This is a genomic window from Pseudarthrobacter sp. NamE2, assembly GCF_005796205.1.
Lineage (GTDB): Bacteria > Actinomycetota > Actinomycetes > Actinomycetales > Micrococcaceae > Arthrobacter.
In genome coordinates this window covers 511,814-568,679 of sequence record NZ_VAHN01000001.1, presented here as the reverse complement: position 1 = coordinate 568,679, position 56,866 = coordinate 511,814, and the positions used below count along the sequence as shown (strand labels likewise).

General features: G+C 67.2%; 51 protein-coding genes, 6 tRNA genes and 1 riboswitch (1 of these 58 only partly in view). Of the genes, 38 read left to right on the top strand and 19 right to left on the bottom strand.

Annotated features, from left to right (window positions below):
- The first annotated feature begins 47 nt into the window (after positions 1–47).
- The 11 genes from FDW83_RS02695 to FDW83_RS02645 all read left to right on the top strand — a co-directional run bounded on the left by FDW83_RS02695 (position 48) and on the right by FDW83_RS02645 (position 15,037).
- On the top strand, positions 48–2,024 hold the full coding sequence (locus FDW83_RS02695) for an APC family permease (protein ID WP_240720812.1): 1,977 nt from the start codon (positions 48–50) through the stop codon (positions 2,022–2,024).
- The gene (locus tag FDW83_RS02690) at positions 2,021–3,412 is read left to right on the top strand and encodes a class I SAM-dependent RNA methyltransferase (RefSeq protein ID WP_138136037.1); all 1,392 of its coding nucleotides are present in this window, start codon (positions 2,021–2,023) and stop codon (positions 3,410–3,412) included. Before FDW83_RS02695 ends, FDW83_RS02690 begins: the two co-directional genes overlap by 4 nt.
- Positions 3,413–3,578: 166 nt before the next feature.
- Positions 3,579–6,404 (top strand): aconitate hydratase, encoded by a 2,826-nt coding sequence (locus FDW83_RS02685; RefSeq protein WP_138136036.1) that lies wholly within the window; start codon positions 3,579–3,581, stop codon positions 6,402–6,404.
- A gap of 129 nt (positions 6,405–6,533) precedes the next feature.
- A complete protein-coding gene (gene dxs, locus FDW83_RS02680) occupies positions 6,534–8,507 on the top strand; it encodes a 1-deoxy-D-xylulose-5-phosphate synthase (RefSeq protein WP_138136035.1) in 1,974 nt (657 codons plus the stop codon).
- A complete protein-coding gene (locus tag FDW83_RS02675; protein ID WP_138136034.1) occupies positions 8,504–9,118 on the top strand; it encodes a DUF402 domain-containing protein in 615 nt (204 codons plus the stop codon). Before dxs ends, FDW83_RS02675 begins: the two co-directional genes overlap by 4 nt.
- A complete protein-coding gene (locus FDW83_RS02670) occupies positions 9,115–9,675 on the top strand; it encodes a hypothetical protein (protein WP_138136033.1) in 561 nt (186 codons plus the stop codon). Before FDW83_RS02675 ends, FDW83_RS02670 begins: the two co-directional genes overlap by 4 nt.
- A 10-nt stretch (positions 9,676–9,685) precedes the next feature.
- Positions 9,686–10,663 carry an aldo/keto reductase gene (locus FDW83_RS02665; protein WP_138136032.1) on the top strand — a complete coding sequence of 326 codons (978 nt, stop codon included), beginning with the start codon at positions 9,686–9,688 and terminating at the stop codon, positions 10,661–10,663.
- 23 nt (positions 10,664–10,686) lie between these two features.
- Positions 10,687–11,712 (top strand): nucleoside hydrolase, encoded by a 1,026-nt coding sequence (locus tag FDW83_RS02660; protein ID WP_138136031.1) that lies wholly within the window; start codon positions 10,687–10,689, stop codon positions 11,710–11,712.
- Between the two features lie 160 nt (positions 11,713–11,872).
- Positions 11,873–12,733 carry an ECF transporter S component gene (locus FDW83_RS02655; protein WP_138136030.1) on the top strand — a complete coding sequence of 287 codons (861 nt, stop codon included), beginning with the start codon at positions 11,873–11,875 and terminating at the stop codon, positions 12,731–12,733.
- A 12-nt stretch (positions 12,734–12,745) separates the two neighbouring features.
- Positions 12,746–13,489 (top strand): energy-coupling factor transporter transmembrane component T, encoded by a 744-nt coding sequence (locus FDW83_RS02650; protein ID WP_138136029.1) that lies wholly within the window; start codon positions 12,746–12,748, stop codon positions 13,487–13,489.
- 3 nt (positions 13,490–13,492) lie between these two features.
- Positions 13,493–15,037, top strand: coding sequence for an ABC transporter ATP-binding protein (locus tag FDW83_RS02645; RefSeq protein WP_138136028.1), 1,545 nt, complete (start codon positions 13,493–13,495; stop codon positions 15,035–15,037).
- 3 nt (positions 15,038–15,040) lie between these two features.
- On the opposite strand, the gene FDW83_RS02640 is transcribed toward FDW83_RS02645, so the two are convergent.
- The 8 genes from FDW83_RS02640 to FDW83_RS02605 form a co-directional block, all read right to left on the bottom strand.
- Positions 15,041–17,200, bottom strand: coding sequence for a 3-hydroxyacyl-CoA dehydrogenase NAD-binding domain-containing protein (locus tag FDW83_RS02640; protein WP_138136027.1), 2,160 nt, complete (start codon positions 17,198–17,200; stop codon positions 15,041–15,043).
- Between the two features lie 117 nt (positions 17,201–17,317).
- Positions 17,318–18,655 carry an HRDC domain-containing protein gene (locus FDW83_RS02635; protein ID WP_138136026.1) on the bottom strand — a complete coding sequence of 446 codons (1,338 nt, stop codon included), beginning with the start codon at positions 18,653–18,655 and terminating at the stop codon, positions 17,318–17,320.
- Positions 18,656–18,724: 69 nt separating this feature from the next.
- Positions 18,725–19,375 carry a DUF3000 domain-containing protein gene (locus FDW83_RS02630; RefSeq protein ID WP_138136025.1) on the bottom strand — a complete coding sequence of 217 codons (651 nt, stop codon included), beginning with the start codon at positions 19,373–19,375 and terminating at the stop codon, positions 18,725–18,727.
- Positions 19,376–19,433: 58 nt separating this feature from the next.
- A complete protein-coding gene (locus FDW83_RS02625) occupies positions 19,434–20,531 on the bottom strand; it encodes a low specificity L-threonine aldolase (RefSeq protein ID WP_138136024.1) in 1,098 nt (365 codons plus the stop codon).
- 8 nt (positions 20,532–20,539) lie between these two features.
- The gene (locus tag FDW83_RS02620; protein ID WP_240720811.1) at positions 20,540–21,310 is read right to left on the bottom strand and encodes an SDR family oxidoreductase; all 771 of its coding nucleotides are present in this window, start codon (positions 21,308–21,310) and stop codon (positions 20,540–20,542) included.
- Positions 21,307–22,674 carry a DUF6421 family protein gene (locus FDW83_RS02615; RefSeq protein ID WP_138136023.1) on the bottom strand — a complete coding sequence of 456 codons (1,368 nt, stop codon included), beginning with the start codon at positions 22,672–22,674 and terminating at the stop codon, positions 21,307–21,309. The genes FDW83_RS02620 and FDW83_RS02615 overlap by 4 nt, the downstream gene beginning before the upstream one ends.
- A 143-nt stretch (positions 22,675–22,817) precedes the next feature.
- Positions 22,818–23,339, bottom strand: a complete 522-nt coding sequence (msrB, locus tag FDW83_RS02610; RefSeq protein ID WP_138136022.1) for a peptide-methionine (R)-S-oxide reductase MsrB — start codon at positions 23,337–23,339, stop codon at positions 22,818–22,820.
- Between the two features lie 14 nt (positions 23,340–23,353).
- Entirely contained in the window at positions 23,354–23,845 is a 492-nt protein-coding gene (locus tag FDW83_RS02605) for a hypothetical protein (protein ID WP_138136021.1), read from the bottom strand.
- A 113-nt stretch (positions 23,846–23,958) separates the two neighbouring features.
- On the opposite strand from FDW83_RS02605, the gene FDW83_RS02600 reads away from it, so the two are divergent.
- Positions 23,959–25,260, top strand: a complete 1,302-nt coding sequence (locus FDW83_RS02600; protein WP_138136020.1) for a S9 family peptidase — start codon at positions 23,959–23,961, stop codon at positions 25,258–25,260.
- Positions 25,261–25,266: 6 nt separating this feature from the next.
- Here the strand turns inward: FDW83_RS02600 and ybaK are convergent, their stop codons facing one another.
- Genes ybaK through FDW83_RS02585 form a run of 3 tightly spaced genes read right to left on the bottom strand, consistent with a single transcriptional unit; the run spans position 25,267 to position 27,191 of the window.
- A complete protein-coding gene (gene ybaK / locus FDW83_RS02595; RefSeq protein WP_138136019.1) occupies positions 25,267–25,761 on the bottom strand; it encodes a Cys-tRNA(Pro) deacylase in 495 nt (164 codons plus the stop codon).
- A 10-nt stretch (positions 25,762–25,771) separates the two neighbouring features.
- Positions 25,772–26,233 carry a SufE family protein gene (locus FDW83_RS02590; protein WP_138136018.1) on the bottom strand — a complete coding sequence of 154 codons (462 nt, stop codon included), beginning with the start codon at positions 26,231–26,233 and terminating at the stop codon, positions 25,772–25,774.
- A gap of 31 nt (positions 26,234–26,264) precedes the next feature.
- On the bottom strand, positions 26,265–27,191 hold the full coding sequence (locus tag FDW83_RS02585) for a sulfurtransferase (RefSeq protein WP_138136017.1): 927 nt from the start codon (positions 27,189–27,191) through the stop codon (positions 26,265–26,267).
- Between the two features lie 221 nt (positions 27,192–27,412).
- Between FDW83_RS02585 and zapE the strand changes: the two genes are divergently transcribed.
- Complete coding sequence (gene zapE, locus FDW83_RS02580; RefSeq protein WP_138136016.1) at positions 27,413–28,450, top strand: cell division protein ZapE; 1,038 nt, start codon at positions 27,413–27,415, stop codon at positions 28,448–28,450.
- A 14-nt stretch (positions 28,451–28,464) separates the two neighbouring features.
- Here zapE and FDW83_RS02575 read toward each other — a convergent pair whose 3' ends face one another.
- From FDW83_RS02575 to FDW83_RS02545, 7 genes are all read right to left on the bottom strand, one after another.
- Positions 28,465–29,691: a benzoate/H(+) symporter BenE family transporter gene (locus FDW83_RS02575; protein ID WP_138136015.1), complete on the bottom strand. Its 1,227-nt coding sequence runs from the start codon at positions 29,689–29,691 to the stop codon at positions 28,465–28,467.
- A 131-nt stretch (positions 29,692–29,822) separates the two neighbouring features.
- Positions 29,823–30,086: an antitoxin gene (locus FDW83_RS02570; protein ID WP_138136014.1), complete on the bottom strand. Its 264-nt coding sequence runs from the start codon at positions 30,084–30,086 to the stop codon at positions 29,823–29,825.
- A 183-nt stretch (positions 30,087–30,269) separates the two neighbouring features.
- Positions 30,270–30,341: transfer RNA gene (locus FDW83_RS02565), tRNA-Val, on the bottom strand.
- Between the two features lie 37 nt (positions 30,342–30,378).
- Positions 30,379–30,451: transfer RNA gene (locus tag FDW83_RS02560), tRNA-Gly, on the bottom strand.
- 52 nt (positions 30,452–30,503) lie between these two features.
- Positions 30,504–30,575, bottom strand: a tRNA-Val gene (locus FDW83_RS02555).
- 39 nt (positions 30,576–30,614) lie between these two features.
- Positions 30,615–30,685, bottom strand: a tRNA-Cys gene (locus tag FDW83_RS02550).
- A 47-nt stretch (positions 30,686–30,732) separates the two neighbouring features.
- A tRNA-Gly gene (locus tag FDW83_RS02545) sits at positions 30,733–30,805 on the bottom strand.
- Between the two features lie 304 nt (positions 30,806–31,109).
- Between FDW83_RS02545 and FDW83_RS02540 the strand changes: the two genes are divergently transcribed.
- The 14 genes from FDW83_RS02540 (at position 31,110) to hisF (ending at position 42,242) form a co-directional block, all read left to right on the top strand.
- Positions 31,110–31,184 (top strand) — tRNA-Val (locus FDW83_RS02540).
- A gap of 103 nt (positions 31,185–31,287) precedes the next feature.
- Positions 31,288–32,148, top strand: a complete 861-nt coding sequence (locus FDW83_RS02535) for a cytochrome (protein WP_138136013.1) — start codon at positions 31,288–31,290, stop codon at positions 32,146–32,148.
- A gap of 61 nt (positions 32,149–32,209) precedes the next feature.
- Positions 32,210–32,797, top strand: coding sequence for a peptide deformylase (gene def / locus FDW83_RS02530; RefSeq protein WP_138136012.1), 588 nt, complete (start codon positions 32,210–32,212; stop codon positions 32,795–32,797).
- Positions 32,794–33,714, top strand: coding sequence for a methionyl-tRNA formyltransferase (fmt, locus tag FDW83_RS02525; protein WP_138136011.1), 921 nt, complete (start codon positions 32,794–32,796; stop codon positions 33,712–33,714). Before def ends, fmt begins: the two co-directional genes overlap by 4 nt.
- The gene (locus FDW83_RS02520; RefSeq protein ID WP_138136010.1) at positions 33,711–35,261 is read left to right on the top strand and encodes an RsmB/NOP family class I SAM-dependent RNA methyltransferase; all 1,551 of its coding nucleotides are present in this window, start codon (positions 33,711–33,713) and stop codon (positions 35,259–35,261) included. Before fmt ends, FDW83_RS02520 begins: the two co-directional genes overlap by 4 nt.
- Before the next feature lie 54 nt (positions 35,262–35,315).
- The gene (gene rpe, locus FDW83_RS02515; protein WP_138136009.1) at positions 35,316–35,993 is read left to right on the top strand and encodes a ribulose-phosphate 3-epimerase; all 678 of its coding nucleotides are present in this window, start codon (positions 35,316–35,318) and stop codon (positions 35,991–35,993) included.
- Between the two features lie 39 nt (positions 35,994–36,032).
- A riboswitch (FMN riboswitch) is annotated at positions 36,033–36,180 on the top strand.
- 176 nt (positions 36,181–36,356) lie between these two features.
- Complete coding sequence (ribD, locus tag FDW83_RS02510) at positions 36,357–37,538, top strand: bifunctional diaminohydroxyphosphoribosylaminopyrimidine deaminase/5-amino-6-(5-phosphoribosylamino)uracil reductase RibD (RefSeq protein ID WP_138136008.1); 1,182 nt, start codon at positions 36,357–36,359, stop codon at positions 37,536–37,538.
- Positions 37,538–38,176 carry a riboflavin synthase gene (locus FDW83_RS02505; protein ID WP_138136007.1) on the top strand — a complete coding sequence of 213 codons (639 nt, stop codon included), beginning with the start codon at positions 37,538–37,540 and terminating at the stop codon, positions 38,174–38,176. Before ribD ends, FDW83_RS02505 begins: the two co-directional genes overlap by 1 nt.
- Positions 38,173–38,862 carry a 3,4-dihydroxy-2-butanone-4-phosphate synthase gene (gene ribB, locus FDW83_RS02500; RefSeq protein ID WP_138136006.1) on the top strand — a complete coding sequence of 230 codons (690 nt, stop codon included), beginning with the start codon at positions 38,173–38,175 and terminating at the stop codon, positions 38,860–38,862. Before FDW83_RS02505 ends, ribB begins: the two co-directional genes overlap by 4 nt.
- Entirely contained in the window at positions 38,859–39,590 is a 732-nt protein-coding gene (gene ribA / locus FDW83_RS02495) for a GTP cyclohydrolase II (RefSeq protein WP_138136005.1), read from the top strand. Before ribB ends, ribA begins: the two co-directional genes overlap by 4 nt.
- 17 nt (positions 39,591–39,607) lie before the next feature.
- Positions 39,608–40,096 carry a 6,7-dimethyl-8-ribityllumazine synthase gene (gene ribH, locus FDW83_RS02490; protein WP_138136004.1) on the top strand — a complete coding sequence of 163 codons (489 nt, stop codon included), beginning with the start codon at positions 39,608–39,610 and terminating at the stop codon, positions 40,094–40,096.
- Positions 40,097–40,194: 98 nt separating this feature from the next.
- Positions 40,195–40,458 (top strand): phosphoribosyl-ATP diphosphatase, encoded by a 264-nt coding sequence (locus FDW83_RS02485; RefSeq protein WP_009358176.1) that lies wholly within the window; start codon positions 40,195–40,197, stop codon positions 40,456–40,458.
- A gap of 90 nt (positions 40,459–40,548) precedes the next feature.
- Positions 40,549–41,409, top strand: a complete 861-nt coding sequence (hisG, locus tag FDW83_RS02480; RefSeq protein ID WP_138136003.1) for an ATP phosphoribosyltransferase — start codon at positions 40,549–40,551, stop codon at positions 41,407–41,409.
- 56 nt (positions 41,410–41,465) lie between these two features.
- Complete coding sequence (hisF, locus tag FDW83_RS02475; RefSeq protein WP_138136002.1) at positions 41,466–42,242, top strand: imidazole glycerol phosphate synthase subunit HisF; 777 nt, start codon at positions 41,466–41,468, stop codon at positions 42,240–42,242.
- Positions 42,243–42,271: 29 nt separating this feature from the next.
- On the opposite strand, the gene FDW83_RS02470 is transcribed toward hisF, so the two are convergent.
- Positions 42,272–42,916 carry a TIGR03085 family metal-binding protein gene (locus tag FDW83_RS02470; protein WP_138136001.1) on the bottom strand — a complete coding sequence of 215 codons (645 nt, stop codon included), beginning with the start codon at positions 42,914–42,916 and terminating at the stop codon, positions 42,272–42,274.
- 111 nt (positions 42,917–43,027) lie between these two features.
- Here FDW83_RS02470 and hisI point away from each other — a divergent pair, with 111 nt between their 5' ends.
- From hisI to pyk, 11 genes are all read left to right on the top strand, one after another.
- Positions 43,028–43,480 carry a phosphoribosyl-AMP cyclohydrolase gene (hisI, locus tag FDW83_RS02465; RefSeq protein WP_171027417.1) on the top strand — a complete coding sequence of 151 codons (453 nt, stop codon included), beginning with the start codon at positions 43,028–43,030 and terminating at the stop codon, positions 43,478–43,480.
- 116 nt (positions 43,481–43,596) lie between these two features.
- Positions 43,597–45,159 carry an anthranilate synthase component I gene (locus FDW83_RS02460; protein ID WP_138136000.1) on the top strand — a complete coding sequence of 521 codons (1,563 nt, stop codon included), beginning with the start codon at positions 43,597–43,599 and terminating at the stop codon, positions 45,157–45,159.
- Positions 45,159–45,797: a Trp biosynthesis-associated membrane protein gene (locus tag FDW83_RS02455; RefSeq protein WP_138135999.1), complete on the top strand. Its 639-nt coding sequence runs from the start codon at positions 45,159–45,161 to the stop codon at positions 45,795–45,797. The genes FDW83_RS02460 and FDW83_RS02455 overlap by 1 nt, the downstream gene beginning before the upstream one ends.
- Positions 45,798–45,901: 104 nt before the next feature.
- Positions 45,902–46,192, top strand: a complete 291-nt coding sequence (locus FDW83_RS02450) for an HGxxPAAW family protein (protein ID WP_138135998.1) — start codon at positions 45,902–45,904, stop codon at positions 46,190–46,192.
- Positions 46,192–47,013, top strand: coding sequence for an indole-3-glycerol phosphate synthase TrpC (trpC, locus tag FDW83_RS02445; protein WP_138135997.1), 822 nt, complete (start codon positions 46,192–46,194; stop codon positions 47,011–47,013). The genes FDW83_RS02450 and trpC overlap by 1 nt, the downstream gene beginning before the upstream one ends.
- Positions 47,014–47,110: 97 nt before the next feature.
- Positions 47,111–48,424: a tryptophan synthase subunit beta gene (gene trpB, locus FDW83_RS02440; RefSeq protein WP_138135996.1), complete on the top strand. Its 1,314-nt coding sequence runs from the start codon at positions 47,111–47,113 to the stop codon at positions 48,422–48,424.
- Between the two features lie 11 nt (positions 48,425–48,435).
- On the top strand, positions 48,436–49,248 hold the full coding sequence (trpA, locus tag FDW83_RS02435) for a tryptophan synthase subunit alpha (RefSeq protein WP_138136116.1): 813 nt from the start codon (positions 48,436–48,438) through the stop codon (positions 49,246–49,248).
- A gap of 4 nt (positions 49,249–49,252) precedes the next feature.
- Positions 49,253–50,407, top strand: a complete 1,155-nt coding sequence (gene lgt, locus FDW83_RS02430) for a prolipoprotein diacylglyceryl transferase (protein WP_138135995.1) — start codon at positions 49,253–49,255, stop codon at positions 50,405–50,407.
- 264 nt (positions 50,408–50,671) lie between these two features.
- Entirely contained in the window at positions 50,672–55,285 is a 4,614-nt protein-coding gene (gltB, locus tag FDW83_RS02425) for a glutamate synthase large subunit (RefSeq protein WP_138135994.1), read from the top strand.
- Positions 55,278–56,735, top strand: a complete 1,458-nt coding sequence (locus FDW83_RS02420; RefSeq protein ID WP_138135993.1) for a glutamate synthase subunit beta — start codon at positions 55,278–55,280, stop codon at positions 56,733–56,735. The genes gltB and FDW83_RS02420 overlap by 8 nt, the downstream gene beginning before the upstream one ends.
- A 69-nt stretch (positions 56,736–56,804) precedes the next feature.
- On the top strand, positions 56,805–56,866 hold the 5' portion of the coding sequence (gene pyk, locus FDW83_RS02415) for a pyruvate kinase (protein ID WP_138135992.1). 1,438 nt of this gene lie beyond the right edge of the window; the window shows 62 of its 1,500 coding nt (coding positions 1–62); its start codon is at positions 56,805–56,807; the stop codon falls past the right edge of the window.

The window sequence follows — 56,866 nt, the reverse complement described above, 5'->3', positions numbered from 1 at the left end:
CAAGGGGCCGTCATGACATCACCAGGGAATCGGACTAGCTTTGTGTGGTGCTGACAATACTGAACGCCGTCAAACGCGTGCTGGTGGGCAGGCCGTTCCGGAACGACCGAATGTCCCACACCCTGCTACCCAAGAAGATCGCACTCCCGGTGTTCGCGTCCGACGCCCTCTCCTCCGTGGCCTACGCGCCGGACGAAATATTGCTGACCCTGGCGCTGGCCGGCGTCAGTGCGGTGGCGTTCTCCCCATGGGTGGGCCTTGCCGTGATGGTGGTCCTCCTGACCGTGGTGGCCTCCTACCGGCAGAACGTCCACGCCTACCCCTCCGGCGGCGGCGATTACGAGATCGCCGGCGACAACCTGGGCAAATATGCCGGGCTTACTGTGGCGTCCGCCCTGCTGGTGGACTACGTCCTGACGGTGGCCGTGTCCATGTCCTCAGCCGCCACATACCTCACCACAGCCGTCCCGGCACTCCACGGCCAGCAGGCCGCCATAGCCACTATCGGCGTCGTGATCCTTGCCCTGGTGAACCTTCGCGGCGTCAAGGAGGCCGGCAGCGTCTTCGCCATCCCCACCTACATCTTCATGGCGTCAATCCTGGGCATGACGGCGGTGGGCATCTTCCAGGCCGCCACCGGCCAGTTGGGAAAGGCGCCGTCCGCCGACTTCACCATCGTCCCCGCGCCGGGCTTCGATGAAGGACTCGTGGGGCTCGCCGGCGCATTCCTGCTGCTGCGCGCGTTTTCGTCAGGCGCCGCGGCGCTGACAGGCGTGGAAGCGATCAGCAACGGCGTGCCCAACTTCCGGCCGCCCAAGAGCAAGAACGCGGCCACCACCCTGCTGCTGCTTGGCGTCATCGGCGCTTCGATGCTTGCCGGCATCATGTTCCTGGCGCAGGCCACGAAGGTCCACATCGTCCTGGACCCGGCCACGGAGTTCCTGCTCAACGGCCAGCCCCTGCCGGCGGGATACATCCAGAACCCGGCCATCAGCCAGATCGCACAAACCATTTTCGGTCCGGGCTCCATCCCCTTCTATATCGTGGTGGCCGCCACGGGCGTCATCCTGGTGTTCGCAGCCAACACCGCGTTCAACGGCTTTCCGGTGTTGGGCTCCATCCTGGCCCAGGACGGCTACCTGCCGCGCCAGCTCAGGACCCGCGGCGACCGGCTGGCCTTCAGCAACGGCGTCCTGGCCCTCGCCGCCGGAGCCCTGGTGCTGGTCATTTCCTTCAACGCGGACGTGACGAAACTCATCCAGCTGTACATCGTGGGCGTCTTCATTTCCTTCACGGCAAGCCAGCTGGGGATGATCCGGCACTGGGGCCGGCAGCTCAAGCTGGCCAGGGAAAAGGCGGTGCGGCGGCGCATTCTCAAATCCCGCACCATCAACAGCATCGGCTTCGGCATGACGGCACTGGTGCTGGTCATCGTCCTGGTCACCAAGTTCGAGCAGGGCGCCTGGATTGCACTGCTGGCCATGTTCATCCTCTTCCTGATCATGTGGAGTATCAGGGCGCACTACGACAACGTGGCCAAGGAGCTGGCCGTGGACGAAGACGCGTCCCCGCGCGCCCTGCCCACCAGGGTGCACGCCGTGCTGCTGGTGTCCCATGTGCGCAAGCCGGTCCTGCGCGCGCTGGCATATGCACGCGCATCAAGGCCGTCCCGGCTGGACGCGGTCACGGTGGATATCGACCCGGAGGAAACAGCCCAGACGGTGGCGGATTGGGAAAAGCTCGAGATCCCCGTGCCGTTGACCGTCCTGGCCAGTCCCTACCGCGAGACTGTCAGCCCGATCATGGAGTACGTCAAGCAGATGCGGCGCGACTCCCCGCGCGACCTTATTGTGGTGTACATTCCCGAATACGTGGTGGGCAAGTGGTGGGAGCAGCTGGTGCACAACCAGACAGCGCTCCGCATCAAGACCCGGCTGCACTTCGAACCGGGGGTCATGGTGGCCAGCGTTCCCTGGCAGCTCAAATCATCCGAAGAAGCGAAAAACCTGCAGGACGTCCAATGACCGCGAAAACCTCCACGCCGCCAGCAACAGTCCAGGACACCGGGCACGCCGGCGGGGAAGCGGTGGTCGACGTCGGGCCCGTTGCCCACGGCGGCCACTGCGTTGCCCGGCATGAGGGCCGCGTCATCTTTGTCCGGCACGCCATCCCCGGCGAGAAAGTCCGCGTCCGGCTGACCGATGCGGAGGACAAGGCAAAGTTCTGGCGGGCGGACACCGTTGACGTGCTGGAGGCATCCCCGGACCGGGTGGAGCACTTCTGGCGCCCGGCCGATTCGCCGCGGGCATGGCAGCACGGCCACCCGCCCGTGGGCGGTGCGGAATTTGGCCACATCAACCTGGCCCGGCAACGCCGCCTCAAAGCGGAGGTGCTGGCGGAACAGCTCCGCCGGCTGGCCGGCCTGGAACTGTCCTTGGAGGTGGAGGCAGTAGGCGCTGACGCTGAGGGTGGGGGAGCAGCGGACGACGGCGGCGCCGGCCTTGGGTGGCGCACGCGCGCCAGCTTCTCGGTCACCCCCGGCGGCAAGCTGGGCATGCACGCCCACCGGTCCGGGCACATCGTCCCGGTCCGCGAAATGCCCCTGGCAACCGACGCCATCAACGCCCTCCGGCTCTGGGACCTCGACCTGCAGGGTGTGGACCGGGTGGAGGTGGCCGCGCCCGCAAACGGCTCCCGCCCGCTGGTGCTGTTGGCCCCGGCGCCGGGAACCAAGCCGAAGCGGCTCGCGGCCGTCGCCGCCCAGCTGCCCGGGGACGTGTCTGTTGCCTCCTTCGATCCCGCCACCGAGGAAGTCACCCAGCTCAAGGGGCGCACCTGGGTACAGGAAACGGCCGTTGGCCACGATTACCGGGTTACGGGGGCAGGGTTCTGGCAAATCCACCGCGACGCGCCCGGAACACTTGTGGGTGCTGTCACGGAATTCCTGCACGGCGGCGGGTTCCTGCACCCCGGCGCGGTGGTGGCGGACCTGTACGCCGGAGCCGGGCTGTTCACCGCAGTCCTGGCCGACGCTGTAGGGGAGACGGGCTCCGTCCTGTCCGTGGAAGGCGCCCCCGGGACCAGCAGGGACGCCCGAAAAAATTTGCACGGGGCGCCGCAGGTGGAGATTGTGCAGGGCCGGGTGGAACGGGTCCTCCGCCAGAAACCGCGGAATTTCGATGCCCTGATCCTGGACCCGCCCAGGGCCGGAGCCGGTAGGGCAGTGGCGGGCCAGCTGGTCGCCTCCCGGCCCCGGGCCGTTGCCTATGTGTCCTGCGATCCGGCGTCCTTTGCGCGTGACGTCGGTTACTTCCGCCAGTCCGGCTGGCAGCTGTCCGGGCTGCGGGCCTTCGACATCTACCCGCACACCCACCACCTGGAGACCGTGGCGCTGCTGACGCCGGCTCCATGATGCCGGCGGCGTTTTCGACTACGATGGCCGTAGTAGTCCCACGTCGCGCCCCGTATTCTCGGCCGGCCGTGTGCAATTTTCAGGCCCCGGCGCTAATTAGGGCCTCCTAACTAGCAGGCGGTCAACCGCGCGACAAAGATGAAACTGTTGCGAGAGGAGTCCTGCGATGAGCACTGTGGACAGCTTCGGTTCAAAAGGCAAACTTAATGTAGCCGGAACCGACTATGAAATTTTCCGGTTGAACTCCGTTGAAGGTGCAGAAAACCTTCCGTTCAGCCTCAAGGTATTGCTTGAAAACCTGCTGAGGACCGAGGACGGCGCGAACATCACTGCCGATCACGTCCGCGCCCTGGCAGGCTGGGATCCCAATGCGGAGCCCGATACAGAAATCCAGTTCACGCCCGCCCGCGTGATCATGCAGGACTTCACCGGCGTTCCCTGCGTGGTGGACCTGGCGACCATGCGTGAAGCCGTCAAGGAACTGGGCGGCGACCCCAAGCGGGTCAACCCCCTGGCACCTGCCGAAATGGTCATCGACCACTCCGTCCAGATCGACGCATTCGGCAACTCCGGCGCGCTGGAGCGCAACATGGAGATCGAATACCAGCGCAACGGTGAGCGCTACCAGTTCCTACGCTGGGGCCAGACGGCGTTCGACGACTTCAAGGTCGTGCCCCCGGGAACCGGAATCGTGCACCAGGTCAACATCGAGTACCTGGCCCGCACCATCATGACCCGCGAAGTGGGTGGCGTCCTGCGCGCCTACCCGGACACCTGCGTCGGCACCGACTCCCACACCACCATGGTCAACGGCCTGGGTGTGCTCGGCTGGGGCGTTGGCGGCATCGAAGCCGAGGCTGCCATGCTCGGCCAGCCCGTCTCCATGCTGATCCCGCGCGTCGTGGGCTTCAAGCTCAGCGGCAGCATCCCCGCCGGTGCCACCGCAACGGACGTGGTGCTGACCATCACCGAGATGCTCCGCAAGCACGGCGTTGTGGGCAAGTTCGTCGAGTTCTACGGCGAGGGTGTGGCCGAGGTTCCGCTGGCCAACCGGGCCACCATCGGCAATATGAGCCCGGAGTTCGGCTCCACCGCCGCTATGTTCCCCATCGACGACGTCACGCTGGACTACCTGCGCCTCACCGGCCGGTCCGAGCAGAACGTTGCCCTCGTGGAGGCCTACACCAAGGAACAGGGCCTCTGGCACGATCCCTCCCGCGACATCAAGTTCTCCGAGTACCTGGAACTGGACCTTTCCACCGTTGTTCCGTCCATCGCCGGCCCCAAGCGCCCGCAGGACCGCATCGAACTCACCGAGGCCAAGGACGAGTTCCGCCACGACCTCAAGAACTACGTCTCCCACAACGCCAACGCGGGCACCCTGGACGAGTCGCTCGAAGAGACCTTCCCGGCCTCCGACGCCCCGTCGTTCACCAGCGGTGCAACCCACGTCTCGGACACTGACCGCGAACCGCCGAAGTTCTCCGCAGGCCACGGCTCCGCCGGCCGCATCTCCAACCCCGTCCCGGTCAGGATGGCCGACGGCCGCGAGTTCGAGCTGGACCACGGCGCCGTCACCATCGCGTCCATCACGTCCTGCACCAACACCTCCAACCCTTCGGTGATGCTGGCCGCCGCCGTGCTGGCGCGCAACGCCGTCGAAAAGGGCCTCACCGCCAAGCCGTGGGTCAAGACCTCCGTGGCTCCCGGTTCAAAGGTGGTCACCGACTACTACGAGAAATCCGGCCTCACCCCGTACCTCGAGAAGCTCGGCTTCTACATCGTGGGCTACGGCTGCGCCACCTGCATCGGCAACTCCGGCCCGCTGGAAACCGAGATCTCCGAGGCCATCCAGGCCAACGACCTCGCAGTGGCCGCCGTCCTGTCCGGCAACCGCAACTTTGAAGGCCGCATCAACCCGGACGTGAAGATGAACTACCTGGCCTCCCCGCCGCTGGTCATCGCCTACGCCCTGGCGGGCTCCATGGACTTCGACTTCGAAACCGACGCCCTGGGCAAGGACGAGAACGGCAATGACGTCTTCCTGAAGGACATTTGGCCCAACCCGGCCGAGGTGCAGCAGGTCATCGACTCCTCGATCGATAAGGACATGTTTGCCAAGGGCTACGAAGGCGTCTTCGACGGCGACGAGCGCTGGCAGGCACTGGACACCCCGGCCGGCGACACCTTCGCCTGGGATCCGAACTCCACGTACGTCCGCAAGCCCCCGTACTTCGAGGGCATGCAGGCGCAGCCGGAGCCGGTCAAGGACATCACCGGCGCACGCGTCCTGCTGAAGCTGGGCGATTCCGTCACCACCGACCACATTTCCCCGGCAGGCTCGTTCAAGTCCGACACCCCCGCCGGCCAGTACCTGCTGGCCAACGGCGTGGAGCGCAAGGACTTCAACTCCTACGGTTCCCGCCGTGGCAACCACGAGGTAATGATCCGCGGCACGTTCGCGAACATCCGCATCAAGAACCAGATCCTGGACGGCGTCGAGGGCGGCTTCACCCGCGACTTCACCCAGGAAGGCGGCCCGCAGGCCTACGTCTACGACGCCGCGCAGAACTACCAGGCAGCCGGCACCCCGCTGGTGGTACTGGCAGGCAAGGAATACGGTTCCGGTTCATCCCGTGACTGGGCAGCCAAGGGTACCGCCCTCCTGGGCGTCAAGGCCGTCATCGCCGAAAGCTACGAGCGTATCCACCGCTCCAACCTCATCGGCATGGGCGTCCTGCCGCTGCAGTTCCCGGCCGGCGAGTCTGCTGCGACCCTGGGCCTGACCGGCACGGAGACCTTCTCGGTCGAGGGCGTCACCGCCCTGAACGAGGGCACCACGCCCAAGACCCTCAAGGTCACCGCCACCGCCGAAGACGGCTCCGCCACCACGTTCGACGCCACGCTGCGCATCGACACCCCGGGTGAAGCGGACTACTACCGCAACGGCGGCATCCTGCAGTACGTGCTGCGCCAGATCTCCGCCAACTAGCGGTTTCTGCCAGCAGGCAGCACCTTTCCCGAAGCCCCGGCCGGTCTCCGACCAGCCGGGGCTTCGGCTTTCCATCTGTGCCAAGGCGTTAGAGTTAAACGGCACGTCTACCACCTGAAGGAGGGGTCAGTGGGAATCTTGGACACCATCCGGAATCCGCAGGACCTGAACGAGTTGACCGAAGAACAGCTCACGCAACTGGCTTCGGAGATCAGGGACTTCCTGATCACAAACGTCTCCCAGACGGGCGGACACCTCGGGCCGAACCTCGGCGTGGTGGAGCTGACCCTCGCCGTGCACCGCATCTTCGACTCGCCGCGGGACAGCATCGTCTTTGATACCGGGCACCAGTCCTATGTCCATAAACTGCTCACGGGGCGCCAGGATTTCAGTACCCTCCGCCAGGAGGGCGGCCTGTCCGGGTACCCCTCACGGGCCGAATCCGAGCATGACATCGTGGAGAGCTCCCACGCCTCATCGTCCCTCTCCTGGGCGGACGGCATCTCCCGTGCCCGGCAGCTGACGGGTGAAGGCGACCGGCACGTCGTCGCTGTTGTCGGCGACGGTGCACTGACCGGCGGCATGGCCTGGGAAGCTCTCAACAACATCGCCGCGGACAAGCGCCGCCGTGTTGTCATTGTGGTCAACGACAACGGCCGTTCCTACGCCCCGACCGTCGGCGGGTTCGCCGACTACCTCGCTTCGCTGCGGCCCACCATCGATTCCTTCCGGGCAGCCCCGGCGTACGAGGTGGCCCTCGACTGGTGGAAAAAGAAACTCCAGAGCGGCGGCCCGGTGGGCCAGTTCACCTACAAGAGCCTGCACGCCATGAAGAAGGGCATTAAGGACTGGTGGGCTCCCCAGGGCATGTTCGAGGACCTGGGCATGAAGTACATCGGCCCGGTGGACGGGCACAACCTCCAGGCCCTGGAGCATGCCCTCAGCACGGCGAGGCATTACAACGGGCCGGTGATCGTGCATGCGATGACGGAGAAGGGGCACGGCTACGCTCCCGCCCGGGCGCACGAGGCTGACCAGTTCCACGCCGTGGGCATCATCGATCCCGAGACCGGCGAACCCACCGGCACTGCCGGGGCGCAGTCCTGGACCTCCGTGTTCGCCAACGAAATCGCGGACATTGCAGACGAGCGGGAAGACGTTGTGGGCATTACGGGTGCCATGCTCATTCCCGTGGGCCTGCACAAGTTCGCCGCCAGGCACCCGGAGCGCGTGATCGACGTCGGCATCGCCGAACAGCACGCCCTCGCGTCCGCGGCGGGCATGGCCTTCGGCGGCCTGCACCCGGTGGTCGCCGTGTACGCCACGTTCCTCAACCGCGCCTTCGACCAGCTGCTCATGGATGTGGCGCTGCACAAGGCCGGCGTCACCATCGTCCTGGACCGCGCCGGCGTCACCGGCCCGGACGGCGCCAGCCACCACGGCATGTGGGACATGTCCATGGTGCAGATCGTGCCCGGGCTGCACCTCGCCGCCCCCCGCGATGCCACCCGGCTGCGGGAGGAACTCCGCGAAAGTGTCGCCATCAGCGACGCCCCGAGCGTCGTCCGCTTCTCCAAGGGATCTGTCGGTGCCGAGGTCGAAGCGCTGGAGCGACTCAGCGACGGCGTGGATGTCCTGTCCCGGCGCCCCTCCGGCTCCACGGAGAATGACGTCCTGATCGTCAGCGTCGGCGCTATGTCCGAGCTTGCCCTCGACGTCGCCAACCGGCTGGGTGCCCAGGGCATCAGTACCACCGTGGTGGATCCGCGGTGGGTCCTTCCCGTACCGCGCTCCATCATCGCGCTGGCGTCCCACCACCGCCTGGTCATCTGCGTCGAGGACGGTGTCCGGGCAGGCGGCGTAGGGTCGCGTATCCGGCAGGAGATGCGGGCAGCCGGGGTGGACACCGCCCTCAACGAGGTGGGCCTGCCTGTCGAGTTCCTGGACCACGGCACCCGTTCCCAGGTTCTGGAGCGCGTTGGGCTCACCGCACAGCAGATTACGCACGACGTCGTCGCGCAGGTTTTGGGGACGAAGGTCCCGTTTGCGCGCCCGTTGCCGGGGCAGCAGCACCCCACCACCGGCAGCCTTCCAATCCTGTGAGGGGAGAGGACGACCTGAAGTATCCGGGGTTGCTGGCCGATCCCGAGGGTGCGGACCCGCTGGCCGCGCGTGTCCCTGAACGGCTTGAGCCCGGGCAGCTCGTGGTTGCCCGCAACCGGAAGTGGAACGGCAAGGCCCACTGGGTGGTGCCGGGCCGCTACCTGGGGGAGGACCGGTACGGCTGGTGGATCTTCCAGGGCACCAACGAGTTCTGCTCGCGGCCCGGCGCCGCGTTCTACACACGGTCCGACGCCGTGCTGCTGGTGCCCCGGGAAGGCGACTGGGTGGCCACGTTCTACGACGACGCCCACCCGGGCGGCGTACGGATCTACATCGACCTCGCCGTGGCCCATGAGTGGAACCCGATCCGGCCGAAGGTCACCGAGTTCCATGTCATCGACATGGACCTCGACGTCGTCCGGACAGCCAGCCGCGGCGTGTTCATCGATGACGAGGACGAATTCGCCGAGCACCGGGTGGAGATGGACTACCCCGTGGCGCTGGCCGAATCACTGCAGGAATCGGCCAACCAGCTTTTCCAGGCCGTCAAGGCACAGCAGGCACCCTTCGACGGCACGGACGTCGGATGGTTCACAAAGGGACGTAAATGAGCGGAATTGTCAGGGTCTACAAGCGCGACGACGAGGGCACGCTCCTCTTCCGGGAGGCCTGGTTCGACGACGAGTACAGCCAGTTCATAATGAACTTCGGCATTGTGGGACACCAAAGCAAGACCGAAGAGACGGACGTGGCCGACCCCGCGGCTGCGGAGAACCTGCTGGACGCCTTCGCCGCGCAGTGCGCCGAAGACGGCTACGCAGAAATTCCGGACGAGGAACAGTTCTGGGTGGTGGCGCAGTTCGCTTTGAAAACCAGGGAGGGTACGGACCGGGACCGTCGCCTGCAGGAAAAGGCGACCGACGCACTCATCAGCCACCTGGCCTGGCGTGGGCTCGGCACCGTGGACCGCTCCGAATTCACCGACTTCAAGCTCAACATCTTCTGCCTGTGCCCGGACGTCAACAAGGCGGTCAACGCCATCAAGGTCTGCGCCCGCGGCGAGGACCTGGACTTCACCAAGCTCAGCATCGCGGCGGCCCCGTTCACCCAGCCGGACGCCTTCAAGCTCAAGCACTCCGCCAAGCCCGCCAGCGGCTTCAGCCTCTAGGAGCACCTTAATGACCAGCTACCGCCGCGTCGGTAAATCCGGCCTGACCGTCTCCACCGTGGGCCTGGGCTGCAACAACCTGGGCCGCGCCCACACCGCCACGGAGTCCCAGGAAGCCACCAACGCCGTCGTCTCCGCCGCCCTCGACGCAGGAATCACGCTGTTCGACGTCGCCGACACCTACGGCCGCGAACCCGGGCTCAGCGAGACCATGCTCGGCAAGGCCTTGGGCAACCGCCGCGCCGACGCCGTGCTGGCCACGAAATTCGGGATGGACATGAAGGGGGCCAGCGGACCGGACTTCGGCGCCCGCGGCTCACGGCGCTACATCATCCAGGCCGTGGAAGCGTCCCTGCGGCGGCTCGGCACGGACTGGATCGACCTGTACCAGTTCCACACCCCTGACCCGCTGACCCCCATCGACGAGACATTGTCAGCCCTCGATGCGCTGGTGGCCAGCGGCAAGGTCCGCTACATCGGGCACTCCAACCGCTCAGGCTGGCAGATTGCGCAGGCCGAATACGTGGCCCGTGAACTGGGCAGCGCCCGCTTCATTTCCACCCAGAACCACTACAACCTGCTGGACAGGCGGGCCGAACTGGAAGTCACGCCCGCGGCCGAAGAGTTCGGGCTGGGTGTCCTCCCCTACTTCCCGCTGGCCAACGGCCTCCTGACGGGCAAGTACTCGCCGGGCCACGCGCCGGAAGGATCCCGGCTCAGCCATACCCGGAAGCACATGGTGCACGACGCCGACTGGGAGCAGCTGGGCAGGTTCAGCCAGTTCGCGAAAGAACGCGGACTCACGGAGATCGAGGTGGCGTTCTCCTGGCTCGCCGCCCAGCCGTCCGTGGCCAGCGTCATCGCCGGTGCCACCAGGCCCGAACAGGTCCGCCAAAACGCCGCCGCCGCCGACTGGCGGCCCACGGCGGAAGACCTCGCCGAACTGGACGAAATCTTCCCTGCCGCACCCAGAATCGCGCTCTTCTAAGCACCAGAAAACCGAAAAAAGCCGTGACCGCCTTCCTGCTTGACGTCGATACCGGCATCGACGACGCCCTGGCCCTGGCCTACCTGGCCGCCCTGCCGGACACCGAGTTCGTCTCGGTGACGGCAACGCCCGGAAACGTAGACGCCGAACAGGTAGCCCGCAACACGCTGGCCCTGCTGGAACTCTGCGGGCGTCCCGGCGTCGAGGTGGCCATAGGCGCACGAAGGCCGCTGTCCGTGCCGCTGCTGACCACTCCGGAAACCCACGGGCCGCAGGGACTCGGCCACGCCGTCCTCCCTGAACCGGCAGGAAAGGTGTCGGAACGGGATGCCGTGGACCTGTGGATTGAGCATGCGAGGACCCGGCCCGGCGAGCTGACCGCCCTCCTGACCGCGCCACTGACCAACTTCGCCCTTGCGCTCCGCAAGGAACCTGACCTGCCCGAACTGCTGGCCCGGGTGGTCATCATGGGCGGCAGCTTCTACTACCAGGGGAACACCACCCCTACCGCGGAGTGGAACACCCACGTGGATCCGCACGCCGCCAAGGAAGTGTATGCGGCCTACCGCGGCCGGGCGGCGGAAAAACTCCCGCTTGTCTGCTCGCTGGACACCACCGAACGGATCGAGATGCACCCGGACCATCTCCGGCAGCTGGCCGAAGCAGCGGGTGCGGAGGTTGCCGAACTGGTGCTCCCGGACCAGCCTGAGGGCCGGCGCAGCACCTCGGACAACACCGTGGTCCGGCACCTGTCCGATGCCCTGCGCTTCTACTTCGAGTTCCACCGGCGCTACGACCAGGGATACCTGGCGCATGTCCACGACTTCTTCGCAGCGGGGGTGGCGGCGGGAACCCTGGAGTACACCGCCCGGCCGGCCACGGTGGATGTAGAAACGGAATCCGCGCTGCTGCTGGGTACCACCGTTGCGGATTTCCGCGGGCTCTGGGGCGTCCCGCCAAACGCCAGGATCGTCACCAACAACAACCCGGAACAGGCGTTCGCGGAGCTGGTGTCCGCCGTCGGAAGCCTCGCGGCCCGGCTGGGTTGACCAAAGCCGGGCACGGTACGGGCAGGCAATGCACGCAGTAGAATGGTCCGTGGCCCACCGGCAGGTATTTCCGGTGCGGCTGCTGCCGAGGTGACATAGGCGGCGTCCCGCACGGCCCGGCGCACCGGGCCCTCCGTGCCGCACCCCAAAAGGAACCTCCATGTCATCGTCCTCCCTGACGCTGCCGTCCCCGGCCCCCGCCGCTGCCCGCAGGCGGCGGCTGCTGGAAATCCTCGGCGCCCTGGCCATCGCCGGAACCTACGTCTACCTTGTGCTCAACCAGCCCGCGGACATCACCGGCGGACCGGGCAGCGTGCCTGCCCTGATCGCCCTGTCCGGCTTCCTGTTGGGAGCCGTGCTGCTCATCGTCGCGGTGCTGCCCACCCTCCCGGCGTCCACTGTGGTGCTGATCCCGGTGGCGCTGGTCCTGAACATCGTGCTTGGCCAGTTCGTCGGCAGCACCCTGGTGCCGTTCTACCTTGATGCGATCGGCACGGTCCTGATCGCTGTCCTGGCGGGTCCGGCGGCCGGCGCCGCTACCGGTGCGCTCAGCAGCATTGTGTGGTCCTTTTTCAACCCCACAGTCCTCCCGTTCGCAGCCGGCGCCGCCCTGATCGGCTGCCTCGCCGGCCTGGCCGCCCGCTACGGGCTGTTCCGCCGCTTCTACCTTGCTCCGGTGGCCGGATTCGTCACCGGCATCATCGGCGGCGTGGTTTCCGCCCCGGTGGCGGCTTTCGTGTTTGGCGGCACGTCCGGCGTGGCCACCGGTGCCATCGTCAGCGCCTTCCGCTCCATGGGGGACTCCCTCCTGGCCGCCATCACCAAGCAGGCGCTCATCTCCGACCCCATGGACAAGGCCATCGTGTTCACCGCAGTGGCCGTCCTGGTGTACGCGCTCCCGCGCCGCACCCGCCTGCAGTTCCCGTTCGTCCGCAGGCACCGCGTGCTGGCCGGACGGGCGGCCGAACCGGAGGCATCAGTACAGGAAACAGCTGCACCGAACGCACCGCAGGTTCCCTAAGCACCAGACTGTATGCGCGTTCATCCGCTGACCGGGCTTGCGGTTGCTGGCAGCACAGCAGTGATCACGACGGCGGCAGCGAGCCTGCCGCTGTCCCTCGCCGTGGTCGCGGCTGCCCTTGGAGTGTCGGGCGTGACGGGCACGCTGCGCCGGCTGCTGCCCGCGGCTGCTGCCGTGCTGGTGCCTTTGGCGATGTCCCTGCTGATGGTCCATGGCCTGGCGTTTCCCGAAGGCAGCACGGTCCTCGCAGCGTGGGGTCCCGCGCGGATCACATCCGAGGGCCTGGCTTTTGCCGCAGAGCGGGCATCCCTGCTCTCGGCGGTGGTCCTGGTCCTGCTCGCATGGTCCTTCACTGTCAGCATCCCGGACCTGGTGGCTGTGTTGTCCAGCCGTGGGGTGCGGGGCCGCCTCGGGTTTGTGGCCGCGTCCACGCTGACTCTGCTGCCGGCGATCGCGGACCGTGCCGTGCGGATCCGCCAGGCGCAGGAATCCCGGGGGCTGGTGGTCCGGCGCGGCCTCCTGCACAAAGTGGCCGCCTTCCGGCTGCAGGCCGTCCCGCTGGTCCTGTCGCTCGTCGACGACGCCGGCACGCGGGCTGCGGCGCTGGAGGCCCGCGGTTTCAGCAGTACCGGCCCGCGCACGAACTACCGCGTCGTCCCCGACCCTGCCGGACAGCGGCTCCTGAGGGCCGTCCTGGTGCTGGCAGCTGCGGCTGCCGTTGCTGCCAGGCTGTGGCCCGCCGGGACGGGAGGCTAGGACGTGGCCGAACAGAACCGCCCAGCCCTTGCGGCCGGCATCCGGCACTTCGCCTTCCATGATGGCGGCGCGCCGGTCCTGGGCGGGGTGGATGTGGCGTTCGCCCCGGGGACGCTCACAGCCATCCTCGGCACCTCCGGAAGCGGCAAAAGCACCCTCGGAAGGTTGCTCGCGGGCTGGCTCCCCCCTGGCGTCAGCGGCAGCCTGGCAGGGTACCTGGAGCTGGCCGGTACCCGCCTCGAATTCAGCGGAAGCGGCGCCGATCCCAGGATCGATCCGGCGCAGTGGGGCCGGCACGTGGGCTTCGTCCCGCAGGACCCCGCTGCCGTCCTTTCCACGGTCAAGGCAACCGTGGCGGAAGAACTGGTTTTCGGCCTGGAGAACGCGGGAGCGGATCGGGCCGCCATGCAGGCAGCGGTGGAGCACATGAGCGGACTGCTCGGCCTAAGGGAATTGCTGGAACGTGACCCCTCACGGCTGTCCGGCGGGCAGCTTCGCCGGCTGGCCATCGGCTGCGCCATTATCACCCGGCCGCACGTCCTGGTCATGGACGAACCGTTCGCCTCGCTGGACGCTGCCGGTGCCGCGGAGCTGGCAGCCCTGGTGCGGAACCTCGTGCAGGAGGGCACCGCCGTCGTAATCCTCAGCCAGGCGGCGGAGCAGCCGTTACTGGATGCCGACACCTGGATTGTCCTGGCGGACGGCACGGTCCGCGCCAGTGGAACCCCGGCAGAGCTGAAGGCCGCTGGGAAGGTGCCGGATGCGCTATGCCGCGGGGCCAGTCAGGCGGCGCCCGGTGCCGGAGTATCCCGTGTGCGGGTTGGTGCCGTACCCGCCCTGGAACTCCGCGACGTGTCCTTTGGCTACCAGCCGGAAGCAAGCCGACCGGGAAGCGGGCCTTTCCGCCGGCGGCAGCAAAGCCCCGCATCCCGGGATGGCCGGCCCGACGTCCTGCAAAACGTCAACCTCGCCGTCCATCCGGGGCAGATCGTGGCCCTCACCGGACCCAACGGAGCCGGCAAGTCCACGCTCCTGCGACACCTCAACGGGCTGTTGCGGCCCGGCAGCGGATCGGTCCTCGTGGGCGGTGCCGACATATCAGGAGTGCCTGTCGGCGTCACGGCTGCCTCCGTAGGCGTGCTGTTCCAGCATCCCCGGGACCAGCTGTTCGAGCGGACAGTCCAGCGCGAGGTGGCCTTCGGCCTTGACCGGATTTTCCCCCGGGACGAGGTGGGGGAGCGGGCCCAGGCGGCACTGGCTGCCGTCAATCTGGCGGCGGCAGCCGGGGAGCATCCGGCAGAGCTGTCCGCGTCCCGCCAACGGCTGCTTGCCCTGGCGACGGTCCTGGCGCGCCGGCCGTCGGTGCTGGCACTGGACGAACCCACCGTGGCACTGGACGGCGCTGGCCTTCAACTACTGGACTCGGCCGTCCGGTCCGCGGCGGAGGAGGGCGCCGCCGTCGTGCTCGTCACCCATGACCTGGTTTACGCACGGACGGCAGCGCACCGGATCCTTGCCCTCGAGGGCGGGCGGCTGACGGAACGGTGACCGCTATCCCGCCGCGGGACGGGAAGCCACTCCCGGAGGCAGGAAGCGCTTGCCGTTGACCCGCTCCGCGGCCCCCACCCGGTCCAGGTAAGGGGTGATGCCGCCGAGGAACAGGGGCCAGCCCGCGCCAAGGATCATGCAGAGGTCGATGTCCTCCGGGCCTGCCACCACGCCTTCCTCCAGCATCAGGCCGATCTCTTCGGCGAGGGCGTCCTGGACGCGCCGCAACACCTCGTCCCCGGTCGACGGGGCGCCCCCGAAGGACATCAGGGACAGCGTGGCCCGGGGGATTGTGCGGGTGCCGTCCGGCGCGGTCTCCCAGAGGCCTTTTACGCCGTTGTCGATGAGCTTCTGCAGATTGGCGGAGACCTGGAAACGGCTGCCGAAAGCAGCGTGGAGGGATTCCTGTACATGCTGCGCCACCGGCAGTCCCACCATCGCCAGCAGCGTGAAGGGAGTCATGGGCAGCCCCATCGGGCGCAGGGCGTTGTCCGCAACGTCAGCCGGAGTGCCCTCGTCGAAGGCGGCGGTAACCTCACCCAGAAGCCGCAGCAGGACCCGGTTGACCACGAACGCGGCCGCATCCTTGACCAGCACCCCGGTCTTTCGAAGGTTCCTGGCGAGTTCGAATGCCGTGGCCAGGACCGCGTCCCCGGTATGCGGGGCCCGGACGATTTCCAGCAGCGGCATGACGGCCACCGGGTTGAAGAAGTGGAAACCTACCAGCCGTTCCGGGTGCCGCAGGTCCTCGGCCATGGCAGTCACCGACAGCGACGAGGTGTTGGTGGCCAGTATGCAGTCCGCCCGCACAATGCCCTCAAGCTCGGCGAACACCTGCTTCTTGACGGCCAGTTCCTCAAAGACGGCCTCGATGACAAAATCGGCGTCGGCGAAGACCTCCTTGGATACCGAGCCGGACACCAGGGCTTTGATACCCTCGGCGGCCATGGGGGTTATTCGCTGTTTCGCCGCGAGCTTGTCCACCTCGGCATGGACGTAGCTCACGCCCTTGTCCACCCTGGCCTGGTCGATGTCCGTCATCACCACAGGCACCTCGAGCTGGCGGGCGAAGAGCAGCGCCAGCTGGCTTGCCATCAGTCCGGCACCCACCACGCCCACCTTGCCGACCGGCCGGGCCAGCTTCCGGTCAGGGGCACCGGCCGGACGCTTGGACCGCTTTTGCACGAGGTCAAGGAAGGCATACACCGTGGCCCGGAACTCATCGCTCTGCATGAGCCCGGCCAGGGTTTCACACTCACGCGCCGCGGATTCCGCCTGGCTCATGGTGCGGTTGGTTTCCATCAGGTCCAGCAGCAAGCCTGGAGCGGGGGCCGCGTTGGACGTCTTGGCCTCCACGAACTGCCGGCCTGCCGCCACCGCGGCGGCCCACCGCTCGGCAACGTCCGGTGCAGCAGGATCGACGGCGTTCGGACGTTCCGGAACCACCTCGCCCGAGAGCACCCCGGCCGCCCATTGCAGTGACTCCGCCAGGAAGTCAGCCGGCCCGAACATGGCATCCGCCAGGCCGAGCTTGAACGCCTCGGACCCTGTGAGCGCGCGGTTGTTGCTGAGCGGGTTTTCAATCATCACCTTGACCGCGTTCTCCGGGCCAATCAGGCGGGGCAGCAGGTAGACCCCGCCCCAGCCCGGCACCAGGCCGAGATACGCTTCCGGCAGTGCCAGCGCACCTGCCTCCGTGGAGACGGTGCGGTAGGTGGACTGCAGGGCCACCTCCAGACCGCCGCCCAGGGCTGCCCCGTTGATGAAGGCGAAGCTGGGAACACCCAGGCTCGCCAGCGTGTGGTAGACGTCGTGCCCAAGCTGTGCCATCCAAAGGCCATGATCGCGTTTCTCCAGCGACTTCACCACCGACAGGTCTGCGCCGGCAACCAGGTAAGGCGGTTTGCCTGTGATACCCACGCCCACAATCCCGCCGCGCGCTGCCCTGTCCCGGAGGCCTTCCAGCACCGTGCCGAGCTCCACCAGGGTGTTGGGCCCCAGCGTGGTGGGGTGGTCCTGGCCGTTGTCCAAAGTGATCAGGGCAAGGGTTCCGGGACTCGCTTTCCCGCCGACGGCGGGCAACCCGATGTCCCGAACGTAGGAGTGGGTAACCGTCTCGTTCGGGAACAGGCTGGCGAAGTCGGCGAAGTCTGCGGCGCTCATACCGTGGCTCCTTTGGCTGCGGATGCGGAGTGGACAACAGGCCTGATGTTACTAGTGGGTAACTTAGCCTGCAAGGGGAGCGGCGGCCTTAACGCTTGCTGGTCCCAGGTCCTGCCGCTACTGTTCCGGCGCCGGAACCGTGGCCGCCTTCGCCTCCCTGGGCGGAAGGGACTGCGGATTGAGGAAAGCGCTGGTGATCAGGGGGGTTGCCAGTTCCACCTGCCATTCCCGGGCTCCGAGTGCCAGCAACTCGGCAGCCACCGATGCCTCGGTGACCTCGGCCGGCGGCCGCCAGGCCAACCGCCGCAGGAAATCAGGGGTCAGCAGGTTCTCCAGCGGCAGGTTCAGCTGTTCGGCCTTCTCCTGCAGCAGCGGGCGGGCAGTGGCGAGCCGCGCGGCGGCTTCGGGGTCGCGGTCGGCCCAGACGCGCGGGGGCGGGGGCGCACTGGTGGGCAGGTGCAGCGGGGGAAGCTCCGTCAGGTCCCTGGCCGTCGCGATGCAACGCAGCCACCGCGGCGCCTCGCGCTGAGCAGCCCTGCCGTGGAACCCCTTGGTGCCCAGCAGTTGCGGCACCGTGGCGGGCATTGCCTTGGCGGCAGCCACGAGGGCCGAGTCGGGGATCAGCCGGCCCGGCGCCACGTCCCGCTTCTGGGCGAGCGAGTCGCGCTCCAGCCACAGTTCCCGGACGGCGGCAAGCTGCCGGCGGTCCCTGATCTGGTGGAGGCCGGAGGTCTTGCGCCAGGGGTCCACCCGTGGCGGGGCGATGCCGGCGGCGAGGATCGCGGCGAATTCCTGCTCCGCGTATTCGAGCTTCCCGTCGGCCTCAAGCAGTTCAACAAGTTCTTCGCGCAGCTCGGTCAAGACTTCGACATCGAGCGCTGCGTAGCGGAGCCAGGGCTCCGGCAGCGGGCGGGTTGACCAGTCGGCCGCCGAGTGTTCCTTCGCCAGGCCGAATCCCAGCAGTTGTTCGATCACGGCGGCGAGTCCCACGCGGGGCAGTCCGGCGAGGCGGGCTGCGAGTTCGGTGTCGAAAAGTTTGTCCGGCCACATGCCGAGCTCGGACAGGCAGGGCAGGTCCTGGCTGGCCGCGTGCAGGATCCATTCCACCCCGCGCAAAGCGTCATTGATGATATTCAGGTTTTCGAACGGCTCGGGATCGATCAGCCAGGTGCCCGCGCCTTCGCGGCGGATCTGGACCAGGAAAGCGCGCTGCCCGTAGCGGAATCCGGAGGCACGTTCGGCGTCGACGCCGGCGGGGCCTGTTCCGGCGGCAATCGCTGCGGCGCAGCGTTCCAGGCCAACCTGGGTTTCGATGACCAGCGGCACGCCCTCGCGGGGCGCTGCCAGTTCAATGATCTCGGGGATGGGGCTGTCAAAGCCTTCCACCGTGATGTGGGGTGCGGTATCAGCAGCCGGGGCGCCGGCCGTGGTGTTGTCCGGAATCTTAGGGGTCATGATTCCCCCAGTTTACCGGGCAGCCCAGGGCAGGCCTGCCGTGCCGCGGACGTTGCCCTCGGTGTGGCACTAGTTCCGGCGCCGGTGCGGCAGGGGCGTGACCCCGTCGGGCAGGGGAGGCAGGCCGGCGAAGGTGCAGACCATGTCCGACCATGCTTCCAGGTGGGCCGTGACGTCCGCGGATGCCGGGGTCCAGGAGGCGCGGAGTTCAATGTCGATGGTGCCCGGCCGTTCCGCCAGGGTGCCGAAGCTCTCCGACAGGACACGGGTGGCGGTGCCGCCGGCTGCCCGGTACTGGGCCTTGTGGTTTTCGAGGGCTTCCACCAGCCAGGTCCAGGCCACCGTGCCCAGCATCTCGTCGTTGCCCATCTCCGGCTCAAGTTCGGCCCGGATATAGGTCACGATCCGGAATTCGCCGTCCCAGACATCGGAGCCTTCAGGGTCGTGGAGGAGGATGAACCGTCCGGTGGCGAGTTCCGTTTCGGTTTCGTCCCCGGCCCCTCCCGAGGCCGCAAAGGCCATGGCGGCGGGGCCGTGCAGGGGCGTACCGGGCGTTCCGGCGCCGGGCGCCATGACTTCCGCCCCCAGCGCGACGGCGAACGGCGCCAGGCGCGCCGGCGCAGGTATTTCCGCGAGGCGGAGTTCCTTGCGGCATTGTGCTTTCCTGAGGGTTTCCAGGGCGCGGAGGAAATCCGGGGGAACCTGGTCCAGTGCGTTCACCTTGGCAGATTACGCAACAGGCCGGGGCTGGCCGTGAAGGCTCGCCGTTACCGGCGGCCTAGCCGGCCTTCCCGCTTCCATAATCCCGCAGCTCATGGCGGATGGCAGCAACGAATGCATCAACATCCTCCTCGGTGGTGTCGAAGGAGCACATCCAGCGGACTTCCCCGGCAGCCTCGTTCCAGTCGTAGAAGCGGAAGGACGTGCGCAGCCGGTCAGCCACTCCAGGGGGAAGGATGGCAAACACCCCATTGGACTCGGTCTCCTGGGTCGGCCGGACGCCGTCGATGGTGTCGACGGCGGCACGCAGGCGGGCAGCCATGGCGTTGGCATGCGAGGCGGACCGCAGCCAGAGGTCGCCTTCCAGGAGGGCGAGGAACTGTGCCGACATGAACCGCATCTTCGACGCCAGCTGCATGTTCATCTTCCGCAGGTAGACAAGCCCGTGCGCGGCCTCGGGATTGAGCGCCACCACGACCTCGCCGAACAGCAGGCCGTTCTTGGTGCCGCCGAAGGACAGGATGTCCACGCCGGCATCGCGCGTGAAGGCCCGGAGGGGGACCTGGAGGTGCGCTGCGGCGTTGGCCAGCCTGGCCCCGTCCATGTGCAGCCTCATGCCGCGGGCGTGGGCATGGTCAGCGATGGCGCGCACTTCTTCAGGTGTGTAGCAGGTGCCGAGTTCGGTGGTCTGCGTGATGGAAACGGCGAGCGGCTGGGCGCGGTGCTCGTCGCCCCATCCCCAGGCCTCGCGGTCGATCAGTTCCGGCGTCAGCTTGCCGTCCGGTGTGGGGACTTGGAGCAGCTTGATGCCGCCTATGCGCTCCGGGGCGCCGTTTTCGTCCATGTTGATGTGGGCGGTGGAGGCGCACACCACGGCACCCCAGCGGGGGAGCAGCGACTGCAGGGACAGTACGTTGGCGCCGGTCCCGTTGAACACCGGAAAACACTCGATGCCGGACCCGAAGTGCTCCTCCATCACTTCCTGCAGCCGGGCCGTGTAGTCATCCTCGCCGTAGGAGACCTGGTGGCCGTCGTTGGCCGCGGCCAGCGCGGCAAGCACTTCCGGATGGACCCCGGAGTAGTTGTCCGAGGCAAAGCCGCGCACATTGGGGTCGTGGAGCCGGACCGCGGCCCCTGTTTCTGCTGTTGTCGTCATGCCTTTGCTCACGCTTCCAAGTCTAGGTACTGTCCCTGCGCGGGTTGGTCGGCCAGCCGAAGCCGGGTGCCGTTCAGTTCGTCCCCGGGGGTGTTGAAGAGTTGTACGACGGCGGCGGCCAGCTCCTCCACGTCCGTCGCCCCGGGGAAGGTCCGCTCCGGGTGGCTGCGGCGCATGGCGTCATCCACCAGGGCTTTCACCACCAGCACGACGGCGGCTGCCTGCCCGCCGCCGTCGGCTTCCGACGCCTTCCGGAAGCCGTCCGCCATGGCCATGGTCCAGGTTTCGGCGGCCGCCTTGGCGGCGGCGTAGCTGGCAACCCCGGCTGCCGGCTTCTCCACAGCGGTGGAAGAGACGATGGCGAACCGGCCGTGGCCGGAGGCCGCGATGTCCTCGAAGAACACCCTGGACACGTTCCGCAGCGTGGTGACGGCGCCCTGGTGGAGGAAGTCCCAGTCCTCGTCCGACTGCTCGGCAATGCCGTTGGCCCCGCGCCAGCCGCCCACCAGGTGGATCACCGCGTCCACCCGCCCGGCGGCGGCGGTGACATCATTGCGCAGCTGCCGGACGTCGTCGAACTTTGCCAGGTCGCAGGTGAGGGGGGCGACGCCGCCCGCCTCCTGTGCGGCCGCCTCGATCCTGTCCCGGTGGGAGCCGACGGTGAAGACGTTGTGCCCGGCCTTGTGCAGGGCGCGTGCGACCGCTACGCCCGACGCTCCGCTGCCTCCCGTGACCAGGACGGCAAGGTTCGGCCCGGCATGGATTTGGGGTCCGCTCACAGCGCGGAACTGCCGGTGATACCGGCGGTGGATTCGATGACGGGGCGCATCTTCTTCTCCAGTGCCTCGTAGAACATGGACAGGGGGAACTCGTCGTCCAGCACCTGGTCGGTCAGGCCCTTCGGTGCGCCGGACAGCGGAAGCGCGTCGGGGCCCTTGGCCCAGACGGATGCGGGGTGCGGCGTTACCGTGGCCGAGATGAGCTGGTATGCGGCCAGCCAGTGCGCGGTCTTGGGACGGTCGATGGACCGCCAGTACAGGTCGTCGATCCGGGCGCCGAGGGCGATGACGGCGTCCGCCACCTCATCCCAGTCGATGGAGAGGCGGGTGTCGGTCCAGTGCAGGACGTGCTGCTGGTGCAGCCAGGCGAACAGGAGCTGTCCGCCCAGGCCGTCGTAGTTCCTGACGCGGCTGCCGGTGATGGCGAAGCGGAAAATCCGGTCGAAGATGATGGCGTACTGCACCAGCTTGGCGTGGCGGCGCGCCGCCGGATCCGCGTCCTCGTCCTTCTCGATCCGGACGGACTCGCGGAAGGCAGTGAGGTCGCAGCGGAGTTCCTCCAGTGAGTACAGGAAGAAGGGCATGCGCTGCTTGATCATGAAGGGGTCAAACGGCAGGTCGCCGCGCATGTGCGTCCGGTCGTGGATGAGGTCCCACATCACGAAGGTGGCCTCGGTGAGGTCCTGGTCGGCGAGGAGTTCCGCTGCGCCTTCCGGAAGTTCCAGGCTGGTGGTTTCGGCCGCTGCCTTCAGCACGCGGCGGAACCGGGCTGCCTCCCGGTCCGCGAAGATGGCGCCCCAGGTGAAGGTGGGAGTCCGGCTCACCGCCACGGTCTCGGGGAACAGGACTGCCGAGTTGGTGTCGTAGCCGGCGGTGAAGTCAAGGAAACGGATGGGGACGAACAGCTTGTTCGAGTACTCCCCGGCTTCCAGTCCGGCAATGAATTCCGGCCAGATGACCTCGATCAGGACGGCTTCCACCAGCCGGCTGCTGCTGCCGTTCTGGGTGTACATGGGAAAAACCACCAGATGCTGCAGCCCGTCCACGCGCTGTTCCTGCGGCTGGAAGGCCAGCAGGGAGGAGAGGAAGTCGGGCACACCGAACCCGCCGGCGGCCCAGCCTGAAAAGTCGGTGCAGGCTGCCTCGAGGTATGCGGCATCGTGCGGGAAGGAAGGCGCCAGGGCCCGGATGGCGTCCACAATGGTGTCTACCTGCCGGCCTGCTTCGGCGTGCGCCGACGAGTCCGGGATGGAACCGTCCTGGACCTGGAATGCCTGCAGGGCACTGGCCGCGGCCTTGAGCCGCAGCCAGTCCTGGTTGCCGGCGGTGATCCCCGTGGCGGCGGTGGTCAGGGTTTCGGTCATGGTCGGCTGCCTTTCTGGTTGCTTACTGTCTGCGGCGAGCGTAGCAAGCAACCAGAAAAACTAATGTCAAAACGGCCGTAGCCCCAGAAATGCTATTGCTCGTCATGGTGCCGGGCAGCTTGAGGCTGTGGGCTGCTGATGGGTCAGCCCTGTGTCTCCTCCGTGCTGACCTGCGCATTCTCCCGCGGCACCAGCTTCATAGACACCGAGTTGATGCAGTAGCGCTGGTCCGTTGGCGTGGGGTAGCCCTCACCCTCGAACACGTGGCCAAGGTGGGAGTCGCAGGTGGCGCAGCGCACTTCGGTCCGGTCCATGCCAAGGGTCCGGTCATGGATGTAGCGGACAGTACCTTCGGCCAATGGAGCCCAGAACGAGGGCCAGCCGCAGTGGGAATCGAATTTCTCATTGCTGGTGAACAGTTCCGCCCCGCAGGCACGGCACTGGTAAACGCCTGAAGTATGGGTGTCCCAGTATTCGCCGGTGAAGGGACGTTCGGTGCCGGCCTGCCGGAGGACGTAGTACTCCTCCGGGGTCAGCTCCTGCCGCCATTCTGCGTCGGTCTTCCGGACGGTGCTTGTTTCTTCAGGCTCCGCAGCGGCCGCCGCAGGATCCGCAACGGCGTGGGTGGCCTTGTTACCGAAAATGCTGTTGCCAAAGATGTTCATAGGAATGTCAACGCTCAGGAGTCGCCGATAAATCCCGAGCCCGCGTACAGATGCAGGACGGGGATGCCCAGTTGGTCCTGTGCCTTGTTGGCCCAGTCGGTGTGGAACGTGTCTGCCACAGCATGCGGCCGCGTGATCACGACCGCCTGCGACGCACCCGTTTCCCTGACCTTGGCCACCAGGCCGTTGACCGCTCCGCCATCAACAACCTCACCGGCGACGCCGCTGCCCAGCCCCTCCAGCGCAGCCACCGATGCCGCCAGGGTCTCGGCTGCCTGTGCCCGCTCCACCTTCGGATCGGGGGCATGCGCGGTGAGTTCCCGGAACGCTTTGGCTATCTCCAGCAGGGAGAGGTTTTCCAGGAAATCCACCAGCAGATGGCGCTCAGTGTTGCCCGGCACCAGCACCAGCAGGCGGGCATCGGTCCCGTCCACCAGCCGCTCGATGTTCTTGCGGTCGTCCGCCCCCAGGGGTTCTTCGGTCAAAATGACGATGGGATCACTCATGGCCTTAGCCTAGCCCCGCGCAAGGGGAGCCGCACACGGTTCCCGCGGCACCGCCGGGCCAACCCGGCAGGGCGGAATGCGGTGTGCCGTCCGCGGACGGTAAGAATAGTGGCATGGTCCTTTTCCAGCGCACCCGCCCAGCCCATCACGAACGTTCCGTGGATACCGGCGGGATGTCGCTGCGGGCAAAGTGGGCGGTGGCCGGTGCCGCCTCCGGCGGTGCCCTGGCCGGGCTCCTGGCCGCCGGGTCCTCAGCGCTGGCCGTATATTTTGCCCGCCGTGTCATCACTCCTGCACGGCAGCGTGCCGCCGACCAGGAGGTGCTGGCCGTCATCCGGGAAGGATCCCGGCAGCAGGTGATATTCGCCGCCACCGACGACACCACCGTGGATGGGGTCTACGGATTCTTTTTCGACGGCGGCAAGGGCCACGCGCGCATCGGCCGCATCGTGTCCTATTCACCCGCGGAACGGACCGTGCTGCGTGAGGTGGAGGCAGTGTACGCGGGGGACCTCTCAACGGCCCGCTGGGGCTGGTGGAGCGGCACCGCCTACCCGGATCCGGCCGCCGTCGGAATTCCGGCGGAGGACGTGATGGTTCCGGTGGAACGCGGGGAGGCGCCTGCCTGGCTGGTGCGGGCCGGCGGTACCGCCAGGACTTGGGCGGTGATGGTGCACGGGCGCGGTGCCAGCCGGCAGGAGGCACTGCGCGCTGTGGGGCCGGCGCTGGAACTGGGGCTGACCAGCCTTCTGGTGTCGTACCGCAACGACGGCCTGGCGCCGTCGGCTGACGACGGCCGGTACGGCCTGGGCACCACGGAATGGCGCGATATCGAGGGCGCCATCGAATATGCGCTGGCCAACGGTGCTGAGGAGGTTGTGCTGTTCGGTTGGTCGATGGGGGGTGCAATCTGCCTCCAGACGGCAGACCTCTCACGGTACCGCCACCTGATCCGCGCCATGGTGCTCGATGCCCCGGTGATCGACTGGGTGAACGTCCTGGCCCACCATGCGCAGATCCACCGCATCCCGTCCCTGGTGGGGCGCTACGGGCAGCTGATGCTGGGCCATCCGCTGGGCCGCCGGCTCACCGGACTCGCAGCACCCGTGGACCTGAAGGTCATGGACTGGGTCTCACGCGCCGTGGAACTGCGCACGCCCACGCTGATCCTGCACAGCGTGGACGACGAGTACGTGCCGTACAAGCCCTCCGCGCTGCTGGCGGAGCGGAACCCGGAGATGGTGACTTTCGAGGCGTTCAACCACGCCCGGCACACCAAGGAATGGAACGTTGACCCGGAACGGTGGGAGCGGCTGGTGAAAGCCTGGCTCCGGCAGCGGCTGGCGCCCAGGCTGAACCCTGGCGTTGCGCGGGCAGGGTCGGTGGCGGCCGGTTCGCAGCAGCCCGGGGCCTAGGCGTCCTTAACCCCGGGAGGCGATCGGCGCCACCATGGCGCTGGTGAGGCGGACCAGGTCCGCCGGAGCGAGTTCGATGTCCAGCCCCCGCCTGCCGCCGGAGACAAGCAGGGTCCCCAGGGCGGTGGCAGTGGAATCCAGCACTGTGGGGGAGGGGAGCCGCTGGCCGAGCGGCGAGATACCGCCCAGGACGTACCCGGTGCGCCGCTGGGCGGCAGCAGGATCAGCCATGGCGGCCTTTTTCGCGCCCATCGCTGCTGCGAATGCCTTCAGGTCCAGGCTGCCGCTTACCGGCACAATGCCCACTGCCAGCCTGCCTTCGACCTCCACCATCAGCGTCTTGAAGACCCGCGACGGGTTGATGCCGAGGACCTCGGCCGCCTCAGTGCCATAGCTGGCCGCGGCAGGATCGTGGGCATAGGGATGCAGCACAAAGGGAACCCCGGCCGCGGCAAGTGCCGCTGTGGCCGGGGTTCCCTGTGCACCGCTTTTGCGTGCCATGTGGTGCCAATCAGGCGCGAACGCCGGAAGCCGCAGCCACCTTGCGCTTGATCCGCCCCAGCATCGCGGTCATGCCCCGCATGCGCAGCGGCGTGATCGCCCTGGTGAGGCCCAGCAGCTCAGGCATGTCATCCGGGACGGACAGGATCTCCTCGGGCGGGAGACCGTCGAGCCCCTCATGCAGCACGCCGGCGAAACCACGGGTGGTCGGTGCCTCCGCCGGGGCCTTGAAGAAGAGGCGCACCGCAGCCGGCCGGCCGGCGTCGTCCTTCTCCGTTTCGATAGTAAGGAACAACGGTGACTGGCACTCCACCACCTGCTCGAGCAGCTCGGGGTGGTTGGTCAGCCGTTCCGGCAGCTCCGGCAGTCCCTCAGAGAATTCCAGCAGCAGCTGCAGCCGTTCGGGCTCGCTGAGGGCCAGGAAGTCGTCCACGATCTCCGCCAGGGCGGAAGGCAAGGCTTGAGTAGTCATCGGTACAAGTTTACGCGGGACGCAGTCCGCTTCAGACTCCTACCGCAACGGGAAAGGAACCGCGGTCGGCGCCCTTCACGATGGGAACGCGCACGGCATTGCCCCACTCGGTCCAGGAACCGTCGTAGTTGCGTACGGATTCGAAGCCCAGCAGGTACTTCAGTGCGAACCAGGTGTGGCTGGAACGCTCGCCGATCCGGCAGTAGGCCACCACATCATCACCTTCGGTCAGGCCCGCCTCGCCCAGGTAGATGGATTCGAGTTCCTCACGGCTCTTGTACGTTCCGTCAGAGTTGGCTGCGCGTGCCCACGGCACGGATGCGGCAGTGGGGATGTGGCCGCCGCGCAGCGCGCCTTCTTCGGGGTAGGCCGGCATGTGGGTGCGCTGGCCGCTGTACTCCTCGGGGGAGCGGACGTCGATGAGCGGCCCGCTGCCCAGGTGCGCCAGGACGTCCTCCTTGAAAGCGCGGATGGGGGTGTCGTCCCGCTCCACCACAGGGTAGTTGCCCGGTGCCGGCGCCGGCCGGTCCTTGGTGAGTTCCCGGCCCTCGGCAATCCACTTGTCGCGGCCGCCGTCGAGCAGCCGCACGTCCTGGTGGCCGAACAGCGTGAAGACCCACAGGGCGTAGGCGGCCCACCAGTTGGACTTGTCACCATAGATCACCACGGTGCTGTCCCGGGAGATGCCCTTCGACGCCGCGAGCTCCGCGAACGCCGCACCGTCCACATAGTCGCGGGTCACCTCGTCATTCAGGTCCGTGTGCCAGTCGATCTTCACGGCACCGGGGATGTGGCCGGTTTCGTAGAGCAGGACGTCCTCATCGGACTCGACCACTACGAGGTCGCCGTTGGCAACCGCGCCGCTTTCGATCGCTGCAGCCAGCCATTCGGTGGAAACAAGCCGCTCCGAGTGCGCGTAGGCGGCGAATTTCTCGTTTTGTTCAACGGGATAGGGCATCAGAATTGGCCTTTCATTGAGAACACGGGAGACCCGCGGGACCGGCGTTGGGACCTGCTCCCACACTAGCCAGCGGCCGGGATGTTGTCCGTATTCCGTTAACAGGACGAAATGTTGCCTTCCTCACGCCCGGCCGGGCAAGGGCCGGGGGAGCGGAGGGACCCAACCTTCTTGCCGGTATCCTTTCTGGGGACCTCCTACCAGCAGCAGAACGGACCACCTTGGTACAGATCGAACAGCTTGCCGCCCGCACCCCGGCAGTTTCGGTGGATGAACTCCTCAAGGGCTTCTATCCGTCGCCGAGGTTTGGCGAGGTCTCCTTCGCCAGTTACCGTCCGGACCCGCGGCAGCCCAGCCAGGCCGCGGCGGTGCGCGCCCTCCAGAACTTCGCGGCAGGCGTGGATTCGGGTAACGGGGGCGGCCTGTTCAAAAAGCTCTTCGGCAAGAAGGACGAAACCCGGGCAGGGATCTACCTCGACGGCGGGTTCGGCGTGGGCAAGACCCACCTGCTCGCGTCGTTGTGGCATGCGTCCCCCGGGGCCAAGGCGTTCGGCACGTTCGTCGAGTACACGAACCTGGTCGGTGCCCTGTCGTTCCGCAAGACCGTGGACGCCCTGAGCACCTATAAGCTCGTGTGCATCGACGAGTTCGAACTGGACGACCCGGGCGACACGGTTCTGATGTCCAGGCTGATGCGGGAGTTGTCCGACGCCGGCGTGAAGCTTGCCGCCACGTCCAACACACTGCCGGGTTCGCTCGGTGAGGGGCGCTTTGCCGCCGTCGACTTCCAGCGCGAAATCCAGGTGCTGGCGGACCAGTTCGACGTAATCCGGATCGACGGCGAGGACTACCGGCACCGCGGGCTGCCGACCCCGCCGGCGCCGCTCAAGAACAGCGAACTGACGGCGCACATGAAAGCTGAGTTCGATGGCAAGACCGTGGCCCAGGACGAGTTCTCCTCCCTCATCCACCACCTGGCCGGTGTGCACCCCAGCCGCTACCGCCAGCTGATCGACGGAATCGACGGCGTGGTGTGGCGCAACGTCGAAACCATTACGGAGCAGGCTGTGGCACTCCGGTTTGTTGTCCTGGCGGACCGGCTGTACGACAAGGACGTCCCCATCCTCGCCAGCGGTGTTCCGTTCGACAAGCTTTTCACCGAAGAGATGATGACGGGCGGGTACATGAAGAAGTACTTCCGGGCCGTCTCCCGGCTGACGGCCCTGGCACGTGAGGGCCAGAACCACGAGCCGTCCTAGGTTTCTTTCCCTCTTTATTCCTCAATGCCCCGCCCCGGCACCGGCAAGAGCAGCCAACGCACAACGAGCCCTGCCAGCAGGGCCCAAAAGGCTGAGCCGACTCCGGCAAACGCCAGTCCCGAGGCTGCCATGAGGAACGTGACGGACGGGGCGATGCGGTCTTCAGAGTCGGCCAGCGATGCGGAGACGGCCGCGGCCAGGGTGCCCAGCAGCGCCAGGCCGGCCACTGCTTCCAGCATCCCCGCCGGTGCCGCGTTGACCAGGGTCACGAGCGCTGCCGAGAACGCGGCCAGCACCAGGTAGGCCAGGCCGGAGGTGAAACCGGCCACCCACCGCCTGCTCCGGTCCCCGCCGGCCTCCTCGCCCGCGGCGAGCGCGGCACTGAGCGCGCCAAGGTTGATCGCATGCCCGCCAAACCCTGCTCCAAGGGCCGTGCCGGCGCCCGTCACCAGCATGGCGGGCCGCCACGGCGTTTCGTAGCCAAAGGACCGGAGCACCGCCACCCCGGGGACATTCTGCGAAGCCATCGTCACCACGAACAGGGGCAGAGCGATGCCCGCCAGGGCCTGCGGGGTGAATGACGGCGTGGTCCACATCAGCGCGGGCAGTACTCTTCCCGCCCCCACTTGAGTCCCGCTGGCCGCCAGAGAGATGCCGATAACACCGAGCGCCACCAGCAAGGCGCCGGGCACCGCCCAGCGCGGCGCGAACTTCATCAGCACCAGCCAGCAGACAATAACGGGCCCGACGAACAGGGGAACGCTGCCCAGGGCCTTGAACGGGGCAAGGCAGAGCTGCAGGAGCACTCCGGCCAGCATCGCCTGCGCCAGCGATGCGGGAATCCGTGCCATCAGCCGGCCCAGCGCGGGGACCAAACCCGTCAGCGCGATCAGCACCCCGGCGGCGATGAAGGCGCCCACGGCAGCCGGCCACCCGCCGTCGGCCGCTCCAGAGGCGGCGAGCAGCGCCGCGCCCGGGGTGGACCACGCGAGCGTGACCGGCACCTTCGAACGCCACGCCAGCAGCAGGACGCCGACGCCGACAGCCAGCGTCAGCGCCAGCAGTCCAGAGGCGGCCTGGGCTGTATTGGCGCCTACCGCCTTCAGCCCGGCGAGCACGACGGCGAAGGACGACGTAAAGCCAACCAGCGCTGTGACGATGCCCGCAACAACGGGCCGGGAATCGAACTTCGACGGCAGACCGGCCGGGTGCGGTCTGAGGGGTGCGGGGGATTTCGCCATATCCGCAGGTTACTGGCGCCGTATTCCCGGGAAGGAATCGGGGTGCCCTTAAACGCCAAAGGCGCGGGCGCCGCCTCCCGGCGGGACCCGCGCCCCGTTGACGCGCTGGGGCAAAACCCAGGCCTAATCCTTTACGGAGTCCTGTCAGCCGGCGGAACCGGGTTGACGGGAGGGACCGGCGGAACCTGCCCGGCGGCAGGTGCCTGGCCCGGAGTTCCGTTCTTGTCAATGAGCTTGGAAGCGCCATTCTGGATCTTGTCGATATGGCCGGAGTACTTGCGTCCGGTCTTGGTATCAACGAGATCACCGGCCTTGCTGATGCCGTTCTTGATGGCCCGCTCGTTGCCACGGATGAGACCCTGAGCCTTGCCCTTTAAGTCGTCAAATAGTCCCACGAGCACCTCCCTTCAATCGCGGAGCCAGGTCGCTCCTCCGCATACGATGTTAAACCTGCGCCGAATGGCCTGCCAAGGAAATCAGGAGTTTTCTGCGTTCGCCCGGAGCGGATGCGGCGCGGCACCATACGCGGCCGGATTCGGGGGCAACAAAAAAGCAGCCCCGAAGAGCTGCTTTATAAGTGGGCGATACTGGGATCGAACCAGTGACCTCTTCCGTGTCAGGGAAGCGCGCTACCGCTGCGCCAATCGCCCGGATCCGGAAGTCCGGCCTAAGGGTAAAGAGATTGAGAGCGGACGACGAGATTCGAACTCGCGACATCCACCTTGGCAAGGTGGTGCTCTACCAGCTGAGCTACGTCCGCATGTGCATTCCGGCCGGGACCGGACTGCGTTGTGGCAAGTTGCCTTGCCAAGTGGGCGATACTGGGATCGAACCAGTGACCTCTTCCGTGTCAGGGAAGCGCGCTACCGCTGCGCCAATCGCCCATTGAACCCGGATCGCTCCGGAAACCATGGTTTTCACCGAGGTGGGTACGGGATTCGAACCCGTGTATACGGCTTTGCAGGCCGCTGCCTCGCCTCTCGGCCAACCCACCGTGTAAGCGTTGGTTCTGTGGAACCTTTGCTGCGACAGTGTCCTGCGAGCGGACGACGAGATTCGAACTCGCGACATCCACCTTGGCAAGGTGGTGCTCTACCAGCTGAGCTACGTCCGCATTGTGGAGGTGATTTCCCTGCCATTTTGGCATTTCCTCGCTTCCAACGAGTAAAAACATTATAGGAGGTTCGGTGAAACTCCAAATCGGCGTCGCCGCCTGGGGTGCCGAGGTGCCTGCTTCCCTGTGCTGGCGCGGAACTTGGCGAGTTACACCCCTGTAATTCGTTACCCCGTCAGGGCGGGCTTCCACCGCGGCGTGCCCTTTCAACCCGGTCAGTGCTGCACCGGTTGCGTCCGCTGAAACCCTGGAAATCGGCAATTTTTGAATTGGCGCCCTGGTGGGCTAGCATTCAAATGCACCGGGGCGATTGGCGCAGTGGTAGCGCGCTTCGTTCACACCGAAGAGGTCACTGGTTCGAACCCAGTATCGCCCACCAAAGATTGGTCCGTTTCCGCTCTTTCGAGCAGTGGAAACGGACCTTTTTTGTGCCCGGACCCGCAGCCGGAGACTTTGTCGGCCCCCTGTGAAAGAGTCTTTTTATGACCGATCCGCTTCTCGCCCACGCCACTGAATACGGCCGGATGTACGCCAGGTCCACGTCCGAGCAGTTTTCCGTACCGTCCATCACCACCGTCATCGGCCAGCAGCCGCATGGCATGGACGGGTGGTTCGGTTACATGGGAGCGAGCAGCCTGGCCAACGATCCACTGCTCTCGGATTGCCTTGGGAGCCCGGCGAAGATCAAGCAGGCCATCAACCGGGCCGCGAAGGCCGCCGAGACCTACCGCGACGAGGCCGCCCGGCGCGGCGACCGCGTTCACTATTACTGTGAGCAGGTGGCGCTCCGGGCACTGGGACGCCCACACGCCATGAAGGAAGCCCGGGACGCGCTGGCGGCCAACGGCGAGGAGGCTTTCGCCGTCCGCTTCGACGAATGGTGGGAGCTCTTCCGCGTGGAACCCATCGCCCCGGAAATCACCGTCTGGAACACCTCCGTTGGCTATGCCGGAACCCTGGACCTGGTGGCCCGCATCAACGGCAGGATCTGCCTGATCGACTATAAGACCAAGGGCACCACCCGGGAAGGTACCGTAAAGCCCCTGGATGACAAGGTGGTCATGCAGCTCGTGGCCGGGATGAAGGCGGAGGAAAGCCTGGTAGATCCCGTGGCTGGCACCTGGGAGCCCTGGAAGTATGGCGAGAACCCGGTCCTGCTGGCGGTGGCCATCGGTGAAACCGAAGTGCGTCCGGTGCGCGCGAACCCTGAGGTCCTCAAGCACCACTGGTGGAAATTCTGTGCACTGCGACGCGTGTGGGAGCTGTCCGCGGACACCATCAGCGCCGGAACGGCCCTGCTTCCCATTGCCCCGCCTCCCATGGCGCAGGTGCGCTCCGCGTAGGAACAGCTGCACCTAGACTGGATTGGTTCCCTTTGCAGCAAACCGTAAGGAAAAACAGCGCATGGCTATTCTGAATATCCGCATTATTGGTGATCCTGTGCTGCGCACAGTCGCCGATCCCGTGACGGATTTCGGACCCGAGCTTGCCAAGCTGGTGGCGGACATGACCGAGACTATGGAGGACGTGGACGGCGCCGGGCTCGCGGCCCCGCAGATCGGGGTCAGCAAGCGCGTCTTCACCTACCGCATTGACGGCGTGGAAGGGCACATCATCAATCCGGTGCTGGAAAACAGCGATGACTTCCAGTCGGACCAGGTGGAGGGCTGCCTGTCCATTCCCGGCCTGGGCTTTCCCGTGCGGCGTTTCCGCGCCACCCGGGTCACCGGCTTCGACGTCAACGGCAACCCGGTCTCCGTCGAGGCCGAGGGCCTGCTGGCACGCTGCTTCCAGCACGAAAACGACCACCTTGACGGGATCCTTTACACGGATCGGCTGGAAGGCGAAGACCGGAAGGCCGCCCTCCGTTCCATCCGGAACGCCAACTACGATTCCATCACGGAGCAGACCACCACCAAGCGGGCCAGGACCGTCGGTTCCAGTTTTGGCGGGTCAAGCTTTGGTGCCGGTGCGGCTGGTACTGCCGGGTGAGGGTCCTCTTCGCGGGAACCCCCGCCGTCGCAGTCCCGTCCCTGGATGCGCTGGTTGAGGCCGGCTTCGACGTTGTCGCCGTCCTGACCCGCCCGGATGCCCCGCTCGGCCGCAAGCGAGTGCTCACGCCGTCGCCCGTCGCCGCCCGGGCAGCGGAGCTGGGTATCGACGTGATCCGCGCTGCCCGGGTTGATGCCGAAACCACCGCCAGGATATTGGCCGTCAATCCCGACGTCGCAGCCATTGTTGCCTACGGCGGCCTGGTACCCCCGGCAGCGCTGGACATACCGCGGCACGGCTGGGTCAACCTGCACTTCTCCCTGCTGCCGGCCTGGCGCGGTGCGGCACCCGTGCAGCGTTCGGTGATGGCCGGTGACGACGTCACCGGCGCTGTTACGTTCCAGCTGGAAGAAGGCCTGGACACCGGCCCGATATATGGCACCCTCACCGAAACGGTGGGGCCGCACGATACCGCCGGGAAGCTCCTGGAAAGACTGTCGCACAGCGGGTCTGTCCTCCTGGCCCAGACCCTGTCCGCCATCGAAGCCGGAAAGGCCGCGCCCGTGCCGCAGGCCGGTGAGGTCTCCCTGGCGCCGAAGCTGACCCTCGATGACGGCAAAATCACCTGGGGCCACCCCGCACTCGCCATCGGGCGGCAGGCCCGCGGCGTGACTCCCGAACCGGGTGCGTGGACGCTCCTGGACGGGCAGCGCGTGAAGCTCGAGCCGGTCCGGCTCCGTCCCGACGTGGAAGGCCTCAGGCCGGGGGCTCTGTCCGTGCAGGGAAAGAGCGTGTTGGTCGGCACGGGATCCCATGCTGTGGAACTTACCCGCATCCAGCCCGCCGGGAAAAAGATGATGTCCGCTGCCGATTGGGCACGCGGCTTGGCTTCACCGGAAAGTGTGGTGTTCGAATGAGCGGATCCGGCGGCACGGGAACGCCCGGAAACAACGGACGGGGCCGGGGCGGCAAGGGCGGGGCACGCGATACCAGCCGCCGCAACGCGCAGGGCCGCGAGCGGAACCGCGGACCGCAGCGCAATTTCACCCAAAGCGCCCCGTCCCAGCGCACACGCCGGGCGGATCCGGCCCGGCTCGTCGCGTTCGAGGTGCTGCGCGCCGTCGCGTCCGAGGACGCTTATGCAAACCTGGTCCTGCCGTCCCGGATCCGGCACCACCGCCTCGACAAGCGGGACTCCGGCTTTGCCACCGAACTGACCTACGGTGCGCTGCGCGGCCAGGGAACCTACGACGCCATCCTTGCCCGCTGCGTGGACCGGCCACTGGACCAGCTGGACCCTGCCGTCCTTGATGCCCTCCGGATCGGAGCGCACCAGCTGCTGGCCATGCGGGTACCGGCCCATGCCGCGCTGGACCAAACGGTGGGCCTGGCGCGCGCCGTGATCGGCGCGGGGCCGTCGTCGCTGATCAATGCCGTGCTCCGCAAGGTGAGCGCCCGCCCGTTGGAGGAGTGGCTGGAGCTCCTGGTGGACGGCGAGACCGACGAAACCAGGATCGCCTCCCTCAAGCACGCCCACCCCGAGTGGATTGTCCGCGCGATGCGCCAGGCCCTGGTGGCCCATGGCCGGCAGGCCGCCGAGATTACTGAACTGCTGGAAGCGGACAATGCCGCCCCGGTGGTGAACCTCGTTGCCCTCCCTGGCCTGGGAAGCCTCGATGAGGCCTTGGAGAACGGCGCCGCTCCCGGTGAACTGGTGGAAGGGTCTGCCCTCTCAAGCGGCGGTGACCTGGGCCGGCTTTCCTCGGTCCGCAGCGGCACAACCCGGGTCCAGGATGTTGGGTCTCAGCTCGTGGCCCGGGCCCTGGCGGGGGTGGACCTCGCCGCGGTGCCGGGAAGCGAAAACGGCGAAGCCTGGCTGGACCTCTGCGCGGGACCGGGCGGCAAGGCCGCCCTGCTGGGCGCCCTCGCCCGGGAGAGGGGGGCAACGCTGCTGGCCAACGAACCCGCACCGCACCGTGCCAGGCTTGTCACCCAGGCGCTCTCCCCGGTTCCCCAGGACACCTGGAAAGTCCGCACCGGAGACGGCCGGGAGGTCGGCGCGGAGCAGCCGGAAACCTACCACCGCGTCCTGGTGGACGTTCCGTGCAGCGGCCTGGGTGCCCTCCGGCGGCGGCCGGAGTCCCGGTGGCGCCGCTCACCCAAGGACCTGACCGACCTGGCCCCGCTGCAGCGCGAACTCCTTGCTTCTGCACTGGCAGCCGTCCGGCCCGGGGGAGTGGTGGCCTACGTGACCTGTTCGCCGCATCCCGCCGAAACCAAGGCGGTGGTGGCCGACGCGCTCCGCAAGCGCGACGACCTTGAACTCCTCGATGCCGGAAACGCCCTGGACGCCGTGAGCCTGACGGGAAACCTGGGCGCCGGACATGAGTCCACCGCCCAGCTCTGGCCCCACATCCACGGCACTGACGCCATGTTCCTGGCGCTCATCAGGAAAAAGGGCTGATCCCCCGGCCCTTCCCATCGAACGTCCAGCAAAACCAGTGAAAGGCATTTACACGTGACGCAATGCTGCATCAACCCGAGCATCCTCTCCGCCGACTTCGTCAACCTGGAGGCTGAACTGCAGCGCATCGGCAACGCCGACGCCGTGCACGTGGACGTGATGGACAACCACTTCGTGCCCAACCTGACCATCGGCCTGCCGGTGGTGCAGCGCATCCAGGCAGTCAGCCCGGTTCCCCTGGACGCCCACCTCATGATCGCCGACGCCGACCGCTGGGCGCCAGGATTCGCGGACGCCGGGCTGGCCTCGGTCACCTTCCACGCCGAAGCGTCCATCGCCCCCGTCAAGCTCGCCCGGGAACTCCGGAGCCGGGGCGCCAAGGCGGGAATGGCACTGCGGCCGGCAACCGCCGTCGAACCCTACCTGGACATGCTGTCCGAACTGGACATGCTGCTCATCATGACCGTGGAGCCCGGCTTCGGCGGCCAGGCGTTCCTTGACGTGACCCTGCCCAAGATCCGCCGCGCCAGGGCAGCGATCGAGGGATCCGGAATCGACGTGGCCATCCAGGTGGACGGCGGCATCACCGAGGAAACCATCACGCGGGCGGCGGAAGCTGGGGCGAACGTATTTGTCGCCGGTTCGGCCGTTTACGGGGACGACGATCCTGCCGCCGCCATCGACCGCTTGCGGAAGGAAGCTGCCCGGACATTACGCGCAGCGACGGAATAACCGGGGACCCCTGCCGGTTGTGGCACAATAACAACACACATACGTGCTCCGGGGTCGGTGTAAGTCCGAACCGGCGGTGACAGTCCGCGACCCGCGAGCCGGCGGTCCTTCAAGGATCTCCGGTGGACGGTTGAACCGGTGGAATTCCGGTACCGACAGTTAAAGTCTGGATGAGAGAAGCACGTACAGCTGTACCTGCAGGGCCATTCGGCCCCGCAGCCTTCTGCTGTCGTATACCCCCGGAGCCATCGCGGTTCGAAAGGGAAGGAACGACGCAGGAATGAACCCCAAGCGATGGCTCTTTAGCGCCTCAACTGCTGCTGCTTCCGCAGCGGCCACCACCAACCCCGCAGCGGCAGCCGCATGACGGTCAGCAACCCGCCAGCCGCGGCTGCCCCGCCAAACATCCCGGAAAAGACCGGCCTGGTCCCTGCCAGGGGAGTTGTCACCGCCTTCAGTGCCGCTGAAACCAGTGCCATGGAAGTTGCCCTCCAGGCGGCCCTGCAGGGACCCCGCGGGGCCAACCCGCTGGTGGGCGCCGTCGTCGTCAGTCCCGACGGCCGCCACGTTGTCACCGGCTTCCACCGCGGTGCCGGCACCGCCCACGCCGAGGCCGACGCAATCGCCCAGGCCAGGGCCGCCGGGCTGGACCTGGCCGGCTCCACCATGGTGGTCACGCTGGAGCCGTGCGACCACATTGGCCGCACGGGGCCCTGCACGGAGGCGATCATCGGCGCCGGAATCACCGACGTGGTCTACGCCGTGGACGATCCCCATGATCCCGCAGCGGGCGGTGCAGCCACGCTGCGGAGCGCCGGGGTCCGCGTACGCAGCGGATTGGGTGCGGCCGGGGCGCTGGAGCTGAACAGGCAGTGGTTCGAGGCAGTGGCCGCCAGTCGCCCGTTCGTTACGCTGCACATTGCCCAGACGCTGGACGGCAGGATTGCTGCCGAGGACGGCACCAGCCAATGGATTTCCTGCCCCGAATCCCTGGCGGACAACCACTCGATCCGCAGCCGGATCGACGCCATCCTGGTGGGAACCCAGACCGTGCTGGTGGACAACCCGCGGCTGACGGCGCGGGACGGGCAGGGTGCTCCTGCCGCGCAGCAGCCGGTGCGCGCCGTCATGGGTTTGCGGGACATTCCTGCCGACGCTGCCATCCGCGGGGAAGACGGGCTCTCCGTGCACCTTCCCACCCGGGAGCCTGCCGATGCCCTGTCCCTGCTGTACGCCTCAGGTGCCCGGCACGTCATGGTCGAAGGAGGATCGCGGATCCTCAGCGCGTTCCTCACCGCCGGACTGGTCGATGAACTCATCGTGTACCTGGCGCCCACCCTGTTGGGTTCCGGAACCCCGTCGCTGAACGGACTGGGAATCACCAGCCTGCCGGATGCCCAGCAGTGGGAATGGGACCCGTCCGACGGCGGCGCAGTCCGCACGCTTGGCCGGGACCTTCGACTTCACTTGCGACCGCAACGCACCGTTGCCCTTGACCCCCACCCGTCCCGCCAGAGCGCGGAGCAAGCCCAGGGAGGCTACTGATGTTTACCGGAATTATCGCCGAGCAGGGGCATGTCCTCTCCGTGGAAAGGGACGGCGACACCAGCGCCACCGTCCGGCTTTACGCGCCGGGCACCACTGAGGGCCTGGCCCTGGGCGGTTCGATCGCAGTCAACGGAGTCTGCCTCACCGCCACTGAGATCGACAGCAAGGAATTCAGTGTGGACGTGATGGGCGAGACCTTGGTCCGCAGCACCATCGGCGAGCTGGCGCCCGGCGATTCCGTCAACCTGGAACGCTGCGTTCCCGCCGGGGGACGGCTGGACGGCCACGTGGTGCAGGGCCACGTGGACGGCGTGGGTGTGCTGCTGGAGCGCGAACCGCTGGGCAACTGGGAACGGCTGCGCTTCGGCGTTCCGGGCAACCTGGCCCGCTACATCGCGGAAAAGGGCTCCATTGCCATCGACGGCGTGTCCCTCACCGTGACGGCGGTCAGTGACGCTGCGGAACCGGAGCCATGGTTCGAAGTGGGGCTGATTCCCACCACCCTTGCCGAGACCGGGCTGGGTGCCAAGGAAACCGGAAGCCGGGTGAACCTGGAGGTGGACGTCCTCGCCAAGTACACCGAGCGGCTGCTGGCCTTCCGCGATGCCTCCGCAGTGGCAGGAGATGCCCGATGAACGCCGCCGTCCGGTTCGAGCCGGAAACTGTCAACATCGGCGTGCAGGGCCCGGACCGGGCGCAGGAGCAGATGCTGGACCCCATCGAGGACGCCGTCCGGGCCATGGCCGCCGGCAAACCGGTCCTGGTGGTCGACAATGAGGACCGCGAAAACGAAGGCGACATCATTTTCGCCGCCCAGCACGCCACACCGGCCCTGATGGGCTGGACCATCAGGTACAGCTCGGGAGTCATCTGTGTCCCGCTGTCCGGTGAGCGTGCCGATGCCCTGGCACTGCCGCCCATGGTTGCGGTGAACGAGGACTCCAAGGGCACTGCCTACACCGTGTCCTGCGATGCCGCCGTCGGGGTCAGCACCGGCATTTCCGCCACTGACCGCGCCCTCACGGCCAGGGTGCTGGCCGACCCGTCAGCCGCCCCGGCCGCCGTCACCCGGCCCGGGCATATATTTCCGCTGCGCGCAGTTGACGGAGGTGTGCGGGAGCGCCCGGGCCACACGGAGGCCGCGGTTGACCTGTGCCGCCTTGCGGGCCTCGAGCCCGTGGGCGTCATCGCGGAAGTGGTGTACGACGACGGCGAAATGATGCGCCTGGACGGGCTCCGCTCGTTCGCGGCGGAGCACGGCTGCCCCCTGATCTCCATCGAAGATCTGGTGGCCTACCTTGGGGAGAAGGAGAAACGATGACGGCATCCGCAGCAGGCAACGGCAACCTCCGGGACGGGCACCGGGCGGAACGCACCGGCAGCGGCGTGGTTCCCCATCCAGTCAGCGGCGGACCCATCGTGCAGCTGCCCACAGCCTTTGGCGAATTTGTTGCGCAGGCCTGGACCGATCTGGTCACCGGCGTGGAGCACCTTGCCGTCAGTTCCCCCAATCCGCCCCGGGACGGCAAAGCGCCCCTGGTCCGACTGCACTCCGAATGCCTCACCGGAGATGTGTTCGGTTCCTACCGCTGCGACTGCGGCGAGCAGCTTGCCTATGCCTTGGAACTGATCCATGCAGAAGGCGGAACCCTGCTTTACCTGCGGGGACAGGAGGGCCGCGGTATCGGCCTGGGAAACAAGATCAAGGCCTATGCCCTGCAGGAAGCGGGCTTTGACACCGTCGAGGCCAACGAGCAACTGGGACTGCCCGTGGACGCCCGTTCCTACAATGCCGCAGCCCAGGTGCTTGCAGAGATGGGCCTGCACGAGGTCCGCCTGCTGAGCAACAACCCTGACAAGCAGAACAGGCTGGCCAGGGCAGGTGTGAAGGTAGTGGAGATGGTTCCCACCGAGGTTCCCTCCCGCGACCAGAACATCCGCTACCTCCAGACCAAAAAGGACCGGATGGAGCACCGCCTGCTCCTGGACACCCACGTGGACCCCGTGCCCGTCACCATGCCCAACACCCTGATCCACGAACAAGACTGAACGGAACCAACAGAATCATGAGCGGACACGGCGCCCCCAGCATCGACCTCACCACCCTCAACCCCGCCGAAACCTCGCAGCTGCGGCTGGCGATCGTGGCGGCCAGCTGGCACACGCAGATCATGGACGGGCTCCTCGACGGCGCCCTGCGCGCCGCCAAGGAAGCAGGCATCAGTGAGCCCACCGTCCTGCGCGTTCCCGGCAGCTTCGAGCTCCCGGTGGCTGCCGCCCGGCTGGCGCCGCACTTTGACGCCGTCGTTGCCCTCGGCGTCGTGATCCGCGGCGGCACGCCGCACTTCGACTACGTCTGCCAGGCCGCGACGTCGGGACTTACCGACGTCAGCGTGCGCACCGGTGTTCCGGTGGGCTTCGGCGTCCTCACCTGCGACACCGAACAGCAGGGTCTCGACCGCGCGGGCCTGCCGGACTCCAAGGAAGACAAGGGCCACGAGGCGGTCACCGCGGCGCTGGCCACCGCCGTCGTCCTCAAGCAGTTCCGGAGCTAGCCGGCTGGGGACGGGCGCCTGTGTGTTCGCTCACATCGCGCCCGTCATCCAACGCCCCGGGAAGCGCCCTTCCGGCCGCAGCAAGTAGGCTGGAGGGCGTGAAGAATTTCGAGACGCTGTTCGCTGAGCTCAGCGAGAAGGCAGCCACCCGTCCGGAAGGCTCCCGCACCGTCGCTGAATTGGAGTCCGGTGTCCATGGCATCGGCAAGAAAGTCGTCGAGGAAGCAGCCGAAGTCTGGATGGCTGCCGAATATGAATCCGATGAAGCCGCGGCCGAGGAAATCTCCCAGCTGCTCTACCACCTGCAGGTCCTGATGCTCGCCAAAGGCCTGACCCTGGAAGACGTCTACAAGCATCTGTAGCCACCGGTCCGGCCCGCCTCCTGCCGCCGGAACCGCCGTGGCCTGCACTGCCTGAACACACAGACCTTCCAAGATTTAGAAAGATTTCCCATGCTGCGAGTAGCCGTCCCCAACAAGGGATCCCTGTCCGAAGCCGCGTCTGCCATGCTGTCCGAAGCCGGATACCGCCAGCGCCGCGATACCCGTGAGCTGGTCATGGTGGACCCGGACAACGACATCGAGTTCTTCTTCCTGCGCCCCCGTGACATCGCGGTGTACGTGGGCCAGGGAACGCTCGACGTCGGCATCACCGGCCGGGACCTGCTGCTGGACGCCGAGGTGGAAGCCGAAGAACTGCTTCCCTTGGGCTTCGCGGCCTCCACGTTCCGCTTCGCCGGCCCCGTGGGCGATTTCTCCGCCGTGGAGGAGCTTGAAGGCAAGCGCCTGGCAACCAGCTACGACGGGCTTCTGCGCGGCTACCTTGCCGAGCGCGGCATCAATGCCAAGGTGGTCAGGCTCGACGGCGCCGTGGAGTCCTCCGTGCGGCTTGGCGTGGCAGACGCCATCGCCGACGTGGTGGAAACCGGCAACACCCTGAAGGCCGCCGGCATGGAAATCTTCGGCGAACCCATCCTCAAGTCCGAGGCCGTCATGATCCGCCGCACCGGAGAGGGCGGAGCCGCCAACGGTACCGCGCGTGAGATCGACGTCCTCATCCGGCGCCTGCAGGGCGTCCTGGTGGCGCGCCAGTACGTCCTGATGGACTACGACATCCGCAAGGAACTCGTGGAAAAGGCCGCCGCACTGACTCCAGGCCTGGAATCGCCCACCGTGTCCCCGCTGCAGGACTCCGACTGGGTCGCCGTCCGGTCCATGGTGCCCAAGAAGGAAACCAACCGGATCATGGACGAGCTGTACGACCTTGGCGCCCGCGCCATCCTGGTCAGCAGCATCCACGCCTGCCGCATCTGAACGGGCTGACCCGACGCCGCGCAGCAGGACCAACAAAAAAGATTCCAGGAGTACCCATGGCAGTAGCAGTACGTGTCATTCCCTGCCTTGATGTCGACGCCGGGCGCGTCGTCAAGGGCGTCAACTTCGAAGGCCTCCGCGACGCCGGCGACCCGGTGGAACTGGCCCACCGCTACGACAACGCCGGCGCGGACGAACTGACGTTCCTTGATGTCACCGCATCTTCCGGAAACCGCGAGACCACCTTCGACGTGGTCCGCCGTACGGCGGAGGAAGTCTTCATCCCGCTGTGCGTCGGCGGCGGCGTCCGCGGCGTGGCCGAAGTGGATAAGCTCCTCCGCTTCGGCGCCGACAAGGCTGCCATCAACACCGCCGCCGTCGCACGCCCCGACGTGATCGACGAAATCACGCGGCACTTCGGCTCGCAGGTGCTCGTCCTGTCCGTCGATGCCCGCCGCACCCGCCCCGGATCCCAGCCCACGCCGTCGGGCTTTGAAGTGACCACCCATGGCGGGCGTACCGGCACCGGAATCGACGCGATCGAGTGGGCCAGGGAAGCCGCCGACCGCGGTGTGGGGGAGATCCTGCTGAACTCCATCGACGCCGACGGCACCAAGGACGGCTTCGACCTTGACATGATCAAGGCCGTCCGTGCCGCCGTGAAAGTCCCGCTGATCGCCTCCGGCGGAGCCGGCGAACCGGCCCACTTCCCACCGGCGATTGCCGCAGGGGCTGACGCTGTCCTTGCAGCCTCGATCTTCCACTGGGGCCCCAACGACATGATGCACCAGGTCAAGGACGCAATCCGGGCCGCGGGCTTCGAGGTCAGGTAGTCCGAGGGGCGCGAGTCCGCGGGTGGGGACTAAATCCCCACTTCGGCCGATTGCAGGAGCGCGACGGCGTCCGGCTGGCCTTCAAACGTGACCAGGGCGTGGCGGGTGCGGCCGTGGGCGTGCATCAGCAGTTCGCCCGGCTCGCCGACGATGGCCACGGAGACGGACGCGCGCTTGGCGACGTGCCGCGGGCCGGAGGGGCGGACCAGCACGATGCCCAGGTCAACGCCGCGGTAGAGGATGGCGGCCCGCTTGACCAGTTCGTCCCAGAGGGCTTCGGAGTAGGCCTCGTCAAGTGCGCGGGGAGCCCAACGGTCAACGGCGCGGCGGACGTCCTCCGTATGCACGAAGTACTCGATGAGGTTGGAGCTTTCGTCGAGCGCCTTGATGTTCATCGGCGAGAGCGCCGGCGGTCCGGCGCGGAAGGTGTTTACCAGGCCGGCGTAGTCCTCGGCCGTGGCGAGCTTTGCGGCCAGCTTGGCCGTCGCCTGGTCCGAGGCCTTGGCCAGCCGCTTGATGATCAGGCCCAGCCCCACGGACACCTTCCGCTCGCGCAGGTAAAGGTGCGCTGCGAGGTCCCTGGTACGCCAGCCCCTGCACAGCGTGGGCGCGTCAGGACCGGCCGCAAGCAGGGTCTCGGCCAGGACTTCACGGGACGGTTCGACGAAATGCATCACTTGGAAAAGTAGCACGACCGGCACAGACTTGGGCAGCGCCCCTGCTGCCGCTGGCGCGCCGCTGTTCACTTCAGGTTGGGCCCGGCAGGAGGCACTAGACTTGACCTGATGTCTGAGCAGCCCGCCCCCGCCCCAAGCACCGTCCAAACAGCCGCCACCGTGCCAGGAACCGCAACCGCTTCCGCTGGTGCGGCTTCACCGGCAAGCCCGCTTCCTGCGGATCTCGCCGCTGCGCTCAAGCGTGATGCCGCCGGTTTGGTGGCTGCCGTGGTGCAGCAGTACGACACCAATGAGGTCCTGATGCTTGGCTGGATGGATGACGAAGCCCTCCACCGCACCATGACCACGGGCCGGGTCACCTTCTACTCCCGCTCCCGCCAGGAGTACTGGCGCAAGGGGGACACCTCCGGGCACGTCCAGTGGGTGAAGTCCGTTGCCATGGATTGCGACGGCGACGCGCTGCTGGTGCGTGTGGACCAGGTGGGTGCCGCCTGCCACACCGGTACCCGGACCTGCTTCGACGGCAGGGAACTGGACGTTACGGCGGCCCAGGCGGGCTGAACCGGAGCGGTGCCGCAGGGCTGCGCCCCCGGTGGCGGCGGGCCCGCCCTATGCACGACCAATCAAGGCGCCGGTGGGAACCGGCCCTTACGAGAACAGGTGGAAGACTTAGCACCATGCAGGACCTTGGAATCATCAGCCCCACCCTGGAGGAGTTCCGGGAACTTGCCGGGCACAGCCGCGTCATCCCCGTGCGGCTCAAGGTGCTGGCTGATGCGGAAACCCCTATCGGCCTGTACCGCAAACTGGCCCAGGGCCAGCCCGGCACGTTCCTCATGGAATCAGCGGCCGTGGGCGGCGCCTGGTCCCGCTACTCCTTCATCGGTGCCAGGTCCCGGGCCACACTGACCACCAAGGACGGCAACGCGCACTGGCTGGGGGAACCTCCCGCAGGCGTTCCGGTGGACGGCAGCCCCGTGGACGCCATCCGGGACACCATCGAGGCGCTCCGTACGGACAGGTTCGAGGGACTGCCGCCCTTTACCTCCGGCCTGGTGGGCTTCCTTGGCTGGGAAACCGTGCGGCACTGGGAGCGGCTGGTCAGCCCGCCCGAAGATGACCTGCAATTGCCCGAGATGGCCCTGAACCTGGTCACGGACATGGCGGTCCACGACAACGTGGACGGCACGGTGCTGCTCATCGCCAACGCCATCAACTTCGACAACAGCTCCCAGCGGGTGGACGAGGCCTGGCACGACGCCGTCGCCCGGGTGAAGGCACTCCTGGCCAAGGTCAGCACGCCGGTGGCGCAGCCGGTCTCAGTCCTGGCCCCGGCAGCATTGGACTTTGCCTCGAGCGTGCAGGAACGCTGGGACGAGAACGAGTACCTTGCCGCCCTGGACCGCGGCAAGGAAGCGATCGTTGACGGCGAAGTGTTCCAGGTGGTCATCTCCCGCCGGTTCGAGATGGAGTGCAACGCCTCCGCCCTGGACGTGTACCGGGTGCTCCGGAACACCAACCCCAGTCCGTATATGTACATCTTCAGCCTGGCGGACGCCGACGGCCGGGAGTACTCCATCGTGGGTTCCTCGCCGGAGGCCCTGGTTACCGTCACCGGTGAAGAGGTGATCACGCACCCCATCGCCGGATCCCGCCCCCGCGGCAAGACGGTGGAAGCGGACAAGGCCCTCGCCGAGGAACTGCTCGCGGACCAGAAGGAGCGGGCCGAACACCTCATGCTGGTGGACCTGTCCCGCAACGACCTGTCCAAGGTGTGCGTGGCCGGTACCGTGGACGTCACCCAGTTCATGGAGGTGGAGCGCTTCAGCCACATCATGCACCTGGTCTCCACTGTGGTGGGAAGGCTTTCACCCCGGGCCAAGGCGTACGACGTCCTGAAGGCGACCTTCCCGGCCGGCACCCTGTCCGGTGCACCGAAGCCCCGGGCGCTGCGCCTGCTCGACGAACTGGAACCGCACCGCCGCGGCATCTACGGCGGCGTGGTGGGGTACCTCGACTTTGCCGGCGACATGGACATGGCCATCGCCATCCGGTCGGCGCTGCTTCGGGACGGCCGGGCGTACGTGCAGGCGGGCGGCGGCATCGTGGCGGACTCGGTGAACCCCACGGAGGCCCTCGAGACCGTGAACAAGGCCGCGGCACCGCTCCGGGCGGTGCACACCGCCGGTTCGCTGAAGAACATTTCGGCCGAGTCGCTCCCCGGCGGGGCGGACTCCTGATGCCCGATCCCGGAACCGCCGCCGGGAAGGCGAACAAGGCGAAAAAGGGAGCGCCCGGTTGGGCCCGGAAGGGCACGCTCGTGCTCCTGGTCGCCGTGCTCGCGCTGGCCGTCTTCGGCACCACCACCCAGACCTGGCTGTCGGTCACACTGGATCCCGCCCAGGCAGGCCAGGCGGCCGCCACACGGGAACCGCTTGAGGTCCAGGGAAGCGATGCGGCCACCACGGTGACGGCCCTCGCCCTCGTGGCACTGGCGGGCGGACTCGCGGCAGCCATCGCGGGCAGGATCGCCAGGTGGATCATCACCGCAATCATCGTCCTTGCCTCCGCGGGCATCGTCACCGCCGCGGCCACCGTCCTGGCCGACCCGTCCGCGGCCGCACGGGGTTCCATCGCCGCGGCCACCGGCATCAGCGGCGGCAGTGCGCAGGTGGCCGTGACCGCCTTCCCCACGCTCGCCGTCGTCGCCGGGTGCCTGCTCGCCCTGGCCGCCCTGCTGATCATTCCCGCCGGCCGGCACTGGAAGGCGCGCACCCGGTATGACGCGCCGGGAACCGCCGCCAGTGCAACCGCGGCAGGTCCGATTGACGAGATCGACAGCTGGGACCGGCTTTCCCGCGGCGACGACCCCACCTGATGACGGAACTGTTGCCGTGCCAGGACGGGCAGGCGGTGCGGATAACGGGTGACCGTCCAAAAAATGGCAGAATGTAACCAGTATTCACCTTGAGGAGATTTTCCATGAGCAGCAAAGCCCCTGCATCCGTTTCCAAGTCCGGAACCCGCCAGGTTGCCCCCGGCCACGTCGACCACAGCCAGGAACTGGGCCACGGCAACAGCCCGGCAGCCTGGACCTGCGTCATCGTGATGCTGGTGGGTGCGCTCATCGCATCGATCGCCTTCGTCATCGCCAGCACCCCGATCTTCATCGCCGGCGCCGGCGTGATGGTGCTCGGCCTGATCCTCGGTTACATCATGCGCAAGGCAGGCTACGGCGTCGACGGCAGCAAGCTAAAGAACTCCGGCCACTGATGGCAACTGTTCTCGACGACATCAATGCCGGTGTCCGGGAGGACATGGAGGCCAGGAAGCGGCTTGTTTCGCGGGCCGAACTGAAGGACCTGGCCCAGGCCGCGGCACCAGCCCGCGATGCCTGGGCAGCACTCGGCGGCCCCTCCGCTTCCCGCGACGAGCTGAAAGTCATCGCTGAAATCAAGCGGCGCAGCCCGTCCAAGGGGGACCTCGCCAGCATCGGCGATCCCGCGTCCCTGGCACGGGCGTATGCAGACGGCGGCGCCTCCGTCATCAGCGTGCTCACCGAACAACGGCGGTTCAACGGGTCCCTGGCCGACCTCGATGCCGTCCGCGCCGCCGTCGATGTTCCCCTGCTGCGCAAGGACTTTACGCTCGACGAATACCAGATCTGGGAGGCCCGCGCCCATGGGGCGGACCTGATCCTGCTCATCGTTGCCGCGCTCTCCGACGCCCAGCTCAACGAGTTCAGCGCGCTCAGCTCGGAACTCGGCATGGATGTGCTGGTGGAAACGCACACCGAGGAGGAAGTCGAACGGGCCGTCGCCGCCAACGCGCGCATCATCGGCGTCAACGTGCGCAACCTCAAGACGCTCGACGTCGACCGTTCGCTTTTTGCCACGCTCGCCGGACGGATTCCGGCGGGCGCCCTCGTGGTCGCCGAATCAGGCGTGCGGGACGTCGACGACGTGACGCACTACGCCGCCAGCGGCGCCAACGCGGTGCTGGTGGGCGAGGCGCTGGTAAGCCACTCCACCCCGCGGGAGCGGATCGCGGAGTTCACGGCGGCCGGGGCTGCCGCCATCGCCGCACGCGGCTGACGGGACCGGTATCGGGGCGCGGTCGACCGCCCGCGCCTCCTCCGGCGCCGCCGGAGCCGCACATTTTTCGACTATCTACTGAAACAGGACGGGACTGATGGTTGACGCACCTTCAGCTGACAACAATGCCGCGGAAGCATTCCTTCAGGGCGGCTCGCTCCGGCACGCGCCGGGGCCCTACTTTGGCAGCTACGGCGGACGCTGGATGCCCGAGTCCCTGATCGCAGCCCTGGACGAACTCGAGGAAACCTTCAACAAGGCCAAGGACGATCCCGAGTTCCGCGCCCAGATCGCCGACCTCAACAAGAACTACTCCGGCCGGCCCTCCCTGCTGACCGAGGCCAAGCGCTTCTCCGAACACGCCGGGGGAGTGCGGGTGTTCCTCAAGCGCGAAGACCTCAACCACACCGGCTCGCACAAGATCAACAATGTGCTCGGCCAGGCGCTCCTCGCCAAGCGGATGGGCAAGACCCGGGTCATCGCCGAAACCGGAGCCGGCCAGCACGGCGTAGCCAGTGCCACCGCCGCGGCACTCCTGGGCCTGGAGTGCGTGGTCTACATGGGTGCCGAGGACTGCCGCCGCCAGGCCCTGAACGTCGCCCGGATGGAGCTGCTGGGCGCCACGGTGATCCCGGTGACCAGCGGATCGCAGACCCTCAAGGACGCCATCAACGACGCCCTCCGCGACTGGGTGGCCAACGTGCACAACACCCACTACCTGCTGGGCACGGCTGCCGGCGCGCACCCGTTCCCCGCCATGGTCCGCTACTTCCACGAGGTCATCGGCGAGGAAGCCCGCGCCCAGATCCTGGAACAGGTTGGCCGCCTGCCGGACGCCGTCTGCGCCTGCATCGGCGGCGGTTCCAACGCCATCGGCATATTCCACGGCTTCCTCGACGATCCCTCGGTCAGGATTTACGGCTTCGAGGCCGGCGGCGACGGCGTGGACACCGGGCGCCACGCCGCCACCATCACCCTGGGCAAGCCCGGGGTGCTCCACGGTGCACGTTCCTACCTCATGCAGGACGACGACGGCCAGACCATCGAGTCGCACTCCATCTCCGCAGGACTGGACTACCCCGGCGTCGGCCCGGAGCACTCCTATCTCTCGGATATCGGACGGGTCAGCTACGAGCCGATCACCGACAGCGAGGCCATGGAGGCCTTCCGGCTCCTGTGCCGCACCGAAGGCATCATTCCCGCCATCGAGTCCTCGCATGCCCTGGCCGGCGCCATCAAGGTGGGCCAGCGGCTTGCCGCCGAGGACACCGGTACCGCCAAGGACAAGATCGTGATCGTCAACCTGTCGGGCCGCGGTGACAAGGACGTTGCCACCGCCGCGGAATGGTTCGACCTGTTGGACAAGGACTCCGCGGAGTCGGAGATCGGCAAAGAGGGGGAGCAGCTGTGAGCGGTGCACAGATGGCCAGCAAGGCACAGATGACCAGCAAGTCGGCGGCAGCGATTGACCGGGCCCGCGCCCAGGGCCGCGCCGCCCTGATCGCGTACCTGCCCGCCGGCTACCCCAGTGTGGAGGAATCCATTGCCGCCGGCATCGCGGCCGCCCGCAACGGCGCCGACCTGATTGAAATCGGTATTCCGTACTCCGATCCCGTGATGGACGGCCAGGTTATCCAAGCCGCCACCACGGAGGCTCTGGCCAACGGGTTCCGCGTCAGCCAGGTGTTCGACGTCGTCGCCGGGATCACCAGCCAGACCGACGCCGCCGTCCTGGTGATGACCTACTGGAACCCCGTTGTCCGGATGGGCGTGGACGAGTTCTCCCGCCGCCTTGCCGAGGCCGGGGGAGCGGGCCTCATCACGCCGGACCTCATTCCGGACGAGGCAGCCGAGTGGATGGAAGCCTCGGACAAGTACGGACTGGACCGGGTCTTCCTGGTTGCGCCGTCCTCCACCGCCGAGCGCATGCAGCGGACTGTCGACGCCAGCCGCGGCTTTGTCTACGCGGTCTCCATCATGGGCGTTACGGGGGCACGTTCGTCGGTGAGCACCGCGGCCAAGGATGTGGTGGCGGCAGCCCACGCCGCCGGCGCCGAGCGTGTCTGCGTCGGTTTGGGTGTGTCCAACGCCGACCAAGTCCGCGAAATCGCGGCCTACGCCGAAGGCGTCATCGTCGGTACCGCCTTGGTCAAGACCCTGGGCGACGGCGGCGTGGACGCTGTCGCAGCCCTCACCAAGGACCTGAGCACCGGACTCTCCCCGGAAGAAGCGTAATCAGATGCAGACCATCCTTCAGGCCGCCGCCCTGGTGCCTGCCAGCATCCCCAGCCCCGACTGGTCCGGATTCGATATCCCCCTGCCGTGGGGAACGCTGCGTATCCACGCCTACGCACTGTGCATCCTGGCGGGCATCGTGGCGGGCCTGTGGCTGACCTCGGTCCGCTGGGCGAAGCGCGGCGCGCCTGAAGGAAGCGTCTGGGACATCGTGGTCTGGGCCATTCCGTTCGGCATCATCGGCGGGCGGCTTTACCACGTCTTCTCGTCGCCGGACGCCTACTTTGGCCCCGGCTTCGACGGCACCGGAGACCTCTCGCTCATTCCGCAGATCCAGCGCGGCGGCCTCGGCATCTGGGGTGCCGTCGTACTGGGCGCCGTCGGCGCCTGGATCGGCTGCCGCCGCAGCGGCGTCAAGCTGTCCGCGTTCCTGGATGCCGCAGCCCCCGGGCTGCTGCTCGCGCAGGCAATCGGACGCTGGGGCAACTGGTTCAACCAGGAACTCTTCGGCGGGCCCACTACCCTGCCCTGGGGCCTGCAGATCGACGCGGACAACCCGAACTTCCCCGCCGGAGTCCCCGCGGACACCTTGTTCCACCCCACGTTCCTGTACGAGTCGCTGTGGAACCTTGCCGGCGTCGTCCTGCTGCTTGCCGTGGACCGCAGGTTCAACTTCCGCCGCAGCCGCCTTTTCTGGCTGTACGCCATGTACTACACCCTTGGCCGTGTGTGGATCGAAGCAATGCGCATCGACGAGGCGGAACAAATCTCATTGTTCGGGCTCACCACACGGCTGAACGTCTGGACCAGCATTTTCGTGTTTGTGACAGCGCTCGTGGTCTTCATTGTGCTGGGCCGGAAGGGCCGGCCGGAGCCCGACACCGTCTACCTTCCGGGCCGGGAACCGGCTAAGGAAGAGGCGGCAGGGGAGCTTCACGACGGCGCAAAGGAGGTCCGTGATGCGGACCCGGTTGTCTCAGATAGTGAAGCGCGTGATAATCTCCCTGATAACCAAAGCGGTTCCAGGCCTGCATCCGTCCCCGCGGACAAGGCCGGGGCGGCGCCCGCCGGCACCACGCCCGGAACGGATGCCACGGCGGCCGGACACTCCGGCAGCACAGCCACAGGAACCGCACCGGAGGCCGGCACCAGCAAGTAAGCCGCCGGCCAGGCAGGGCAGCAGAGCCACCGCTCGAAGGGCCCGAAACCACAATGTCGTGGCATGGGGCATCGTCCGGCCAGCATAGAGCTGCTGCCCGGAAGAGCCCCTGGGCAGGGGCCTGCGTAACTGTTAGTTCAGCAGGCCGTGCTGACCTACAATTTCCAGTAAGTAACACTTCGTTGTGCCCGCCATCTGCGGCGCCGACGAGTGGGGCCAAAGGTGTCCCTTCCATACGCACGATCAGGAGGAAGGACGTCTCCCATGACCCAAACTCTGCATACTCCCAGCTGGTCTGAACCGGAACAGCCTGAGACTGCCATCCCGCCGTTCAAGCGTTTTGCAGCCATGCCGGAAGCCGCCGGGCTATACAACCCGGAGCAGGAGAAGGACGCCTGCGGCCTTGCGATCATTGCAACCCTCCGCGGCGAACCCGGGTACGACATCGTTGACGCCGCCCTCACCGCCCTGCGCAACCTCGAGCACCGCGGTGCCGTTGGCGCCGACGAGGGCACCGGTGACGGCGCCGGCCTCCTCATGCAGATCCCGGACGAGTTCTTCCGTGCGGTCACCGAGTTCGAACTTCCCGCACCCGGCCAGTACGTCGCCGGCACCGCGTTCCTGCCTGCCGAGCAGCGCGAGGCCGATGCCGCCAAGGCCGGCATTGAAGGACTTGCCGCTGACGAAGGCCTGAAGGTCCTCGGCTGGCGCGAAGTGCCCGTGGTGGCCGACCTCGTCGGTGCCATGGCCCGTGCCTGCATGCCCTACTTCTCCCAGCCGTTCCTGGCCTCCGCCACGGGGGAGGAACTGGACCGCAACGAACTCGACGCCCGCGCCTGGCGCATCCGCAAGCGCGCCCAGAACAAGTACGGGGTGTACTTCCCGTCGCTGTCCTCCCGCACCATCGTGTACAAGGGCATGCTCACCACCGCGCAGCTCGAGCCCTTCTACCCGGACCTCTCGGACAAGCGCTTCAAGACCAAGCTCGCCATCGTCCACTCGCGGTTCTCCACCAACACGTTCCCCTCGTGGCCGCTGGCCCAGCCGTTCCGCACCATCGCGCACAACGGCGAGATCAACACGGTCAAGGGCAACCGCAACTGGATGCGTGCCCGCCAGTCGCAGCTCGCCAACCCGCTGCTGGGAGACGCTCCCGAAGAGCTGTACCCCATCTGCACGCCCGGCGCTTCCGACTCCGCCTCCTTCGATGAGGTTGCCGAGCTCCTGTGGCTGTCCGGCCGCCCCATCACGCACGCGATCATGATGATGATCCCGGAGGCCTGGGAAAACCACGCCACCATGGATCCGGCCCGCCGCGCCTTCTACGAGTACCACTCGCTGCTGATGGAACCGTGGGACGGCCCCGCCGCCGTGTCCTTCACCGACGGCAACCTGGTTGGCGCCACCCTGGACCGCAACGGCCTGCGCCCGGGCCGGTTCTGGATCACCGAGGATGGACTGATCGTCTTCGCTTCCGAGGTGGGCGTCATCGACGTCGAGCCCTCCAAGGTGGTCAAGAAGGGCCGCGTCTCGCCCGGCAAGATGTTCCTGGTGGACACCGAAGCCGGCCGCATCATCGACGACGAAGAGGTCAAGGCTGAAGTCGCCGCCGCCAACCCGTGGGCGGAGTGGGTCAAGGACAACCTGATCGACCTCAACGACCTTCCCGAGCGCGAGCACGTGGTGCACACCGCGGCGTCCGTGAACATCCGCCAGCGCACCTTCGGCTACACCACCGAGGAACTGAAGATCCTCCTCGGGCCGATGGCCCGCACCGGCGCCGAGCCGCTGGGTGCCATGGGTTCCGACACCCCGGTTGCCGTGCTGTCCAAGCGTCCGCGCCTGCTCTTCGACTACTTCGTGCAGTCCTTCGCACAGGTGACCAACCCGCCGCTGGACGCCATCCGCGAAGAGCTGGTCACGTCACTGACCTGCGCCATCGGCCCCAACGGCAACCTCCTGGACACCAAGCAGGTCCGCCAGCCGCAGGTCCAGCTGCCGTTCCCGGTGATCAACAACGACCAACTGGCCAAGATCGCCAACATCGAGGATGCCGACGGCAACCGCGTCGCCATGAAGGTCCGCGGCCTGTACCGTCCCGAAGGCGGCGAAACCGCGCTGCGTGCCCGGCTGACCGAGATCTGCGAGCAGGTGTCCGGTGCCATCAACCGCGGCGTGCAGTACATCGTGCTGTCCGACCGTGACTCCAACGCGCAGTGGGCTCCCATCCCGTCGCTGCTTCTGGTCAGCGCCGTGCACCACCACCTGCTCCGCAGCGCCAACCGCACCAAGACCGCCCTGGTGGTGGAGGCCGGCGACGTCCGCGAGACGCACCACGTGGCGGTGCTGATCGGCTACGGCGCTTCCGCCGTCAACCCCTACCTGGCCATGGAATCCGTGGAGCAGCTCATCGCTGCCGGCGACGTCACCGGCGTCACCCCGCAGGATGGCGTCTACAACCTCATCAAGGGCCTCGGCAAGGGTGTCCTGAAGATCATGTCCAAGATGGGCATCTCCACGGTCGCCTCCTACACCGGCGCCCAGACGTTCGAGGCGCTGGGCCTGGGCCAGGAGCTGGTGGATGAATTCTTCGCCGGAACGCACTCCCAGCTGGGCGGCGTGGGCCTGGACGTCATCGCGGCCGAAGTTTCCGCGCGCCACCAGATGGCCTACCCCGACGGCGGCATCGAACAGCCCCACCGGCCGCTGCTGGGCGGCGGCGAGTACCAGTGGCGCCGCGACGGCGAGCCGCACCTGTTCAACCCGGAGACCGTCTTCCGGCTGCAGCATGCCACGCGTGAGCGCCGCTACGACATCTTCAAGGCCTACACCAAGGGCGTGGACGACCAGTCCGGCAACCTGATGACCCTGCGCGGCCTGCTGAAGTTCAAGCACAACCGTCCCGCGGTTCCCCTTGAGGAGGTGGAGCCCGTCTCCAGCATCGTCAAGCGGTTCTCCACCGGCGCCATGAGTTACGGCTCCATCTCCCAGGAGGCCCACGAGACGCTCGCAATTGCCATGAACCGGCTGGGCGGCAAGTCCAACACCGGTGAGGGCGGCGAGGACGTGGACCGCCTGATGGACCCCGAGCGCCGTTCCGCGGTCAAGCAGATCGCCTCCGGCCGTTTCGGCGTGACCAGCCTCTACCTGACCAACGCCGACGATATCCAGATCAAGATGGCCCAGGGCGCCAAGCCCGGTGAAGGCGGCCAGCTGATGGCCCAGAAGGTCTACCCGTGGGTTGCCCGGACCCGGCACTCGACCCCCGGCGTCGGGCTGATCTCCCCGCCCCCGCATCACGACATCTACTCGATCGAGGACCTCGCGCAGCTCATCTACGATGCCAAGCGCGCCAACCCCTCCGCCCGGGTGCACGTCAAGCTGGTGTCGGAAGTCGGGATCGGCACCGTAGCGTCCGGCGTGACCAAGGCGAAGGCCGATGTCGTACTCGTCTCCGGACACGACGGCGGAACCGGCGCCTCGCCGCTGAACTCGCTCAAGCACGCCGGTGTCCCCTGGGAGCTTGGCCTGGCCGAGACGCAGCAGACCCTGATGCTTAACGGCCTGCGCGACCGCGTGGTGGTGCAGGTTGACGGCCAGCTCAAGACCGGCCGCGACGTTGTGATCGCAGCCCTGCTGGGCGGCGAGGAGTTCGGCTTCGCCACGGCGCCGCTGGTGGTGGAAGGCTGCATCATGATGCGCGTCTGCCACCTGGACACCTGCCCCGTGGGTGTTGCCACCCAGAACCCGGAGCTGCGCGCCCGCTTTACCGGCAAGCCGGAATTCGTGGTCAACTTCTTCGAGTTCCTGGCCGAGGAAGTCCGCGAAATCCTGGCCGAACTGGGCTTCCGCAGCCTGGAGGAGGCCATCGGCCACGCTGAGGTCCTGGACACCCGCGACGCGATTGACCACTGGAAGGCCGACGGCCTGGACCTGGACCCGATCCTGCACGGGCTGGAGTTCGACGACGACGCCCCGCTGCGGAACATGACCGGCCAGAACCACGAGCTGGACAAGCACTTCGACCAGCGCCTGATCACCATGTCCAACGAGGCGCTCACGGACCGCAGCCCGGTGAAGATCACCGTGGACGTCATCAACACGGACCGCTCCGTGGGCACCATGCTGGGCCACGTGGTCACCAAGACGTTCGGCACGGACGTGCTCGCAACGGACACCATCGACGTGACCCTGAACGGCACCGCCGGCCAGTCGCTGGGCGCCTTCCTGCCCGCGGGCATCACCCTGCGGCTGTACGGCGACTCGAACGACTACGTGGGCAAGGGCCTGTCCGGTGGCCGCATCATTGTCCGCCCGGACCGCACCAACGTCTTCAAGGCGGAAACGAACGTCATCGCCGGCAACGTGATCGGCTACGGTGCCACCAGCGGCGAGATGTTCCTGCGCGGCCAGGTGGGCGAACGCTTCCTGGTCCGCAACTCCGGGGCCACCGCTGTTGTCGAAGGCATCGGCGACCACGGTTGCGAGTACATGACCGGCGGCCAGACGCTGATCATCGGCCGCACCGGACGCAACTTCGGCGCCGGCATGTCCGGCGGCACCGCCTACGTCCTTGACCTGGATGCCGCCCGGGTCAACAAGGAAGCCCTGCAGTCCGGCGAACTCCAGCTCCGCGAGCTGGACGCAGAGGACCGCGACATCGTGCACGGCCTGCTGGTCAAGCACGTGGAAGAAACTGACTCCCAGCTGGCCGCGCGGCTCCTCGAGAACTTCGATGACACCGCCGCCCGCATCACCAAGGTGCTGCCGCGTGACTACGCGGCCGTGCTGCAAACCCGTCTCGACGCCATCGAAGAGGGCCTTGACCCGGACGGCGAAGAAGTATGGTCTCGAATCCTGGAGGTAACCGGTGGCTGATCCACGCGGATTTTTGAAAGTACGCCAGCGTGAAACCCAGCCGCGCCGTCCTGTTCCCGTCCGCATCATGGACTGGAAGGAAGTGTACGAGGCACAGGACAAGGGCACGCTGAAGGCCCAGGCGGGCCGTTGCATGGACTGCGGCATCCCGTTCTGCCACCAGGGCTGCCCGCTGGGCAACCTCATTCCCGAGTGGAACGACCTCATGTGGCGGGACAAGGGCGAGGAAGCGATCGAGCGCCTGCACGCCACGAACAACTTCCCGGAGTTCACCGGCCGGCTGTGCCCGGCACCCTGCGAGGCGTCCTGTGTGCTGGGGATCAACCAGCCCGCGGTCACCATCAAGCAGGTGGAAGTTTCCATCATCGACGAGGCGTTCGACAACGGCTGGGTCAACCCGCTGCCCCCGACCCGCCTGACCGGCAAGACGGTGGCAGTGGTGGGATCCGGCCCTGCCGGCCTGGCAGTTGCCCAGCAGCTGACCCGGGTGGGCCACACCGTAGCCGTGTACGAGCGCGATGACCGGATCGGCGGCCTGCTGCGCTACGGCATCCCGGACTTCAAGATGGAAAAGGAGCAGGTGGACCGCCGCATCGAGCAGATGAAGGCGGAAGGCACCCGCTTCCGGACCGGCGTCTCCGTGGGGACGGACGTGACGTGGGAGCAGCTGCGCAGGCGCTATGACGCCGTCGTGATCTGCACCGGTGCCACCGTCCCGCGGGACCTGCCCATCCCGGGCCGCGACCTCGAAGGCGTCCACTTCGCGATGGACTACCTTGTCCCGGCGAACCGCGCCGTGGCAGGTGACACCGTGGAGAACCAGATCCACGCCCAGGGCAAGCACGTGGTGATCCTCGGCGGCGGCGACACCGGCGCGGACTGTCTCGGCACCGCGCACCGCCATGGTGCGGCATCCGTGACCACGCTGGCCATCGGCAAGCAGCCGCCGGCCGAGCGTGCCAGCCACCAGCCCTGGCCGACGTTCCCCACCCTCTTCGAGATGGCCAGCGCGCACGAAGAAGGCGGCGAACGCACCTACCTTGCCTCCACCGTCGAGTTCGTGGGCGAGGACGGCAAGCTGACCGGCGTCAAGGTTGCCGAAACCGAATTCGTTGACGGTAAGCGCCTGCCCAAGGCGGGTACGGAACGCATCATCCCGGCGGACCTGGTGTTCCTGTCCCTGGGCTTCACCGGTGCCGAACCCGCCAACATCACCGAGCAGGTGAAGGCCGAATTCGACGGCCGCGGCAACGTGGCCCGCGACGGCTACTACATGACCAACACCGAAGGTGTCTTCGTGGCCGGAGACGCAGGCCGCGGCCAGTCGCTGATCGTGTGGGCCATCGCCGAGGGGCGCGCAGCGGCAGCCGCCGTCGATAAGTACCTGATGGGAAGCACCATCCTGCCTGCGCCCGTCGCGCCCACGGACCGCGCCATCGCCGTCCTGTAGCGCTGCACCCGGGGGAGAAGTTCACCCCCGCGACAACTAACCAATGCAAGTTACCAATAGGGTAGGTATATGAGACGCGCAAAAATTGTGGCTACATTCGGCCCGGCAATTGCCAGCTATGAGAACACCCT

Excerpts from the sequence above, each read along its gene's own strand:
- hisF (WP_138136002.1), top strand. The coding sequence starts at position 41,466 with ATGGCAGTAGCAGTACGTGTCATTCCCTGCCTTGATGTCGACGCCGGG.
- FDW83_RS02650 (WP_138136029.1), top strand. The coding sequence starts at position 12,746 with ATGCGCGTTCATCCGCTGACCGGGCTTGCGGTTGCTGGCAGCACAGCA.
- FDW83_RS02665 (WP_138136032.1), top strand. The coding sequence starts at position 9,686 with ATGACCAGCTACCGCCGCGTCGGTAAATCCGGCCTGACCGTCTCCACC.
- FDW83_RS02590 (WP_138136018.1), bottom strand. The coding sequence starts at position 26,233 with ATGACTACTCAAGCCTTGCCTTCCGCCCTGGCGGAGATCGTGGACGAC.
- FDW83_RS02505 (WP_138136007.1), top strand. The coding sequence starts at position 37,538 with ATGTTTACCGGAATTATCGCCGAGCAGGGGCATGTCCTCTCCGTGGAA.
- FDW83_RS02615 (WP_138136023.1), bottom strand. The coding sequence starts at position 22,674 with ATGACCGAAACCCTGACCACCGCCGCCACGGGGATCACCGCCGGCAAC.
- FDW83_RS02575 (WP_138136015.1), bottom strand. The coding sequence starts at position 29,691 with ATGGCGAAATCCCCCGCACCCCTCAGACCGCACCCGGCCGGTCTGCCG.
- FDW83_RS02470 (WP_138136001.1), bottom strand. The coding sequence starts at position 42,916 with ATGCATTTCGTCGAACCGTCCCGTGAAGTCCTGGCCGAGACCCTGCTT.
- FDW83_RS02600 (WP_138136020.1), top strand. The coding sequence starts at position 23,959 with ATGGTCCTTTTCCAGCGCACCCGCCCAGCCCATCACGAACGTTCCGTG.
- FDW83_RS02450 (WP_138135998.1), top strand. The coding sequence starts at position 45,902 with ATGAGCAGCAAAGCCCCTGCATCCGTTTCCAAGTCCGGAACCCGCCAG.
- FDW83_RS02640 (WP_138136027.1), bottom strand. The coding sequence starts at position 17,200 with ATGAGCGCCGCAGACTTCGCCGACTTCGCCAGCCTGTTCCCGAACGAG.
- FDW83_RS02625 (WP_138136024.1), bottom strand. The coding sequence starts at position 20,531 with ATGACGACAACAGCAGAAACAGGGGCCGCGGTCCGGCTCCACGACCCC.
- ribA (WP_138136005.1), top strand. The coding sequence starts at position 38,859 with ATGACGGCATCCGCAGCAGGCAACGGCAACCTCCGGGACGGGCACCGG.
- msrB (WP_138136022.1), bottom strand. The coding sequence starts at position 23,339 with ATGAACATCTTTGGCAACAGCATTTTCGGTAACAAGGCCACCCACGCC.
- gltB (WP_138135994.1), top strand. The coding sequence starts at position 50,672 with ATGACCCAAACTCTGCATACTCCCAGCTGGTCTGAACCGGAACAGCCT.
- trpA (WP_138136116.1), top strand. The coding sequence starts at position 48,436 with ATGGCCAGCAAGGCACAGATGACCAGCAAGTCGGCGGCAGCGATTGAC.
- hisI (WP_171027417.1), top strand. The coding sequence starts at position 43,028 with ATGTCTGAGCAGCCCGCCCCCGCCCCAAGCACCGTCCAAACAGCCGCC.
- trpB (WP_138135996.1), top strand. The coding sequence starts at position 47,111 with ATGGTTGACGCACCTTCAGCTGACAACAATGCCGCGGAAGCATTCCTT.
- FDW83_RS02455 (WP_138135999.1), top strand. The coding sequence starts at position 45,159 with ATGCCCGATCCCGGAACCGCCGCCGGGAAGGCGAACAAGGCGAAAAAG.
- FDW83_RS02670 (WP_138136033.1), top strand. The coding sequence starts at position 9,115 with ATGAGCGGAATTGTCAGGGTCTACAAGCGCGACGACGAGGGCACGCTC.
- FDW83_RS02655 (WP_138136030.1), top strand. The coding sequence starts at position 11,873 with ATGTCATCGTCCTCCCTGACGCTGCCGTCCCCGGCCCCCGCCGCTGCC.
- FDW83_RS02520 (WP_138136010.1), top strand. The coding sequence starts at position 33,711 with ATGAGCGGATCCGGCGGCACGGGAACGCCCGGAAACAACGGACGGGGC.
- FDW83_RS02535 (WP_138136013.1), top strand. The coding sequence starts at position 31,288 with ATGACCGATCCGCTTCTCGCCCACGCCACTGAATACGGCCGGATGTAC.
- FDW83_RS02685 (WP_138136036.1), top strand. The coding sequence starts at position 3,579 with ATGAGCACTGTGGACAGCTTCGGTTCAAAAGGCAAACTTAATGTAGCC.
- ribD (WP_138136008.1), top strand. The coding sequence starts at position 36,357 with ATGACGGTCAGCAACCCGCCAGCCGCGGCTGCCCCGCCAAACATCCCG.
- FDW83_RS02460 (WP_138136000.1), top strand. The coding sequence starts at position 43,597 with ATGCAGGACCTTGGAATCATCAGCCCCACCCTGGAGGAGTTCCGGGAA.
- def (WP_138136012.1), top strand. The coding sequence starts at position 32,210 with ATGGCTATTCTGAATATCCGCATTATTGGTGATCCTGTGCTGCGCACA.
- FDW83_RS02585 (WP_138136017.1), bottom strand. The coding sequence starts at position 27,191 with ATGCCCTATCCCGTTGAACAAAACGAGAAATTCGCCGCCTACGCGCAC.
- ribH (WP_138136004.1), top strand. The coding sequence starts at position 39,608 with ATGAGCGGACACGGCGCCCCCAGCATCGACCTCACCACCCTCAACCCC.
- FDW83_RS02605 (WP_138136021.1), bottom strand. The coding sequence starts at position 23,845 with ATGAGTGATCCCATCGTCATTTTGACCGAAGAACCCCTGGGGGCGGAC.
- ribB (WP_138136006.1), top strand. The coding sequence starts at position 38,173 with ATGAACGCCGCCGTCCGGTTCGAGCCGGAAACTGTCAACATCGGCGTG.
- hisG (WP_138136003.1), top strand. The coding sequence starts at position 40,549 with ATGCTGCGAGTAGCCGTCCCCAACAAGGGATCCCTGTCCGAAGCCGCG.
- trpC (WP_138135997.1), top strand. The coding sequence starts at position 46,192 with ATGGCAACTGTTCTCGACGACATCAATGCCGGTGTCCGGGAGGACATG.
- FDW83_RS02690 (WP_138136037.1), top strand. The coding sequence starts at position 2,021 with ATGACCGCGAAAACCTCCACGCCGCCAGCAACAGTCCAGGACACCGGG.
- FDW83_RS02635 (WP_138136026.1), bottom strand. The coding sequence starts at position 18,655 with ATGACCCCTAAGATTCCGGACAACACCACGGCCGGCGCCCCGGCTGCT.
- lgt (WP_138135995.1), top strand. The coding sequence starts at position 49,253 with ATGCAGACCATCCTTCAGGCCGCCGCCCTGGTGCCTGCCAGCATCCCC.
- ybaK (WP_138136019.1), bottom strand. The coding sequence starts at position 25,761 with ATGGCACGCAAAAGCGGTGCACAGGGAACCCCGGCCACAGCGGCACTT.